Raw genomic sequence first — 52,266 nt, 5'->3', positions numbered from 1 at the left:
CGGACCCGCCCAAGAAACGGAAAAAGGTCGCTTGAACCTGCACTAGGCCCGCATAATCCGGGCTTTTCTCCAAGGCTTTGAGTTGCCGGTCGGTTGGCTTTCCGGGAACCGTCAGCTGATCGAGAATGATCCCCGGCAGAAATCCCAATCCCGGCCCGCCATCAACCAGCAAATCGGAAAACACCGGCGCCCCGCCGATCACGCCACCTCGTTTCAACAAGGCTTGAAGCTCTTTCTCAACGGCCGTGCCCCGACAGGCGGCAACCAAGTTCTGCGGATTCTCTCCGCTGAACCAAACACCTGTGGCTTCCTTGATCGGCTTGGTGAAATCGGCATCGGCTTTCTTCGGGTCTCCGGTCTGCATGTGGCGCACATCAACCGGAGTCCGTACCTTCAAAGTCTTCACCATCTCCTCGGCCTTGGCGGACTCATCAACCGAGATGACGACGATCCGGGCTTTCTCCTTCCCGCCAGCCAGCTTGAAAAATTCAGCACCCACAATGTCGGGGATTTTCCCCCCGCCAACGATCACCAGCGAACCGCTGATGGGTTCCGGGGGATAAGGCAGGGCCGCTTGAAGCGGCCAAGCGATCAAGAAAACGAAAAAGCCCGTCAGCAAAAGCCGTCCGCGATTCATCATGATCCCTTCCCTCGGGGGGCATTGGGTTTCTCGGCCCGAAGTCGTTCCATGAATTTTTGCAGGTCAACCGGCAACGGCATCGACCAGAACATCTTTTCCTCCGTCCCCGGATGGACGAAGCCCAGCTCAAGGGCGTGCAAAGCCAGACGGGGGGCGTTGCTCGGGTCGGGGAGTTGTGATCCATCCGGCCGGATCGTGTAAACCTTTTCACCACAAATGAAATGCCCGGCCTCGGAAAGATGAATGCGGATTTGGTGGGTCCGGCCGGTTTCCAGTTGGCAGATCAGGGCGGTATGATTCGGAAACTTTTCGTGGATCGTCACATGAGTGACGGCGAACTTCCCCCCGCTCTCGGCGCCGCTGCCCCGGCGGCCGTCCCCCCGGTCCCGAACGAGATAACCGCGAATGGTCTGCGGTTCCATGTGCCCTGGCACGATGGCGACATACCGCCGGACGACCGTGTGGTCTTTGAACTGCCGCCCGAGTTCCCGCTCCCCCCGAACGCTCCGGGCGAAGACCACCAACCCGCTCGTATCCTTGTCAAGGCGTTGAACAATCCGCAAACGGGGAAGGTCTCGCGGCTTCTCCCGTAATTTCCAGCCGATGGCCTTTTGGGTAACATCCTCAAGGGTCGGCGCCAGTTCCCGGCGGGCCTCGGTCCAATCCAGTTCGGCCGGGTGTCGCACCGTGTTAAGACCGGAGACTTTTTCCACCACGACCACATCGGCATCCAGATGCCGAATCACCACATCCTCCGGGCGTTCCCCGCGAACCTCTTGCACGGGTTTGGAACGAAGTTCCACCGTCTCGCCCGCCTTGAGCCGCCGGGCCGGGTCCATGCAAACGGACCCGCCAATGGTGACGTGCCTTCTTTCAATCTGACCACGCACGGCCGACCACGATTGCCCCGGCAACAAGGTGCGGACAAACGCGGACAACGTCTGCCCGGCCTGTTCGGCCGAAACGACTTGGGGAGAGGAATTCAACGGTGATTGATCGGCAGACACAAAAATCCCGGGTGCGGAGGAGGCCGTATCGTTCTTTGATGTTAGCGAATGCGGGAGAAATTTGGTCGCAATCAGGATGATTTGGCTTATCGGATGTTTTTACCGGCGGGTCTTTCAAACAAACAATTTCCATTCGTTCATGCAAGAAAACAAAACCAGAGCCAAACCACCGGGGCGGCGAACAACAGCGAATCGATGACATCCAACACACCGCCGAAACCGGGAACGGACTGCGAAGCATCTTTGGTTTGCAAGTCCCGCTTGATGAGCGATTCGGCGAGATCCCCCAGCACGCCGGCCAAGCCGACGGTGAGCGCAAAAGCCACCCGTTGCAAGTGATTGGCAAACACCGGCAAACAGGCATCAATACCGTACACCACCGCCACCGATGTGAGCATTCCCCCCGCGAAGCCTTGCCATGTTTTTTTCGGGCTGAGCTTGGGCGTCATCAGTTTCCGGCCCAACACGCGGCCGGCAAGGAATTTCCCGGTGAAGTAGGCCCCAATATCGTTGCCCTTGGGCACAAACACGGCCAAAGCCAAGGCGGCCGTCGCCCATCCGTTCGGCAACCAGCGAAGTTGAGCCAGACAACTCGGGAGCAGGCCGAGATACACCCATGCGAAGACCGTCAGGGCCAGTCGCTGGGTGATGTTTCCCGGCCCGTCATACCGCCACATTTCCAAAAGGAATGCCAGTAAGATTCCTGACGCCAAGACGCCAGCCAACAACGGCCACACCGAACCGCTGACGCCCACCGGAACATGCGGCAGCCAATTGACGGCAACCATTCCCAAGCCCACGCCAATCGTCAGGCAACGATCCGGGCGTTGGTTGGACGGAATCAGACTGATTAATTCGCGGATGGCCAGGAACGAGGCAGCCGTGAAGGCCACAAAGAAAATCGGAAACCACGGGGTAAACCAACGGTCCTCAAGCAACAGGAGAACAGCCAGACCGATGAGAATCGACCCCATCCAAAGGCGGGTGCGAAGCATGTCACTCCCCGACCGGGCCGGTGGTCGAAGTCAGACCCCCGAAACGGCGTTGGCGGGACGCGAAGTCCCGAAGAGCCTGATGAAACACCTTCACGTCGAAATCGGGCCAACAAACGGGGGTGACCCAAAACTCGGCGTAAGAGATTTGCCAAAGAAGATAATTGCTGATGCGCATTTCATTGGCCGAACGGATCAGCAAATCCGGGTCGGGCATCCCGGCCGTGTAGAGGTGATTGGTGATCAATTCTTCCGTGATCTCTCCGGGTTTCAATGTCCCGGATTGCACTTGTCCGGCTAAATCCCGCACGGCATCCAAGATTTCCGAACGCGAGCCGTAGTTGACGGCTAGGGCGAGCGTCAGCCCCGTGTTCCCGGCGCTGAGTTGTTCGGATCGCTCGATTTCCTCAATCACATCAGGCGCGAGTTCGGATCGTCGCCCGATCACACGAAACCGGATGTTTTGCCGCATGATCTCGGGGCGTTCTTCAATGAGATAATGCTTGAAAAGACTCATCAGGAAGTCGACTTCAGCCTTTGGCCGCTTCCAGTTTTCCGAACTGAAGCTGTAGAGGGTAAGCTGGCCGATTCCGAGTGTGGCGGCTTCCGTCACAATCTCGCGGACCCGCTCAACCCCGCGAGCGTGTCCCTCGATTCGTTCTTTTCCCTGTTCGACGGCCCAGCGACCGTTGCCATCCATGATGATCGCCACATGGCGGGGCAACGCTTCGCGGGGAAGAGCGATTTCAGTCGAGGCAGGCATGTTGAATTCCCCGAGTCAACGCATGGGAATTGATTGCGCGCGATCCGGGCCAACCGACACGATGGAAACCGGCAGGCCGAGCAGTTCGCTAATCCGGGCGACATACCGCCGGGCTTGGATCGGCAGGTCGTCAACCGTCCGGCAACTGGTGAGGTCTTGAGCCCAGCCTTCCATCGTCTCATACACCGGCTGGCAGCGTTCAAGTTGGAAGGAATCGCTCGGGAAGGTCGTGCGGCGTTCCCCGTCCACGTCGTAGGCGACGCAGAGTTTCAATTCACTCAATCCGCTCAGGACATCCAGCAGCATCACCGTGATTTCGTTGGCGCCCGACAGCATTGCCGTGTATCGGGTGGCCACCGAGTCAAACCAGCCAACGCGGCGAGGCCGGCCGGTGACGGTGCCGTATTCCCGGCCGATCTTGCGAATTCGTTCGCCGATGCCCTCCGGCCCGTCGGCGAGTTCCGTCGGGAACGGCCCGCGGCCCACACGAGTTGTGTACGCTTTCACCACGCCGATGATCCGGTCCAGGTGTTTCGCCGGAACGCCCGTGCCGGACCAGATGCCCGACGGCAGACTGTGCGAACTCGTCACATACGGATAGGTGCCGTGGTCAATGTCCAGCAGGCTGCCTTGGGCGGCCTCGAAGAGAATCTTCTTTTTCGCAGCCAGACCATCATGCAGAAGATACGCGGTGTCTTTGACGAACTTCTTGATCTTCTCGGCATATCCGAGGTATTCGTCACAAACGGCATCCGCGTCGAATTGCTTCACATCTGTGGCATCGACGGGGGCTAACGCCTTGATGACGCGGTTCTTGCGTGGGACGATTTGATGCAGGCGTTCCCGCAAATGTTTCGGGTGCAGCAGTTCGCCCACACGGATGCCGCCGGTTCGGCCGACCTTGTCTTGGTAACACGGCCCGATGCCACGTCCGGTCGTTCCGATGGAACCGTTTCCTTGCTCCGTCGAGGTTTCCTCGGCAATGTGGTATGGGAAGATCACATGGGCATGATCGCTGACGGCCAGATTGCTGACATGAACCCCGGCCGCTTCCAATGCGGCCAATTCCTTCAGAAGTTGTGGAGGGTAGACCACGACGCCGTTGCCAATCACCGAGGTCAGGTGAGTTTTCAGAACACCCGTCGGCAGGAGGGAGAGCTTGAAAACCTTGTCCCCGTGGACAACCGTGTGTCCGGCGTTGTTGCCGCCGTTGTAACGGACCACAAAATCATGATCCTCGGCCAGAAGATCGACGATTTTGCCCTTCGCCTCGTCGCCCCACTGAAGCCCCACCACACAGGTTGCGCTCATCAATCAGCCCCAAGAAAAAAGCCCGGGGATTGCCCGAGCCTCCCGTCCCACGTTGGTCGAATCACCAAACGTCAGGCTAACGAACCCCGCCGGGCAAGGCAAGTGACCGAAACCCGGCGAATCGATTCTCCGTCCCCGGAAACCGGCCCGATTGACACATGAAGAGTTGAAGAAGTGGCGATGGCACGGTAAATTTGTATTCAGGGCTGTCTACATTGTGATCTCTCCATTCATACGCTTTTCCGGTGAATCATGTCCGCACTCGACGCCTCCGGGATCGCCCAGTTGGCCCGGCGCCTCGATCTTGTCGGCGACGACCATTTGTTCGAGGCTTGGGAAGAACTTGGAACCAAAACCGGCCCCGCCGAACCCCTGCTCCGATTCTTGGAGCGCAAAGGAATCATCACCCCGTGGCAGGCCGCGAAACTCCTTAAAGGAGAAAAAGAAGGCTATTTTCTCGGCGGCTATCGCATGCTCTACCGGATCGCCGCCGGCAGTTTCGGCCGGGTATACCGGGCTGATAATCCCGGCACCGGGGAAATTGTCGCGATCAAGGTTCTCCGCAAACGATGGGGCGAGGATAAACGGAAGGTGGAATCCTTCGAGCGCGAGGGAAAGGTGGGCATGGCCATGCAACACCCCAACATCGTGCAAATCCTCGCCGTGAGCCGGGATGCCCACACCGGGCAGTATTACATCATCATGGAATTCGTCGAGGGGGGAAACCTCAAGGACTTCCTCTCCATCCGGAAGAAACTGGATTGCCCCGAAGGTTTGCGGCTGCTTCACGAAACCGTCTCCGGCCTTGCCCACGCCCTCACATTGGGCCTCACACACCGGGACATCAAGCCCACCAATATTCTGATCTCCGCCACCAAGACAGCCAAACTCGTGGACTTCGGCCTGGCCGAAATTGCCGGCGGGGCGAAAGAAGAGGGCGAAGAGGTTGACCGCACCGTCGATTACGCGGGATTGGAAAAAGCCACCGGCCAGAAAGCGGGCGATCCCCGAAGCGACATTTACTTCTTGGGTTGCACCTTCCACGAAATGATCACCGGCCGGCCGTTGCTCACGGTCACGCGGGACGCCAAGGCCCGGATGCAACGACAACGATTTGAACTCGGTAGCCAGATCAGCCGATCCGACCCCGATATCCCCCCGCCGGTCCACGCCTTGCTTTCCCGAATGGTGGCCTTCGATCCGGCCGAGCGGTTTCAGAATTACGAACAGTTGATGGAGACAATCGATTTGGTCTCCAAAGAACTGCACGGAGGCCGGAAAACAGCGGCCTCTCAAGTTGGGCCAAAATCCATCTACATCGTCGAGCAAAATCAGAAATTGCAGGACGCTTTCCGCGACAAGCTGAAGAAGTACGGCTATCGGGTGATGATCTCGATGAACGCCACACAGGCGCTCAGCCGCTTCCAACAACAGCCTTATGATGTGCTACTCGTCGATTGCGGCACGGTCGGCGTGGATGGCTTGGACACGTTGGAAAAGGTGTTGAACCAAGCCGACATGAAGCGGCTGCAATGCCACGGCATTGTGATGCTTTCCGAAGACCAAGCCCATTGGGCCGAACGGGTAAACCTGCGGGACAATGTCACCGTTCTGGTGCGCCCGGTGACGATGCGGCAAATCACCCAAGCCCTCGCCGAATTTGCCCCGACGGAAGCACTCGCCTCGAACGACGAATAGGCCATCGGTTTCGTAGACCGCTGTTCAATCTTTTTTCTTGGGAGTTGGGATCGGCTTGCCGATCTTGGCGAGCATCGTCTTCATGTCCTCCCACACCAATCCCTTGTTCTGGGGGCTTCTTCCCTCCAACAAGGAAGCCGGGTGAAAAGTGCAAATCACCGGGATTCCCTTGAACTCATAAAACTGGCCCCGAAGCTTGGTAATGCCCGTTTTCGTCTTTAAGAGATTCTGGGCCGCGACCCCTCCCCAACAACAAATGATCTTGGGGGCAACCAAATCAATTGTTTTCTCCAAGTATTCTCGGCAATTCGCACATTCGTCCGGTTTGGGCACTCGGTTCCCCGGCGGGCGGCAACGGAGGATATTGCAGATGAAAACTTCTTCCCGCCTTAGCCCACAAGCGGCGATGATCTTGTTGAGCAGTTGCCCGGCCACGCCGACAAAGGGGACGCCCTGACGGTCTTCATCCCCGCCGGGAGCCTCGCCAACGAACAGAATCTCGGCGCCAACCGGACCGACGCCAAAAACCGTCTGCGTGCGGGAGGAGGCCAGTTCGGGGCAACGCTGGCATTCCTTGACAACCCCGGCCAAAACAGCCAAGGCAATGCGCCGGGCTTCCGGATCTGTCGGAGTAGTTTCCGCCTCATGCAATGACGATCCGTTCAACCGATCCGTCTCGGCGTCATCCGCAAACATATCGGGTTGTTTGACCATGATGCTCAACTCCGGGGCGGGCGAAAGCCATTCGACGCCTGATTCTTTCAACGATCTTAATCGCGGACCCAACTGATTTTCCAAGTTCAAATCGGCCACGAGACACCTGATCGGGAATGGTTTGTGCGCGGCGGCCTGTCATCCCCTATAATTCGACTGAAAAACCCCGTTTCGTTCCAGAGGTTTCTTGATGGCCGCGAATGAATTCGTCCTCGGGTTGGTGCAGATGCGTTGCGCGGAAGAACCCGCCCCCAATCTGGCGAAGGCCATCGAGCAAATTCACCTGGCCGCGAAACAGGGGGCGCAGATTGTCTGCCTGCCCGAACTGTTCCTCGGGCCGTATTTCTGCAACACGCACACTTTGGAAAACTTCGACCGGGCCGAGCCAATCCCCGGCCCCAGCACGGAGAAACTATCCTTGGCCGCCAAATCGGCCGGGGTGGTCGTGGTGGCGTCGATTTTCGAGCGGGTGATGGCCGGGTTGTGTTTCAACACGGCCGTCGTTTTCGACGCGGATGGCTCCATGCTCGGGGTTTACCGCAAGATGCACATTCCGCATGATCCGTTGTTCTTCGAGAAATATTATTTTCGCCCCGGCGATCTCGGGTTCAAGGTGTTTCCGACAAAGTTTGGCGTGGTCGGCACCCTGATTTGCTGGGATCAATGGTTCCCCGAGGGTGCCCGGCTGACGGCCATGAAAGGGGCCGAGGTTCTCGTTTATCCCACGGCCATCGGCTGGCATCCCCGCGAAAAAGCGGAATTCGGCAAACAGCAACATGATGCTTGGGAAACGATCCAGCGGGGGCACGCCATCGCCAACGGACTCTATGTGACGGGCATCAACCGGGTGGGGTTTGAAGCCTCCCCGGCCGGGGACGGCTTGGAATTCTGGGGCGGGTCGTTCGTGAGCGATCCCTTTGGCGTCATCGTCGCCCGAGGGTCGCACGACAAGGAAGAACTCCTGATCGTTCCCTGCAAGCGGGACCGCATGACGGACGTTCGCCGGAACTGGCCGTTCTTCCGGGATCGCCGGACGGATGCGTATTCCGATCTCACGAAGGTTTCCCTGACCACCCCCGGACTATAACTGTTGATATGAGCGACACACCGAAGCCCCCGGAATCGAACGTCACGGGTCACGACTATTCCCAACGGGGCCATCTGCACTACAAAGCGACCCCGATCATCGACTTTCACAGCCATGTGACGATGACCGCCCCCTCGGACCAAGCCAACGGCCCGGCGGGTGGCAGCGGGGCCGAGGGGACGACCGCCGGGGCCGAGACGATGCTCGCTTTGGGGCGAGAGTTTGGCATTAGTCAGACTGTCACCATGTGCCCCGCCCAGGATATCGCCCCGTTGCGGGCCAAATTCGGGGACGCCTTGTTGTTCAACGGGATGATTAACAAAAAGCCGGACGAACCGGATGATGTGGCCTATGCCCTCTTGGATCGGTTTTTGGAGGAAGGCGTCCACATCATCAAACTGTGGTCGGCCCCGCGGGGCCGGGAACGCGGCCTCACCGTTGACGCCCCATGGCGGGTGGAATGCTTGCGGAGGGCTTCGCGGGCCGGACTCCGCAATGTAATGGTGCACGTGGGCGATCCGGATGCGTGGTGGGAACATACGTACACAGACACCGCCAAATTCGGAACCAAGCCCGAGCAATATGTGCCGTTTCAGCGTTTAATGAAGGAATTCCCGGAGTTCAACTGGATCGGGGCGCACATGGGGGGAGACCCGGAACATCCCGACCATTTGCAGGCGATGCTTGAGGAATTCCCGCAACTTTATTTCGACACGAGCGCGACCAAATGGCAGGTGCGGGAGGTTTCCCCGCGAACTCGGGAGATTTACGGGTTAGTTTGCCGGTTCCCCGGCCGGTTTTTGTTCGGGACTGACTTGGTGACCCGTCACGGACTCACCGCCGAGCATTATGTCAGCCGATATTGGTGCCAGCGGACTCTTTGGGAAAGCGACTGGTCGGGTCCGAGCCCTGTGGCGGATAGTGATTACAAACATCCAAACACGGCGAACGAGACCCCGACTCTGCGCGGGGTAAATCTGCCGGAAGACGTTTTGCGAAAAGTCTATTTCGAGAATGCCCGACGGTTGCTCGAACCAGCGACCGCCGGAAATTAATTGCCGGGACATGAAGGTTCCGGTAGCGTTTGATTAGGAATGAGATGTTTTTCGTGTCCGTCATCCCAAAGATGGCGGTCTCCGAGGAACATTTTCCGGGGGTGTCGTGTGATTTCCACTGTTGGCGATGTCGCGGGATGGGTTCAGGGTGAGGTGGTCGGCGACCCGTCGCAGATCATCCGGGCCGCCCGTCCGCTGAGCGACTCACCACAGGCTGATGAGATCACGGTCGTCTTGGACGACCGATTCTTGTCTCAATTTCACGCCTCCCGCGCCGGGGCGGCCATCGTCGACATGTCGGCTGCGGTCAATGGGAAAACAATGGTGCGGGTCAAAGATCCGCTGATGGCGTTTGTCTCCATCGTCAAACGATTTCATGTTCTTCCCAGTCCCGAGTTTCGGGGCATCCATCCGACAGCCATTATTCACCCCAGCGCCACGGTGGCCGAAGATGTGAGCATTGGCGCTTACGTCACCATCGGCGAAGGTTGCGTCATCGGCCCTCGTTGCCGGTTGAACAACGGCGTGATGGTGGGGCACCACTGTTCCCTCGGCGAAGATGTCCAATTGGGGCCAAATGTCGTCCTGTACGATGGCTGCGTGATCGGCAATCGGGTGACGATCTTGGCGAATTCCGTGATCGGGGCCGATGGTTTCGGCTACCGCACCATCGCCGGCAAACATGTGAAGATTCCGCAGGTCGGCCACGTTGAAATTGCGGACGACGTGGAAATTGGCGCCTGCACGACCATCGACCGCGCGACTTTCGGAGCCACTCGGATCGGCACCGGCTCAAAGATCGACAACTTGGTGATGATCGCTCACAACTGCCAGTTGGGCCGCCATAATCTGATCGTCGGCCAAGTCGGCCTCGCCGGTTCCGTGGTGACCGGGGATTATGTGGTGATGGCCGGGCATGTCGGTGTGGCCGATCATTGCAAGATTGGCGACCGGAGCATGTTGGGGGCGAAAGCTGGTGTCCATAAGGATGTCCCGCCCGACCAGAAAATGCTCGGCGCCCCGGCAACTCCCGCCGCCGAACAAATGCGGATCATGTCTAGCCTCGAAAAGCTCCCGGAAATCCGCAAGGACATCCGCGAGATCAAAAAGCAACTTGGCATCTCGGATTCGTGACGATGGAACCAACTCCGATTGGCCTCGTCGCGGGTTGGGGCACCCTTCCCGTCCGCATCGTTCAAAAAGCCCACGCAGCCGGTATCCCGGTCATCTGTCTGGGCATTCGCGGAATGGCCGACCGCGCCGCGCTCGAACCCTATTGCAAGCGTTTTTACTGGAACCGACTAGCCCAGATGAACCGGCCGATCCGCCTCATGAAGCGAGAAGGCGTGAAGCAATGGGCGATGGCCGGCAAAGTCCACAAAGTGCAATTGTTCAAGCGATTTCGCTGGGTGACCCTACTACCCGACCTTCGCATGATTCGGTTCTGGCTGCGTCGGCGTTCCAACAATTCGGACGACACCATCACCCTGGCCATCATTGATGAATACGCCCGAGAAGGCTTGGAATGCGTTTCCCAACTGGAGATTTGCCCGGAGTTGCTCGTGAAGCCCGGATGTCTGACAAAACGTCAACCGACTGATCGTGAGACGGCCGACATGGAGTATGGCTGGCACTTGGCCAAGGAAATGGGCCGTCTGGACATCGGCCAGAGCGTCGCCGTGCGGGACCGGGCGGTTCTGGCGGTGGAGGCCATCGAAGGAACCGACGCCGCCATCCGACGCGCGGGTGAACTCTGCCGCACCGGCGGGTTCGTGGTGGTCAAAGTGGCCAAACCGGAGCAAGACATGCGGTTTGACGTGCCCACCGTCGGCCCGTCCACCATCCAAACCATCAAACAAGCCGGTGGTTCGGCCCTCGCCATTGAGGCTGAAAAAACCATTCTGTTGGATGACGAGGAAACGATCCGACTGGCTGAGCAATTCGGGATTTGCATCGTCGCGAGATAAGCCAAAGTTTTTTAGCCGTGGATGGAACACGGATTCGGTTTTTTGTCCGAATCCGTGTTCCATCCACGGCTAAAAATCTTCTTCTCAATCTTCAATTCATCCGATCCACTTGGAATCAGTCGTCGTGTGGCTGACCAGTTCTTTTGATTCAAACCACAAGGCAATCTCGGCTGCGGCGTTTTCCGGGCTGTCGCTGCCGTGGATCAGGTTGTTTTGGACGCTCAGGGAGAAATCGCCTCGGATGGTTCCGGGAGGGGATTTGGCCCCGTCCGTGGCTCCCATCATCAATCGGCAGACGGCGACGGCCTCGCGGCCTTCCCACACCATCGCCACCGTCGGGCCGCTGGTGAGAAATTGAATCAAAGACTCGTAAAACGGTTTGCCCTTATGAACGGCGTAGTGGCTTTCAGCCAGCGAGCGGCTGGCTTGGACAAACTTTAGCCCCGCGAGCCGCAAACCCTTGCGCTCAAACCGGCCGGTCACTTCACCAATCAACCGCCGTTGCACGGCATCCGGCTTCAAAAGAATCAACGTCTGCTGCATGTCGTCCGTCTCCGGGTTTGGGGCTGCTCATTCGTTTTCATTCATGGTCAGACTTTCCGGTCAAGTCGTCCAGCGGTGGAAAATGCGTTATCCGGGGAAACTCTCGGGATTTTGCTGACTCAGCCTGACAATCCGGCCGGGAGAGTCCGGCCGGAAAGGTGGGCAAGGCCCGGCAAATCGGCCGATGAATCCGCTGGTCGAAGCTCACCGGGAGAACATTCATGCGTGCGGGAAAATGGTCTGTCGTTGCCATCGGAATGGCCATGCTCGTGTCGGGAAGCGGACGGGCCGAGCCGATCCTTCTGCGGGAAACAGTGAAGGAAGGCGATTGCCACCATGTCGTCATCAAGACCTCGCTCACGGGCAATCTGAAGGTCGCCCGCGAGGACAAGACCGTCCCCCTGCCGGTGAAAGCCTCCAACGACCATGATTTCGTCGAGCGAGTGCTGACGGTCGACAAGTCGGTGGCCAAGAAAGTCGCCCGGTATTACGAAACGGCCCAATCAGTCGCCCAGGTGGACAGCGACAAAATCGAACGCTCCCTGCGGAGCGACCGGCGGCGAATCGTGGCCCAGCGGATTGGCGAAGGTCTGCTGACCTACGCCCCCGCCGGCCCGCTCACCCAGTCCGAAGTTGAGGTGGTTTCGGAACATTTCGACACCTTGCACCTGATGGGCTTGCTTTCGGACAAGGAAACCGAACTTGGCGAAAAGTGGAAAATTTCCAACGCCATCGCCCAATCCATGTGCCTGTTCGACGGATTGATTTCGCAAGACTTGGAAGGGACCTTGGAATCCACCAAGGAAGGCGTGGCGACTATCCGCGTCCTCGGGACCGCCAAGGGCATCGAAAACGGCGCAATGGCCACGCTGACCGTCGAAGCCATGTTGAGTTTTGATTCAAAGGCGGCCAAGATCACGGGCATCACTTGGAAACAAAAAGACATCCGCGACCAAGGCCCGGTGTCCCCGGCGGCCGATGTAGAGACACAAACCACCGTCAAGCGGGAATCCCTGAAAGAAGAACCCAAGGAACTCTCCAGCGCGGCGCTGATCGGCGTTCCTTCCGAAGACGACCCGCCCGGCGTGGTGAAGCAACTTTCTCACACGGACCCCAAGGGGCGATATCGGTTCGCCTACGCCCGCGACTGGCATGTCGTGGGCCAGACGGATCATCACTTGGTGATGCGCCTCCTCGACCGGGGAGACTTCGTGGCCCAGATGACCATGACCATGTGGAAGAACGCCGGGGCGGGCAAGCACCTTTCGCCCGATGAGTTTCAAAAGATTGTCTCGGCCTCGCCGGGTTGGGCGATGGAGCAGGTCGTCGATCACGGGGAAGTGGCCGGTGACGCCGACCGCTGGGCTTACCGGATCACCGCCCGTGGGGAACTGGACGGCACCAAGGTTGTGCAAAACTTCTATCTGATCGCCAACACCCTCGGCGAGCAGATGATTGTGACCTTCACAATGAAGCCGACGAACCTGGCCCGGTTGGGCACGAAAGACCTGGCCGTTGTGAACGCGGTGGAAATCATCAAGAAGTAAAGGACATCACTCAACCGTGACGCTCTTCGCCAAATTTCGGGGTTTGTCCACATCGCAGCCGCGCAAGAGAGCCGCGTGATAGGCGAAGAGTTGCAAGGGAATCACGGTCACGATGGGTTGCAGATATTCCGGCACATCGGGAACAAAGATCACCTCGTCAGCCCGCGAGGCGACATGATCGGCCGCGCGTGCGTCCCCCTCGCTGGCGATGGCAATGACCGGCCCGCCGCGAGCTTTCACTTCTTCCAAATTGCTCATCACCTTGTCAAACACCGATCCTCGCGGCGTGAGGAAGATTGACGGTGTTTGCTTGTCCACCAAGGCAATCGGGCCGTGCTTCATCTCGGCGGCCGGATAGCCCTCGGCATGGATGTAACTGATTTCCTTGAGTTTCAACGCCCCTTCCAGAGCCACCGGATACATGTACTGTCGGCCCATGAACAGCATGTTCGAGGTTTGCTGATACTTCTCGGCCAGTTGCCGGACAGCATCGTTGCAGCGGAGCGTTTTCTTGATGATCTCGGGCAATGCCTGAAGGTCTTCAATCATCTTCGCGCCTTGCAGGCTGGAAAGATTCCGCATCCGGCCCAGAAACAAAGCCAGCATCGCCAGCACCACGACTTGCGAGGTGAACGCCTTGGTGCTGGCCACCCCCACTTCCGGGCCGGCGTGAAGGTAGACGCCGCCGTCTGCCTCGCGGGCAATCGAGCTTCCGACGACGTTGCAAATGGCCAGCGAGCGATGCCCCTTGCGTTTGCTTTCCCGCAGGGCGGCGAGCGTGTCGGCCGTCTCGCCGGACTGGGTGATGGCGATCACAATCGTGTCTTGGTCGATGGGCGGGTTGCGATACCGGAATTCGCTGGCGTATTCCACCTCCACCGGGATGCGGGCAAATTCCTCAAACAAATATTCCCCGACGATCCCGGCATGATAACTGGTGCCGCAGGCGGTGAGGATGATTCGCTCGGCCTTGCGAAGCTGGCGGGGATCAAGATTCAAACCGCCGAACACGGCCGTGGCGTTTTCATGATCCAACCGCCCGCGCATCGCGTTGGCGACCGACTCGCTTTGCTCGTGGATTTCCTTGAGCATGTAATGCGGAAATTCGCCCTTGTCTGTGTCGGTCGATTTCCAATCAATGTTTTGAACGGAAAACGAAACACGGGAATGAGAGGCATCGTAAATGTGGAAATCATCGGCCGTGATGACACAGACCTGATGATCCTTCAGGTACACGATCTTGCTCGTGTGGCCGATCAACGCGGACGGATCGGACGCCAGAAAATGCTCCCCCTCCCCGACACCGATGACCAGCGGACTCCCAAGCCGGGCGGCGATGATCCGCTCCCCGTGGCGGGGGCTGACGGCCGCCATGCCATAGGTTCCCTTGAGCATCGGAATGATGCGACGAAGGGCGGCCAGCAAATCGGGGTCGTTTTGCCGGGCGAGCAGATGGGCGATCACTTCCGTGTCGGTTTCGCTGAGAAACTTGATCCCCTCGTTTTGCAAATCTCGCTTGAGGGCCGAATAATTTTCGATCACGCCGTTGTGAACGACCGCAATGTCGCCGTGAGAGGAAGGCCCCAAGTGTGGGTGGGCGTTGGTATCGGTGGCCCCGCCGTGTGTGGCCCAGCGGGTGTGGCTGATTCCCAATGACCCGAGAATGGGATCATCCGCCAGATGCCGGGCCAGTTCTTGCACCCGCCCGGCTTTTTTGCGGATGAAGAGTTTGGAATCAGAAAGAGTGGCGATCCCGGCGCTATCGTAACCGCGATACTCCAACCGGCGAAGCCCTTCGATCAAAATTGGCTCGGCCTGCCGCGGGCCAACGTATCCAAAGATCCCGCACATGAGCGCACTCCATTACGAAGCCAGGCGAAATGTTTTGAAAGATTTGCGATGAAAAAAACCAATCACCAAGAGAAAGTGATCACACAATGTCATCAAGAAAACTCAACAGATCCTTGTTGAGTGATGTCTTCTTGAAGAAACCCCGTGTGATCCTTGTGTCTGTGTGATTGGGGCTTTTGATTGCCTTCGTGGTCAGCCCATCAGTTTGCGAAAATCATCAAACAGATAACTGCTGTCATGCGGCCCGGCCGATGATTCCGGGTGATATTGCACGCTGAACACCGGCATCTTTTTGTGCCGGATTCCCTCGACGGTTTGATCGTTGAGGTTCACATGGGTGAGTTCGACATCATTCGACAGGGAAGCCATGTCCACGGCGAAACCGTGATTCTGGGTGGTGATTTCCACATGCCCCGTCAGGCGGTTCAGCACGGGATGATTGGCCCCGCGATGGCCGAACTTGAGTTTGTAGGTCGTTCCGCCCAAAGCCAGACCGATCAACTGATGACCGAGGCAGATGCCGAAGATCGGTTTCTTGCCGAGCAATTCCTTCACCGTGTCGATTGCATACCCGACCGCCGCCGGATCACCGGGGCCGTTGGAGAGGAAGATGCCATCCGGCTTTTGGGCCAGCACTTCGGCGGCCGTCGCCGTTCCCGGCAACACGGTGACTTCGCAACCGGCTTGCGAGAGGCAACGGGGAATGTTCCATTTCATCCCGTAATCAATCGCCGTCACCCGGTGGGTGGCGGGCGGGCTGGCCGCCAGCATTGTTTGAGCCAGCGGGGCCAACGCCCCTTGCTTCCAGTCGTAACCGGCTTTGGGGGTGACGACCTTCACCAAGTCGCATCCTTCCATCCCGGCCAGCGCCTTGGCTTTGCGAATCAACGAAACATCATCGAGATCAGTGGCCGAGAGAACACCCATCAGGGCGCCGCGAACCCGCAGTCGGCGCACCAAGGCCCGCGTGTCGATGCCATCGATCCCGACAATCTGGTTCTTCTTCAAGTAGCCATCAAGATCGATCTGGGAGCGAAAATTGCTCGGAACCGCCGTGTGTTCCCGCACGATAAATCCGGCGACGTGCGGACCGGCCGATTCGTCGTCTTCGGCGGTGATGCCGTAATTGCCAATCAGCGGGTAGGTCATCGTGACAATCTGACCTTTGTAGGAAGGATCGGTCAGCACCTCCTGATACCCGGTCATGCTCGTGTTAAACACGACCTCGCCCGCCGACTCCCCCGGATGACCGAAGGATCGGCCGGTGAATACGGTGCCATCTTCCAACGCCAGTTTCGCCACGACGGACATGGTTCGGTCAATCTCCGGGGGATGTTCAAACAAGATCGGTTTACGGAAAACGATCCGGCAAATCCACCGGCAATTGCGAGGGAGAAGTTAACGGATGCGGAAGGTGACTTCCAATTCGCCGAAAGAGATGGTCTGCTGGCTCTTGCTGGAGGTCGGAAAGAAGTGATCCAGCAGCATTTTGATCGGTTCGGAGGCGATGAAGTACAGGTTGAATTTGCCGTCCCGCTCGAAATCGACGAGGCCCGCATGCTTCAATTGGGTCAGGTGATGGCTGACGGCCGGTTGGGACTCGCCGAGTTCCTCGCAAATCCGCGAGACGTTCAGCGTCCCCTCGGCCATCAACAGCCGAAGAATCTGAAGGCGGTTTTCGTCGGCCAGACTGCGAAACACATCGGCGAGTTTCTTGTTGAGCTTGTTCTGGGCCGGTTTGGCGGGTTTGCGAACACGAATCGGCGATGTCTTCATTCGGCGGCTCCAGTTGTGTGATCCCGACCAAGGTTTTGTCGGTTAGGGGGCAGGGTTTTCAGGGATAACCCTTTGGTGGAACAACATATCTTCATGTGTGGGTCTGTCGATATGATACCCCCCGGAGTATCCGTAGCGTACCCGTTTTCTGTTCATCGTCAATTGAATTCGGCCGGATTCGAGCGATCCCGCTCCGGGAGAAAATCGAGACATGGGCCACCGGAATCTGCAAAATTGTGTCGACGACCTGCGACGCCACGGGCAACTGGCCGAGATTAACGCGGAAATCGACCCGCAACTCGAAATGGCCGAGATCCAACGCCGGGCCTACGCGGCCAAGGCTCCGGCCCTGCTGTTCAACCGGGTGCGGGGATGTGCGTTTCCGATGCTGGCCAACCTGTACGGCACTTTGGAACGAACCCGCTTTCTCTTCCGCGACACGCTGGATATCGTCGAACGAATGGTGCGGTTGAAGATCGACCCTGCGGAAGCCCTTCGCAAGCCTTGGAAACATCTCGGCCTCCTGCCCGCCGCCCTGCACACGCTGCCCAAATTCCGTCGCAGCGGCCCGGTCATGAGCCACCGTACCACACTTCGGGAGCTTCCCCAACTTAAATGCTGGCCGGACGACGGCGGGGCGTTTGTCACGCTGCCGTTGGTTTACACTGAAGACCCGCGGCGACCGGGGTGGCGAAAATCCAATTTGGGCATGTATCGGGTGCAATTGTCGGGCAATGAATACGCGCCCGATGCCGAGTGCGGCCTTCATTACCAGATTCATCGGGGCATCGGCGTCCATCATGCGGCCGCCATCGAACGCGGCGAACGTTTGCCCGTCAATGTGATTGTCGGCGGCCCCCCGGCCCTTACGCTATCGGCCGTGATGCCATTGCCAGAAGGGCTGCCGGAGTTGATTTTCGCCGGGGCGTTGGGCGGTCGCCGGGTGGCCATGATCCGCGGAGACCGGACAACCAACGGCCTGCCGATTCCGGCCGAGGCGGATTTTTGCATCAGCGGTTGGATCAACCCGCACGAAACAAAACCGGAAGGGCCGTTCGGCGATCATCTTGGCTATTACAGCCTGACGCATCAATTTCCCCTGATGCGAGTCGATGCGGTTCACCACCGGCCGGACGCCATCTGGCCGTTCACCGTGGTCGGCCGGCCGCCTCAAGAAGACACCTCCTTTGGCGAACTGATCCACCAACTCACCGGTGATGCCATCCCCGCCGTTTTGCCAGGCGTGAAGGCAGTCCATGCGGTGGATGCGGCCGGGGTTCACCCATTGTTGCTGGCCATCGGCAGCGAGCGTTACGCCCCCTATGAACAACGAACCCGCCCTCGCGAATTGTTGACACAGGCGAACGCCATTCTCGGGCAGGGACAACTCTCTCTTGCCAAGTATCTGCTGATCGTCGCGAGACAGGATAATCCGGATCTGAACATTCACCACATTGATGAATTTCTGCGGCATCTATTGGAACGCATCGATTGGACAACCGACCTGCATTTCCAAACGCAAACGACCATCGACACTCTCGACTACTCGGCCGGGATGGGCCTCAACGCCGGGTCCAAAGTGGTGTGGGCGGCCGTCGGCCCCAAGCGTCGAGAACTGGGGCATAGTCTTCCCTCCGAAATCAATCTGGCCGATGGTTTTACTGATCCGAAAGTGGTGTTGCCGGGAATTGTGGCGATTCAGGGGCCGCCAAACCGACAGGTAAGAAATAGCGGGGAATATCCCGACGATCTGCGACGATTGACGGACTCGATCGAACGCCAGTCAACTCTGTGGAATGGCTTCCCGCTTATAACCGTCGTGGATGATTCCGCCTTCGCGGCCCGAACATTAAACAACTGGTTGTGGATGACGTTCACCCGATCCGATCCGGCCAGCGACATCGTCGGGGCGTTCCCGCAAATGTTCCGCAAACACTGGGGCTGTCGCGGCCCGTTGGTGATCGACGCCCGCCTCAAACCGCATCACGCCCCCCCGCTCATCGAAGACCCGGCGGTTTCCCGACGGGTTGATGAACTTGCCAGTCGCGGCGGCCCGTTGCATGGGCTTATTTAACGGGGATTAACCTTCCGTAAAGAGTTGTGTTTTCATCCCGGTGCAACACTTGCCAGATGTTCTTTTGGCTGGCGAAGGCGAGATCAAATCCTTCGTCGTTGGTGACAAGCGCGAAGTCGAATGGCCCGTATTTCTCCTGCCAGTCGTCCAAAGGCTTGCCGGGAATTTGAATCTTTTTCTGGCCGAGCAAGCCTTTCGTGAGAACGTACTCTTCCAGGAATTGATCCCCATACAGTTCGCAGCGATCATCAATGAACACAAGACATCGGGGTTCCTGCAAAATCAGAAAACCGCCGTAATGATACTCCGCAAATATCCGGGGCTGTTGCGGAGTGGAAGCCGCCGCTTTGCGAACTTCGGGCAGGGCTTCGATTGGCCAAATTTGCGGATCGAGGCGAACCCAGAATGGATGAATCCGATCAGCGGGACTTAACACCACGGCGGCACAACCGGCGATGAGAATCACCAACCCCGGCGCCAGCCATGCCCTTGCCTTTGATTCAATCACGGGTGAATCCGGCGGGGTAAACATATCGTTCTTCTTCCGCACCAACCAATCGGCCAACCGGGTCTGCGGAAACAAATCAGCAAAAGCCACCATCGCCGTGACCGCGAACAACGGGGCATGACGCACGCGGGTGAATGTCAGCATCAACCAAATCAGCGGGACAAGATACGTCACCCTCCACTGTCGCAACGGCAGCAAGACAACGGCCGCCACATAAACAAATGCGAATGCGACGATCCCTTGCCAGCCAAACGCGGTGAAATCCATCGGCCGATGCTCCTGGATGATGCCGGGGAGACTTTCCATCCGGTAAATCACCAGCCAGCTCGCGGGAAGCCTCCAGCCATATGGATTGACAAAACAGGACGCAACACACGCCAGCATCACCAAGGCCGCCTGACCGATATTCAGCGAACTGCGAAATGGCCCGCAACCGGCCATGTATTGAATCGTCCATCCCCCGAGGACAAACCCAAGCGTGGCCAGCCCCCCGAGGACGCCGCCGTGGATATTCGACCAGATCCAACACACCGGCACAAACCAAAAGAGGCACGCGACAGATCGGGTTCCTCGTTCCACCCCGCTCAGCAAACAGAGCAGGATGGCAAATCCGGCGATGGTTGCCAAATGAGGACGCACATGAAAATGCCCGGAACTGCACGCCAAAGCGGTCGCCAACAACACAGCCACGACCGACGGATGCAGCCCGATATCCAGCAATCGTTTTCCCAACGCAGTAAATATCGCGGCGAGAATGCCGGTCGCCAAAACCAGCATCAGGTCCAGCCCGCCAAGCCGATACGCCCCCGCCAAAGACAATTCACCGAACCACTGGTGGGGAATCCACTCGGCCCCCTGAAATGTGAACGAGTATGGATCGATGCGGAAGAAGCCTTCGGCCGCCAGCCGTTCCCCGACCGCAACGTGCCAGAAGGTACCGGGGTCTTGGAAAAACTTCGACCGTCCGGCAATGACGAGCAACAACCAAAGACCGACAAACAACAGACCAGTGCGAATCGCTTCCCTGTTCATCCCGGCTGGTCCTTGTTCCAAATGCCGACATACCAAAACATAAGCAACGACGGGGCCATCCAAATCATGAATTGAGCATCAATGTTCAACTGGTTCATGATCACCGCCAACAACGTCCAGACGGCGTAGCCGACAATCAAGATCCGCCTCGCTCCCGGAGAATTCCAACGCAACCTCGCCGCCAGGATCACCACGCCGGGCAGCAAGATCACCACGTCAAAGGGCCATGCTCCGTAGGAAGCGGTGACAAAGGAAACGAGCAGCAACGAGAAAAAATCATCCGGCCAGCGGAACCCCTTGTAGAAACATCTGACCGCCCATGGAAAAAACCAAACGGCCCCCAGACAAACGGGAACAAATTGCAACCAAAATATGCCCTGGCCAAACAACTCTCGCAACCATGACCCAATGGTGGGAGATCTCCATTGCACCGGAGTGCGGTGTAACATTGCCTCACGATATTGACCAATCACGTCGGGATTCGGGATCATCGCGACAAACGTGGCGATGGCAATTGAGACGACAAACCACACGGCCGAAAGCCATGCCAGCCGGGAACGGTCCAAGATCATCCAATAACCGAACGCCGGCCAGACCAAATAGGCCAGATGCGGTTTAAGGGCGAGCAGAAAAGCTCCGACCCCGATCATCCATGGTTTTCGCACGGAAAACCCATGCATCACCGCGACAACGCCAAACAAAATATACGCGCCGATTTGTCCGGCCTGCATCACCATCAAGGTTGGTAGAAAACTGAGTGAGAGAATCCATGCCACCCATCTTTTCTCCTTCAATCCTTCCCCCAGAAGCCATGATCGATCCGCCGAGAACAGGACGAGGGCAAACCCGATGGCGATCCAGCTAATGTGGGCGATTCTCGCCGGGAGCATCCCGAACGGCATCACGAGGGGCAATGTCCAAGGAGGATTCCACATCATCACCGCTTCGTTTGTGTCACGACCGATTTCACGCTGGAGCGGCAGAAGCAATTCTGCGGAGTATGGGTTTTGGCCTTTGGCATTCAAATACCCGGCCGCCCAGTATTCCACAAAATCATCCATCGGGAACACCTTCAGACCGCCGGAACCAGACGAAAGGCGCCAGGCCAGCAAGATCACCGCGAGGACAAGAAGCCCGACGAGTGGAATCAGACGGGAACGAGATGCGGAAGGGACGGTCATGATTAAAGGATTCCCGGTTATTCTGTCAGCACATTCAGCCCGTCCTTCTTGCGAAGGACCGCCAGCCCCTTGCCGGTGAGTTTTGTCCCGATCACGCTCACCTCGGCCAATTGGGGAAACGTCACCAAGCCATCCGCTGTTTTATCGGTCATCGCGACGTTTGCATCCAGTCGAAGGGTTTGCAAAACGGGCAGTGTCTTGAGACAAAGAATCGCGTCATCGCCAACTTGAACATGGGCCAGATCGAGTTCCTCGACGGAGAACACATTCGAGATGGCTTGAACCCCCTTCTTGGTCAGTTTGGTGTGATCCAGTTCCAACCGGGCGAGCCGGGGAAGCTTGTCGATGGCCTCGAATCCCTCCCCGGTGATGGATGTCCGGCTCAGGGTGAGTTTGCGAAGTTCCTCCATATTCTTGAAGAACTTCAATCCCGCATCGGTCACTTTGGTGTCGCTCAGATCGATCCATTCCAAATCCTTCAATTCGCCAATTTGTTGTAGGGTGGCGTCACCAATGTTGTTGGCGTGCAAGTCAAGTTCGAGGAGTTTGCCGAACGACCGCATGGGAACCGCCCCGCGATCCGTAAACCCCGGACAGGCGAACCGGAGGCTTTCCAAGCCCTCGTTATTGCGGAACGGAACCAACATGTTGTCCGAGAATCGCCGGCCTTCCAATCGAAGCTTTCGCAGCCCGGTTAGCTTTTCGAGCGGCTTCAATCCGGCGTCCGAGATCAGGTCATCATGGATCGTCAGTTCCCGCAGGGCAGGAAAATTCGCGGCCACTTCGATGCCCGCATCAGCCACCCAGTTACCGCGAATTTCGAGCGTTTCCAGTGAGGCCAGATCCTTGAGTTTGCCGAGGCGGCGGTTGTTCCACTCGACGGCCTGCCAATCGAATTGGCGCAGTTTCTTGCACTTGGCCAGGAATTCCACAAAGGCTTCCGGGTGGTTCGGAACGATCACCCCGCGGAGAGATTCGAGATCCTTCAATGCCTCTAACTGAATGAGGTGTTTTTGTGACATGGCCACATCCGGGAGTTCGAGGATCGCCAGATGTTTGAACTGTCCCAAGACACCGCTTGCGTTCGCGGTGACGGCCGTGCGGGATAGGTAAAGTTGCTTCAACGAAACAATGTCCTTGAGGTAGGCCAGTCCCGCCTCGGTGATTTTTTCACACCCATCCAGACGCAACCGTTCGAGTGTTTTCAATCCTCGAAGTTCCGCGAGATCCAGATCGGTGATGTCCACGGAAGAAATCGTGATCTCGACAACGGGCTTCGTCTCGGCTTCCTCATCCCTCACCATTTTCCCATCGTAGCGATTCAGCATGGCCACCGGATCGGCGGGGGTCAATTGATCCGCCGGAACCGGCAGAATGACGGGGGTTGGATCGGGAATGACGAGGTCCCTTCGCCTGCCTTCCTCCACCGGTGTTCCGGCGAGCATCAACTGGCACTCGGGGCGGGCTTTGACGATCTTGTCCGCCGAGTCGGCATCGGTGGCCGTGGCCCGAAGGTCGAGGGCTTCCAACCGGACGAGGCTCTCTACCAGTTTCGGCAAATCGGCCGGTTTAATGGATGTGTTGGCCAGATTCAGCGTCCGCAACTCCGCACAGACTTTCAACTGATCGACGGCGGGTGCTTTTAAGGCAAGATGAGCCAGCGACAAATCACGAAGCTTGGTGAGTTTGGCCAATGAAGCCAGACAGGCATCCGTCCCGGCCGTTGCGGAAACATCCAATGATGACAGATTGGGGAACATTTTCAGCAACGAGGCGATTCCGGCATCGGTCACCTCGGTGCGGGAAATATTCAAATCACGCAGAGGGAGTTCGCCAAAATAAGTCATCGACCGGTCGTTGATCCGGCAACCGGACAAATCGAGTCGTTCCAGTCCTTTCAATTCTCGAAGGGAAGCCAGACCATCGGGAGTGATCAGATTGTCCGACAGGGAAAGGCCCTTCCACCCGGAATACTCGGCCAGAATCTTCACTTCCGGCCCTGTGATTCCGGCATCTTCAAATCCGATGGTGGCGAGACGCGGCTTCGCCAGTTGATTGGCCAGTTTCAACACAGCGGTGTCGCAAGCATGGCGCCGGAGAAAGACGCTTCTCAACGCAGGAAGACGGCCCAGCCTGTCGAGCAGATTCTTGCTAGAAGCCGCCGGAACCAGCGGCCGATGCGGAGCCTGTTCGATGCGAATTTCTTGCAGAGAATTTCGCCCGTCCAATCCGCTCCAGTCCCCGTCGGCGATGGCGAGGTTCTGCAAATGCAGCTTGGTTAGCCCGGTGCAACCGCTTACTTGTTTGAGATGATTGCCAGTGAATGGCCCCGACCCGGTGACGCGAACCGTGGCCACCCGGTTGAGTTCCGTGATCCGGAGGAGCATTTTTTCCGTGTTTGCCCGCCAGGGGAAGTCCACTTCCAAGCCGCCGCTCCGGGCGATGATCGTCGCCCCCGCCAGCCGGAGATCGGCCATCGCCTGTTGGGAACGGGTCATTTCCTCCACGGTGACGGCGACGGGCCGGAAGGTCTTGATCGACTCGAACACCCGCTGTCGTTGCTCGCTTGTGAGTTTGGCGGAAGGGACAATCGAAACGACATACCCCGCCGGATAGGGATTGAAGAAACGCCACGAAACTCTCGCCGGTTCCGGTGATTCAATCTCGGCGACAAACCCGGCGTCCGTTTGCTCGGCCAATTTCCAACCGGCGGCCGTCAGGCGTTCTTTGGCGGCCTCGGCCGTCTCGGTCGAACGATTCACCGAGATCGCGAAGGAAGAGCCGCAGCGAAGCAGGCATTCATCGCGGCCGGCGCTGGTAAGTGTCGTCTTTTCGGGAAGGTCAATCTTCGCCCAGATGCCCGCCACCCGGAGATCGATAGTTTGTCGGTTCGGGCCAACATCTTCTTCGACCGGCCTGGGGGCCGCCGGCGCCACTTCTGCCTCGACAACAGGCAGAGCGGGCGGTTCAGCGCGTTTGCCGCAACCGGCCGGGAAAACGCAAAGAGGGAAGAGAAGACCCAACAAGAACCGGCTTGGCAAGGGCATGGCCCTTACTCCTCTGAGGCGGATCAATATCTTTTGATTGACGGCAATTCTAGCGGTTCCGTTCCACCTTCCACACACGAATCCGGGAAACATGGCCAGCAAACGAATTCTGATGCTTGTGGGAGACTTCGTCGAAGACTACGAAGTCATGGTTCCCTTCCAAATCCTCCAAACCGTGGGGCATGATGTCCGGGCCGTCTGCCCCGGCAAGAAAGCGGGCGACAAAGTTCGCACCGCCATCCATGATTTCGAGGGGGACCAGACCTACAGCGAAAAGCCCGGCCACCAGTTTTCACTCAATGCGGATTTCGACAAGATTGACACAAAGGACTTTGACGCACTGGTGATTCCCGGCGGCCGTGCCCCCGAATATTTGCGGTTGAATCCTCGCGTGCTGGAGATTGTTCGGGAGATGATGACCGCCAAGAAACCGGTCGCGGCGATTTGTCACGGGCCGCAAATTCTGGTCGCCGCCGGGGTATTGGCTCAGCGCACCTGTGCGGCCTATCCGGCCGTGAACCCGGATATCACCGTGGCGGGCGGGCACCCGGCCGACATTTCCATTGACGGGGCCATCACGGACGGGAATCTCGTCACTGCCCCCGCCTGGCCGGCCCATCCGGCTTGGATGGCTCAATTCTTGAAGTTGCTCGGCTCGCGAATTGAGCCTTGATGGATACCCATTGATGAATCAACAAAAGAGGCCCGGTGTTTCCACCGGGCCTCTTTCATTTATCGGCTGCTTTTCGGCTTGCCCGATTTGGGAGCCGGACCAGACGGGGCCTTCGGTGGGGTCGGCGCCGGCCGGGTCGGTGCCGGAGTGGCTACCGGATTCTTTACCGGTGTCCCCCCGACTGAAACCGGAGGGGTGTGAACCGGAGCCGGAGCAGGCCGAGGCACAATCGCCGGAGCCGGTGTCACAGGTATCGGAGCGGGCCTCGGCACAACTACCGGAGCGACAGGCACCACCGGAGCGGGCTTCGGTATCACCACCGGAGCCGGAGTGACAGGCACCACTGGGGCGGGCTTCGGCACAACCACCGGAACCGGGGCCGGGACCACAGGTATCGGAGCGGGCTTTGGCACAACCACCGGAGCCGGTGTCACAGGCATCGGAGCCAGCTTCGGCACAATTTTCGGAGCCGGAACCTCAGCCACTGAAACAGGCTTCGGAGCCACCACCGGAACCGTGGGAACCGGAGTCGGGGCTGATATCTTGGGCTCGAACTTCGGCCCCCCGCCTTTCGGACCAACCGGCCTTGGTTCAATCTTCGGCATCGGGTTCGGAAACGTCGGCCTCGGGTCCAGTTTCGGGGCCTCATGGCCGTGAGGCCGATCTGCCTTCGGAAGAACATGGCCCGGCTTGGCCGGTTCGATCACCGGTGTCGCCACCTTCGGTTGAAGATGCGTCGGCACATCAAGCTTGAGCGTGTGGGGAGCCGCCACGCCTCCGACCGGCCCTCTGGGCGGCCCGGCGGAAACTAATCGCACCTCTTGCTCGGCTCGGTTCACGCCAATCGCCCGCACTTCTCGAGCGTGGACTTGTTGTTCACGTCGCACAGCTTCCGGCACGGCGGCCAACCGCACATTGGTGGTCTTCGGGGCGTCACGCAGGGTGGTCAACATCTGAACATTGTTGACGTTCTTCACGTTCGTGGTGTTGAAGTTGTTGATAACCACCGTTTGTTGCGTGTAACTGACCGGAGGCCGGGCAAAATCACCCTTGTATCGGCCGACATACAGATTCACCAAACCGCCGCCGCCCCAGTATGGATCTCGGGCATAACCCACCGAGTAGTGGCTAAACAGCGGATCGTAATACCCGCCCAACCGGACCGTGGCGCTCACATGACCGCTCCAGGCGGTAAAGCCAAGGGTCGCATAGTTCGGGGCGAAGTAATCCCCAAAGTAGTAACTTCCGTAACCGCGACGGGCGAAGAACGCTCCATAGAGACAGGGTTCCCGCACGATATAGGTCGGCGTATACACATAGGCCGGGGCGGCATAGTAGCTCCGGGGAATATAAACCGGGGCGAACAGCACGCCGCGATTCGCCAGCGGATAGTCCCAATACCCATCAATGAACACATATCCGCACGGGGTCCAGCGATAGTGAGCCGGCTGCCAGATCCAATTGGCCCGGTATGGGGACCAATAGCCCGGACGCCACACATAGCGGGTGTTGTACACCCATGAACCGGGCACATAAACTTGGTCGGGCGAGGGAGCGGGAACGCTAGCCCCGGCGTCATCCAAGGGCTTGGGCGGTTCGGGCAGATATTCGATGGCGGCCTTTTGAGCCTGGACCGGGGCCCAGAACCCGCCGGACCATTGCCATCCATCGCCGTTCTTGTGCCAGCTACCGGGCATCCACGTCCGGTCGGGCGGGGGCACCCGCCAGAAACCGCTGATCCAAACAAAGTCCTTGCGGTCTTCGTCCCAAGACCAGTAACCGGGAATCCATTGGACATTGTCCCCTTCGGGTTTTTGATCCGGGGGAAGTTCCTCAATTGGCTTGGGCGGCTCCTTGGGAACGATGGGCGAGGCGGTCGGCTGTCGTTCACTCGGTTCGGCATAAGCCTCGTGGATTGCTCCGCGGGCGAGGGCTTCTACTTCTTCCTCGGCGGCCCACCCGACCGAGGGAATGGCGATGGTGATCGCACACAGGGCCAGTGTTCTCAGAAGTCTCATTTTTCTGTCTCGGACCCGGTTGGGAAAACCGTTGGTTGTTGTATCCGGGGAATGACGAAATTGGCAAATCTTGCGCCAAGGGGGAGATTTGCTCAAGATCGGTGAGTCAAACAGTGATTGGATTTTCTTGACTGACAGGATTCAGGTAATTCAGCGGCATGAGCGGGTCGTCCGAGTTTTCCTCATCCACCCACTGTCTGACACTCAACAGATGATGAAGGAGGGCATAAATCATGGTGGTGCAAAGAATTCCGGCCATGACCGCCGGTGGAAGCGGAATCCATGCCGCGATGGAACCCCAGAAAACGGGGGCAGGCAACGTCAGATTGGTCGGAATGGGAATCAAATCGCGCTGATGCTTGGTGGGTTCAACTCATTCATCCATCATAACCGAACTCGGGAAGGTGTCACACGTCATTTGAGGTTTTTCAGATTCATCGAGTTCTTCGCCGGTCATATCACGTTCCGCTTCACGACCTTCGCACGAAAGGCACAATTGAAAACCACACCGTGAACACCGAAAAAATCCTGCGTTGACCCACCCTGCCGAACCGCAGACGAGGCAGGCATTCGTTTCCGTTAGCTTTCCAATGTTTAATGATTTGGCTACCATCATGGTCTCCAACAGGTGGGTGATGAATGTAAATTTTCCCATCGGTTTGGCAAATTTGCAATGTTGGTAGAACGCATCCAGCGGGCCAAGAGACAACGATTTTAATCGTTGAAGCAAACTCCTCGCTGTTCTCTTGAGAACGGCGGCCTCTGCCATCCGGGATCGCCATCCGCTATAAAAGTCGCATGAATTCAACCCCGGATGTGCTGATCGTCGGCTCTGGTGTGATTGGCCTTTCCACTGCTTACCTGCTGGCCAAACAGGGCCTGCAGGTTTCGGTGTTGGAGCGCGGCGAACCGGCCAAGGAAGCCTCTTGGGCCGGGGCGGGGATCATTCCTCCGGGCAATCTCGCCCACACCTCTCACCCGATGGACCGATTGCGGGCACACAGTTCCGATTTGATTCGCCAATGGGCGAATGAACTGGAAGAATTCATCGAATCAAAGACTGGTTATCGTCGCTGTGGCGGGTTGGAATTGTTTGACGAGACGCCGACGGATTTGGAGGCGTTGTGGGGCGGGGAACAGATCCTGTTTGAGAAGTTGTCGCCCGCTCAAACGAGGGAGCTTTGCCCACCGCTTGTTCCTGCCCGCGTGAACTATCACTTCCCTACGATGGCCCAGATCCGGAATCCGTGGTATTTGAAGGCCCTGTTGACGGCCGTCGAAAAGCTCGGCGTACAAATCCTGTCGAACCAGGAAGTCGTCCGCTTCGAGACGGGTGCATCGAGAATCACGGCGGCGATCTCCCAAGATGGTTCCCGTCATCCGGCTTCCAAGTTCTTGCTGTGTCCCGGCGCTTGGGGCGGGCGGTTGCTGGCTTTGCTCGAAATCAATTTGCCAGTGCGGCCGGTGCGAGGGCAAATTGTGGTGTTCCGCACTAAACCCGATTTGCTTCCGAAGATTGTTTCCGTCGGGCCCAATTACTTTGTGCCGCGTGCCGACGGGCGATTATTGGTGGGCGCCACGGAAGACCCCGAGGCGGCCTTCGACAAATCAACCAAGATAGCCGATGCCCGGATGCTGACGGAATTCGCCATTCAGCATGTGCCCGTTCTGAAGAATGCCCCCATCGAACACACATGGGCGGGACTGCGGCCGGGAAGCCCCGGTGGCATCCCGTTCATCGGCCCGGTTCCGGGTTTCGCCAATGCTTTTTTCGCCGGCGGGCATTACCGGGCCGGGATTCAACTTTCGCCCGGCACGGCCCTCGCCATGAGCGAGTTGCTGACTGATTCCCCCCCTTGGCTGGACTTGGCTCCCTTCCGGTTGGACAGAACCTCCGCAGAACCGCATCTCCGACCGTTTCAATCTTAAATTTTCGGGGTACAATGTTCGCAACCCCCGGAGTATTCGATGGATGCCGCCGCCGTCCGGCTGGAAGTCAGCCAACTGGCCGATGACCTTTCCTGGCTGGAAGACCACTCTCGACAACAGCCGGACCGGGCGAAAGCCACCTCCCAACTTCGGCTCGCGGCGTCTCTCGTGCGGAATGTCATCGGCCCCTCGCTAGATGGACAGGGAAAGACGCCGATTCATGTCGCGGTCGTCGGCGGAGCCGGAACCGGGAAAAGCACGGTGGTCAATTTCCTGGCTGGTTCCGCCGTCGCGGAAGCCAATCCCCAAGCCGGTTACACCAGACACCCCACAGCCTATCTCATCGGCCAATCTGGCAGCCATTGGACCGGGCACCTCGGCTTTCTCGGCCCGCTTCGCCGCCTCGACCGCCCCGCCCCGGCGAACCTTGATGAAGATGTGTTTCAAGTGGTCAAGGTTCCGAATTCGCAAAGCAACCCCCTCGGGGATGCGGTGATTTGGGACTGCCCGGACATGACGACTTGGGCCGCCAGCGGCTATCTGTCCCGCCTGATCGAAGTCTCCGGTCTGGCCGACGTGATCGTGTATGTCGCCTCGGATGAACGATACAACGACGAGGTTCCAACGCAGTTTCTTCACCTGCTCGCCCGCACGGGAAAGCCGGTGGTCGTCGTCCTCACGAAGATGCTTCCCTCGCAGGCGACCGCGTTGGTCGAGCATTTCGGCAAGGAAATCCTCAGTCGTTTGCCGGTCGGCCCCGGTGGCCAGCCGACAGTTCCGGTGATCGCCATTCCGGCGTTGAAACCCGAAGAACTCGCCGACCCAACGGGCAAGGCGGCCCCCCACCGGATCGCCCTGCTGAATCAGGTGATGGTCCTCGCCGATCCGGCCAACACCCGCGACCGCACGGTGCGCAATTCCATCGAATATCTGCGATCTTCGCTGCCGGATTTGCTGGGCGTGGCCCGGCAGGACTTGGCCGCGATGGATGTGTGGAAAGCAAATGTCAATCACGGGATGATGGAACTGGAACGCCGATATCAAAACGATTTTCTGGAGGGCGAGGGCTTCAAACGATTCGACGAGGCCCGCGAGCGATTGCTCGATTTGCTGGAGCTTCCCGGACCCGGCAAGGGCATTGCCGTGGCGCTGAAGACCGTGCGATTTCCCTATCGTTTTGTGCGAAACGCCGTCACCAAGGCGGTCACGCGGCCGATGGCCCTGTCCCGGCGAGAATCGGATGTTCTCGAAGAATCGACGAAGGCGATGCTGGATCAGTTGCAGGCCGACGCCCTCAAGCGGGGCGAACAGGGGCCGTTCTGGAAGCATGTTCAAACCGGGTTCAACGCCGGTCTGACAGACCAAGCGTTGGACCAATACCGGGCCACTTTGCGGGAATATCAGCTTCAATCAACTGAGGAAACCGAATCGGCCGCCCGGAACGTCACGGCCGCGTTGGAGCAAAATCCGGCCTCGCTGGCGACTTTGCGAGTCGTCAAATTGTTCTTCGATCTCAGCGCCATCGGCTTGGGAATCTGGGCCGGGGGGCTAAACTGGCCGACGCTGATCTATGTGCCGGTTTTTCTTTCGATCACTCATCAGGGGGCCGAGTTGATCGTCTGGCAATTCGTGGAGGGCAAGCGCCGGGCCATCCGGCAGCACAAACTTCGTACCGTGCGCCAAGTCATCATTTCCCCGCTGACGAAATGGCTTGATGATTGGCCGGTCAGCGGCGGTTCCTCCTACGAAAAGCTCCAGTCCACTGTGTTGCGAATTCCGGTTCAGATCGAGAAAATCCGGGGAATGATCGTGGGGAACAACTCGTGACGAGCGAAACGCCCCCGCCTCCCGTCGAACCGCTGTTGCGAACGCTTTCCCCATTGCTCCACACCTTGGAGCGGGATGTGCGGTCTTGGTTTGAGGGATCGCACCGCCAGCCGTTGCCAATGATCGCCAAGGCGACCCTTCAAGGAATGCTGGACGACATCCGGCGACAAGCGGCCGCCATTGATGTCGATCAACCACTCCTTGTCGTCATGCTCATGGGGGGCACCGGCGTCGGCAAATCGTCCCTGTTGAACGCCCTCGCCAACGGATCGGTCGCCCAAGCGTCGTTCATGCGGCCAACCACCCGCGATCCGGTGGTTTATTACCACGAATCCATCAAGCCGGAACGCCTCGATCCCGCCTTGCGGCATTGCCGGATGGCCCCGCATTCCCGGCCGGAGTTGAAGGCCAAGATTATCGTGGACACGCCGGACCTCGACAGCAATGACATTGCCAACCGCGAGAAGTTGGAAGCGATGCTGCCGGTGGCCGACGTGGTCTTGTACGTCGGCTCGCAGGAAAAATATCACGACCAACTCGGCTGGGATCTCTTCAAAAAGCAACGCCAGCGCAAGGCGTTTGCCTTCGTCCTGAACAAATGGGATCGCTGCTTGCACACTGGCGCGGCCGGTCTCCGGCCCGACCAAGACTTGTTGCGAGATTTACAATCCGAAGGATTCGAGAACCCGTTGATTTTTCGGACGATGGCCCAAGCGTGGATCGACGCGGGCGAGGGCAACCGGCCGGACAATCTCCCGGAGGGGGAACAGTTTCAAGATCTGCGAAACTGGCTGGAGCTGGGCCTCTCGCGTTTGGAGATTGAGGCCCTTAAAGCGCGCGGCGTCGGGCAATTGCTCCGGCAATTGGAAACGGGACTCGCCAACGTATTGCCCCCCGACTTGACCACCGAGGCGGCCAAAACCACCGAGGCATGGAAAACCCTCCTCGAACGCGAAGCGGACGAATGGGCAACGATTTTGGTGAACACCATCGAGCCATACTCGGCCGAGATCGAACACCACTTCCGAGTTGGCGGCCAGCAGCGTTACCGGGGACTGATGGCCGCTTATGTGAAGCTCACGACCCGACTGCGCTTCGCCGGGACTTCTCTTCGGGATCGCATCCCGTTCGTCCCCAAAATCGGCCAACAGCCGGAGACGGCATCAAATTGGAACCTCGCGGCCTTCGCCCACGAATGTACCCGGATCGCCGGGGACAAGGTGTTGAACCAGCGAACCACCGCTTTGGTGAACCGGCTGACGGTGGAAGCCGACCGGCAACGGTTTCCCATTGCCTTGCTTGCGGGCAGCTTGAAAGCCGTTGACCGTGACGAATGGCAGACCCGGCACGACCGGGGCATCATTGAATCACTGACAACGGTGGAAGATCAGATCACCCATCCACGCGGCCTTCGCCGGGTGTTGCAGCTTTTGTTGCTGACACTCGCCAACATATTGCCGGAACTGGTGTTCGTGAGCGCCTTCATTTTGCTGCTGTGGCGCTATTTCATGGTCGAGGATTATCACATTGCGCTGGTCGATTTGTTGCTGCCGTTCGCTCTCACGCTGGTGGTGCTGATCTTTTTGCAATTGTTGATCGCGGTGGTGCTGCCCATGCGCTGGACGGCCGTTAAGGAAGAGTTTCGCCGGCAACTCTCCACACGGCTTGGCACGGAAATGGAACGAGTGTATGAACCCATCCCGGCTGAAATCGCCGGGGTGATTTTGAAGGAACGCGAACACGTCAGCGGGCTGACGAGCAATGTCCGCGAGGTCAACGAATGGCTTGCGGCCCGAGAAAACTCGGCCAACATTGCCGCGATGTACGGGCGTTAAAACAGTTTTTGGATGATTTGGGTGCTGCTCGGCAGAATCGGCGTCGGCCGGTTGGCGATGTCGTACACCATCGCGTGCGGGTCCATCCCCAAGGCATGATAAGCGGTCGCCAGCACATTCGGATAAGGGATCGGATCATCTTTGGCGACGGCCGCGACGGAGTCGGTCGAGCCAATCACCTGTCCCACTTTCATCCCGCCCCCGGCGAAGATCGCCCCGTTCACCCGCGCCCAGTGATCGCGTCCGGCGTCCTTGTTGATCTTCGGTGTCCGGCCAAACTCGCCCCAAACAAGAACGGTGACTTCCTCGTCCAATCCACGGGAATAAATGTCTTCGATCAAGGCCGAGATGCCGCGATCAAACAGCGGCATGTGTTGCTTCAAATGCCTGAAGTTCTGCCCGTGCGTGTCCCAGAAACCATACGCAACAGTGACCACCCTCGCCCCGGCTTCCACCAAACGGCGGGCCATCAGCAGTTGGTCGTTCCACATCGGTGCCCCGTCGCCAAGGTGCTTGTTCGATCCCCGGCCATAGCGTTCCCGCACGGCCATTGATTCCTTGGAGACATCAAGGGCATCCACCAGTTTGCTGGAGGTCAGCACGTCGAACGCCTTCGAGTGGAAGGTTTCCGTCATGCCGCTTTGATCGGCTGATCGACGGGCCTGATCCATCATCGCCAGCAGGGATTTGCGATCCTGAAGCTGGTCGGCCGAGACGCTGAGATTCTTCATCACGGAGACTTCGTCCCCGTCCACTTTCACGGCCGCCGCCGAGCGGCCGAGCTTGCCGGTGTGCGGCGAGTTATACGGCTTGTGCTGCATCGTCGGGAAGAGATCGACAAACGGCGGGATGAGGGGATCAACCGCCCCTTGCGTCTTGGCGACCACGCAGCCGAAATGCGGCTTCTGTTCCCGCTTGGCGGTGTCCATGCCGACGCCGCACATGTTCTGCCAGCTTGAATGCTCGTCAGCCAGTCCCACGATGGACCGCACCAGCGTCATCTTGTCCGCACAGCGGGACATCATCGGTAGCAATTCGCCAACTTGGATGCCCGGCACGTTCGTGTTGATCGGTTTGAATTCGCCACGCACCTCGGCCGGGGCGTTCGGCTTCAGATCAAAGGTGTCTTGGTGGGAGAGACCGCCGGATAGGTACACAACAATGATGGACTTGTGCGACCGGGTTTTGGCGGCCGCCTCGGCCTTCATCAACCCCGGCAGGGTAAGGCCGCCGAGCGACCATGCCCCGACTTGCAGGAAATTCCGCCGTGAAACGTGATCGCAAAACCGGGAGGCCGGGCCGAGGACGTTCAACATGGGAATCAATCCAACAGGGGAAGAGTGTTTCTGGCAGGCAATCAAACGATAGTATAAAGCAACACCGAACGATGATCTATCGGAATTTTGGAACAACTTCATGACGGCTAGGGAATTGTTTGAGGAAGGGCAACTCGGCGAGGCGATCCGGGAACAACGATTGGTCGTCGGCCATCATCCGGAGGATTTGTCAGCCCGGTTGCTTCTGTGCGAATTGCTCGCCTTTGCCGGCCAATTCAACGCCGTGATCGAGCAATTGAAGAGTTTCCCGCCGACGGACGAGGCGTTTCAGGCTTATCTCGATGGCTGGGAAGAAATCGTTCAAGCCGACATTGCCCGGCAAACCGGAAAGCCCCCGGCTTACTTGCTCGACCCGCCGGAGTATGTGGGGTTGGCCGCTGCGGCGATCCGGCAATCCAACGACGAACTGATGGATCAAGCCTTGGAATCCATGTCCGTGATGGAGGGACATATCGACGGCCGGGAGTTTGAAGGCTGCCGGGACTCGGACGATTCGCTGGCGGGAGTGTTGGAATTCTTCGCGGACGGGGAATCGATTCAGGTTCCTTGGGAGCATCTGCGAAAATGTCGGCTGGATGCCATCGAATGTCTGCGGGACCAACTTTATCGCCCGTCGACCATCACGCTGATCGACGGCCGGGTGATCGAGGGATTTGTCCCCACCAACTATGTGATGGAGGCAGACGCACCGGAAGAACTCCGGTGCGGAATGGGAACAGACTACGGGGATGATTTTGGAATGCGCGGAATCGGAGCGAAACTGTTTTTGATTGGCGAGGAGGAACTAACCCTCGCGGAGTTCACCCAATTGGAACTCCGACCGGTTCGTTAAATCGCCAGCATTTCAAGAGCGCCGCGGGCGGCCCGGCGAACATCAAAATCGAAATCGGCACAGGCCTCGAGAAGAGCTTCGACGACCTCATCCTCACGAGGCTTGAATTTTCCCAGCAAATACGCGGCCCGCTCCCGAACAATGGCGTCCGGATCGTGAATCGCGGACAACAGATGCGGGACACAATCCGGCCCAATTTTCTTGAGCGTGGACCCGGCGATGGATCGCACCCGGCTGTCGTCGTGACCCAACAAGGGAATCAAATACTGGATGGCTTTCGTCGCCTTGGCTCCCATCCGGCCCAGCGAGGCCATCGCCTCCAACCGGACGCTGCCGTGGGAATCCTGCAAGGTTTCAATCAATGCCGGCAGTGAACTGGCGGCTTTCACGCCGAAGTCGCCCAAGGTTCGCGTGGCCCGCTTCCGCACATGTTCGCAAGAATCTTTGAGGGCGTCGATCAGCGCCGGAACCACCTGACCAGAGGTTTCCCCCAGTTCATTCAGGCCCACGATGGCCATCGCCCGAACATCTTCATCATCCGAATGCAAGGCATCGAGCAAAATCCCGGCGGCATCATCCCGGTACTCGTCCGGCAAAGTTCCGGTCATCACCGCCACAATAATACGACGAACGAGTGCAAATGGATGAAGAGCAACTGCCATGTTTTCACGCGAGAATGAGGAATTCCCCGTGCCTCGGGCACCAAGGAAATCAGACCGAATATTCAGATGAATTGGTATAGAACAACTTTTCGTTGGAAGTGTTTTATCCGTCACAATTTGAACGGGTTGCCATGAACCGGATTATTAATCCGATCCGATTCATGGCAAAGCTGAAAAATCAATTATTGGCGGCGGAAACTGAGCACGAAAGCCAGCCCGCCCAAGATCAGCCCCAAGAGCATCGTGATCTGGTGCAGTTGGAAAGACAATCCCCCCTCCGCGCTCGCCTTCAATACTTCCTTGCTCGCCTCGTCACTCAAACCAATCACCAAATGAGGAACAGCCGCGACCAAGGCTCCCAGAACGCACAGCCCCACCGAAATTCGCTGATGGTAGAAAATTGAGGATAAGAGGATCAATCCGGCCACCAAGGGATTAAGACTGTCCAATATCCCCGACAGATCGATTCCGAGAATCTTGAAGTCCGGCAGGGGGGCGCGCCCCAGCAACACTTCAAAGGACCCGATGGCCTTCTTCGCCGCCTCCGTGGCCACTTTGGAATTCTCGGAGCCGGTGACGGTCTGGGTGTCCTTGGCGATGGCCGTGAGAGCCTTCTCGAATTGCTTGGCCCACAACGCTCCGGAGGCGATCAGCACGGCCGACAGCACAAACCGGAATTGCCAGCCGGTCACAAACTTGGCGATCTTTTTCAGCTTCTCCCCCGGTTTCTTGGGGAGTTTCTTCGGGGCTTTGACGGCCGTTTCCATCATCTTGCGGACGTTCACCGGCTTGCCCGTCGGCTTGGCCTCCTTGATGACGGCCACTTGCTCGACAATCTGCTCGGCGGCGGCCTCGGCCTGTTCCTCCGCTTCCTTCTTGGAAACGCCCTCGGCCTGGAGTTTCTTGGATTCGAGTTTCGTCAGCAGCTTTTTCGTCTTCGCTTCCTGCCGGGCCTGTCGGGCCTTGTCGATCCTCGCCAACAACGGCTCCCGCCAGGAGGCATGTTGCGGCAATTTCACATCCCCGGAGATTTCTTGCACTTTCGGCCGGATGGCCAGTTTGGCCTCGAAGCCGAAGAGGGTTTCGTAGAACTCTTCCCAATCGCGTCCGGCGTTTTGGGCCACGAATAGCCGCAGTTGATCCTCTTCCAAACCGGCGACGCGGAATCGCTTCAGCATCTTCTCGGCTTCCTCGATCACCGGCTGGCGTTGCCCGGCCAGTCCCCGGTCGAAGAGGAAGTGCATCACGAACGCCAGCCCGACGGCCACGACGGCGGTTCCGAGGAAGACCCAATGCAATCCCAGCAAGAACAACGCCAGCACGCCGATCAAACCGCCGAAGATCGCCATCGCCCAATCAGTGAACCTGGCCCCGAAAACCCATTCGCGGGTCTTGCGGAACACCAAGGTCTTGCGCATCACCCCGTCCACGACGAAATAGGCCAAAACTGTTTCAACCATCAGAGCGAGAACCGCCAGCGAAACAATCGCCCCGCCGGCGAAAGCTCCAATCACCGTCGCCAATAAACCGCCAATGAAAAACGCGGGAATAATCTTCCGGCGAATCTTCGCGGCCGAGACGTTATTGAATTTTTGGACGCACTCTTCAAGCGTGGTCACATGCTCGGCGGTCGGCTTGAACGGCCCTCCTTTGCCGGGGAGACATCGTTCCAAACCGGCGATGAATTCATCCATCGTCTGCTGGCGTTCCTCGGCGGATTTCGCCAGTGATTTCAGGAGGACTTCATTCACCTCCGGCGGAAAGGCGGCCAGCGGGGTCGCCGGTTCGGTGGCGTGTTTCGCCATCAACTCAAAGATGGTTGTTCCTTGAAACGGCGGTTTCCCGGACAACAGAGCGTAAAGGGTACAACCGAGCGAATAAATATCCGCGCGGGGATCGACATGGGAGGCATCCCGGCATTGTTCCGGGGACATATAAGATGGCGAACCCATCGCCGTGTTCACCGCCGTGATGTCCGACGGCAACGAACTTAGCCCGGTCATTGATTTTCGGGAGGCCGCCATGTCGCGTTCGGTTTTCGGCAACTGATCGTCGGATGCCGTCATGGCGGCTGTTTTCACCAAGCCAAGGTCGGCGACTTTCACGACCCCGTGAACATTTAACATCAGATTGTCTGGCTTCACGTCCCGGTGGATCATCCCGCGATCATGGGCGAACTTAAGGCCGCGGGCCGCTTGAATAATGTGGCTGATGGCCGCCTCTTGCGACATCCGGCCATCCTTCTTGATGACTTCGCCAAGGGACTTGCCCTCCACAAATTCCATGCTGAAGAAGTTGATGCCCTGTTGTTCCCCAATGTCGTAAATCTGCACGACATTGTGATGCACCAACTGGGCGGCGGCATAAGCCTCGCGAGTAAAGCGGGCGAGAAAAACCGGGTCGCTGGCCCATTTGGCGTTCATCACCTTGAGGGCGACCGGCCGGTCGAGCGACACCTGCCGGGCGAGATACACCGCCCCCATGCCGCCGCGTCCGAGTTCCTTTTGAACCTCGTAGCCGCCGAGGATATCCGGCATCTCCCGTTCTTCTTCGGCCGCCGCCTTGGCGGCTTTCTTCTTCGGCTTCGCCGGAGGGGGAGCCAGCGTTTGTTCGTTGCTCGTGCCTTGGGTCGGCGGTTCAAACACCCCGGTTCGGTCATCCTCCGACGGGGAGGCCTCGCCATCGGTTGCGTAGGTGGCATTGGGATCGACGCGGGCCGGGTGTTTGTCGAGATACGCCCCGGTTACTTCCGTGTTCTCAGAGTCGGCTCGGGGTTTGACATGCAAAGCCCCGGTCACTTCCGTGTTGTCCGAACCTTGCGGGGGAGTCGCCGGGGCCTGCGTCGATTCGGTGTCCTCGGCGCTCGCGGATTGCCGGGAATCGGACGAAGGCGCAATCGTGGCATCCGGGTCGGCCTGAACCTTGGCGCGAACCGGAGCCGCTTTCTTGACGGCGGCCGGCACGGGGACGGCCATCGTGGCTTCCTCGGGGGCCGGAATGTTCGGCGTTTCCCCCGCGATTTTGGCGGTGTGCCATTCGGTTTCAATTTCAACCGGGACGGTCAGCGAGATCTTGCCGCCGCACTTGGGGCATTTGGGCGTGTACTTGCCGGGTTTCGGCGCGGTTTTGACGGTGATGCGGAATTCACAATACGGACAACGGAAGGCCACGGCGTTGTTCCCTCCCCTTTGAGAGTGGCGAGTTTGGCACGAGCAAGGTTATTGTCCATCCTGTCCGTGTTTATGGCAAATGAATTACATGTGATGAAAATTCCCTGACAATGCACGCCCACCACCCGCCTTTTGCCTGTTTTTCCTGATTAGGGCTGTTTGAGATTTGAGAGTGGTAGAAGTTTCAAAACTCCCCTTGCGGATGATTTGCCGGTTCGGGTATGGACCGGAAGCCAAAAATCAGGGGTTCATGATTGTGAAGCGGTTCGGGCGATCAATCGGGAGTCTTCTTCTCGCGGGCGGGATCTGCGCCTTTCTCGCGGGTTGCCTCTCGGGAAGCCCGACTTATTTCCCGTACCTGTTCCCCGGCGGCATGGCCAGCCGCAGCCACGCCAAGCCCATCGGGAACGGCTATTTCGCCGATTTTGACCCCCATTCCAAACGCCTGGAAGTCCGACCGGAACAAACCTCCATCCCCATCCGCGGGGCGCAGGTGGTGATTGCCACCATCTATGATGCCGACGGCAAGCCCCGCCGCTCCCGCCGTGTGGAGTGGATGCTAGAGGGACCGGGAACCCTCGTCGAAGTGGATGAAAGCGGCTATCTGCCGGATCGCGGCCTCAAGGTGGACAACAAGTTCGGCTACTCTTACACGGACTATTTCGAGCACACGATCACGCGCGGCACCCGCGACCCGAACGACGATTTCGTGATCGGCCCCGGCCAGACATATTGCATCGTCACCTCGGCCGTCGAGGGTCAAACCAATCTGATCGTCTATGCCCCGGAAATTGCCGACTGGGAACGCAACAAATGCTTCGTGAAGCTCAACTTCATTGACGCAAGGATGCAATTCCCGGCCGCCGTTTCCGCAAGAGCAGGAGGAGAATACACGTTCTCCACAAAGATCAAGCGCATCACCGAGGCGAGCGCCAAAGACTATCGCATCCGCTATCGGATCATCGACGGCCCGCCGGCCGCCCTGACATCGGGTTTGGGCGGTCCTGTCGATAGCGTGCTGGAAGCCACCACCACCCCGTCGGCCGACGGATCGGCCAACGTGCTGATCCACCAACCGGCCGCCGCCACGGGAACCAACCGTGTGGCGATCGAGGTGATGAAGCCCAATGCCGACGATCCGGCGAAGTTCACGGTGGTTTCCCGCAGCGAAACCAAGATCACCTGGCAATCCCCGGAAGTCGGTGTTTCAATTGACTCCGGAAAATTTGCCCCGGTGAATCAGGACTATCTGGTGACTTATGCCGTCGCCAGCAAAGGGGGCGTGGACACCCAAGCGATCACCATGAACGCCACCGTGCCCGACGGAATGACACTGGTGAAAACCGAACCAAAGGCAACCGTTGATGGCGACACACTCATTTGGACCCTGCCCGGCCTGGCCGCCGGGAGACAGCAAACAGTTCAAGCCACCTACCGCCCGACCCGATTGGGCAACACGACTCTCACCGCCAATGTTCGCACGCTGGACGGACTCTCCGCTAACGGGAACAACGTCGTCTCGGTGGCCGAGGGGAAACTGACACTTACTCTGGAAGGCCCGAAGTCCGGTGTCGCCGGGGAGGTTCTGCCCTTCAAAATGGTGGTCACCAACGGCGGCAACGGGCCGGTGGAAAAGGTGATGGTTCGCGGCCGTGTCGAAGAAGGATTGGAAACCGCCCCGAATTCGGATGTGGTTAACGAAGCCATCGATTATCTCGACGCGGGCGCGTCCAAAACCATCCAAATGCCGGTCACCGCCAAACGCGGAGGCAAATTCCAGATTCAGGCGGGGGCCATTGCAGACGGCAACGCCAAGGCCATCCCGCAGACGGCCAACGTGGACATTCAAGAAGCGTCGTTGTCGGTGACGGCCCACGGGGTCGGCCGAGCGTATGTCGGTCAGGATGTGACTTGGGAATTGGTGGTCCGCAACCAAGGGGACGTCCCCATGAGCAATGTGGCCGTGAAGGCCACGCTGCCACCGGAAATCTCTTTTGTCAGCGTCACCGAGAACGGCAAAGCCGTTGGCAAAGATATCGTCTGGCAATTGGGTTCGCTCGCGGCCCGCCAGGAACGCACGCTTACCGTCACCGGCCTTTGCGAGAAACGAATCGAGAAGGCGACCCTCACCGCCGTCGTCGTCGGCGATCCGGCAACCAACAAAGACGGCCAGATTCGCACCGTCTCACTGGTGAAACCGGTCACCGGCGGGAAGCCTGTCGAGTCCAGTCTGCAAATCCTCGGGGTTCCCTCGGTTCAAGTGGCGATTCGGGAATCGGCCGACCCGGTGACGGTGGGACAGAAAAACACCTACACCGTTCGGGTGAAAAACGGCGGCACCCACGAAGTGACCAAAGTTGACGTGCGAATGGACGTGCCGAACCAACTCAAACCGGTGCGGGCCGCCGGGGCGGGAACCAGCGGAAAGATCGACGGGCAACAAATCACGTTCCCGCTGATCCAGACGCTGGCGCCCGGCGCCGAGACGGTTTTCACCATCGAAACGGAGGCCCAAACGCCGGGGGATGCGAGATTTCGGGTGGAAGTTGTCAGTCCTAGTATCAAGCAGCCCGTGCGGGCCGAAGAACCGACCCGAATCATGGAACGCGAATCAAGACCCTACAATCGGTAAAGCGATCGGATAAGGATTCCGATAAGATATGCGTGCTCTGGAAACGCCCTCCCCCGCTGACAGCGCTTTCCATATCTCAGACGATTGTTGGATGATTTTTTTCCCTAACCCGGCGGATGAACGCAAGACATGACGAACGACCAAGGGCAAAACTTCACACCTGCTCCCGAGCTTCCGATCGAGCTCGAACGGGAGACCTACCTGCTGTTTCGGGAATTTTTTGACAAGGCCGAGAAGAAGCGACGCTGGAACATCAACGAAGATATTCCTTGGGACCAATGCAACCGGAATCTCAATCCGGTGATTGCGGACGTGATCGAAACGTTCACGGCCGTCGAGTTGTACCTGCCGGATTACACGTCGAAGATTCTCCCGCTGGTCCGAAAAAGCAAGGGTCGGGCGTGGTTCTACGCGAATTGGGGTTATGAGGAATCCAAGCACTCCCTCGCCTTGGGGGACTGGCTCGTCAAGTCCGGTCATCGCAGTGAAGAATACATGGCGGACCTTGAGCGCAAGGTGTTTGCCCGCGAATGGAACCTGCCGCAGGACAACCAACTCGGGATGATCGCCTACGCAATGGTGCAGGAACAAGCCACCTTCTTGAATTACAAGAAGCTCCAGAACCGCATTGAGGGAATGGAACGCGATCCCGCCCTCGAAACGCTGCTCAGTTATGTGTCCGTGGACGAAAAGTCCCACTTCGGCTTCTTCCGCGACTGCCTGCGAATTTACATGAAGCACGACCGCGACGCGGTGATCCTGCAACTTCGCCGCGTGATGAATGAATTCGCGATGCCCGTGGTCCACGACCTGCTAGACGACAGCACCCGCCGCATTGCCGAGATTCAAAGCCTCGAATTGTTCGATTCGCACATTTACTTCCGCGAAGTGTATCTGCCCGTGATCCGCGATCTGGGCATCACCCGCCAGGAAATGCGGACGACCATTCGTGAGAAGAAATCCCTCAAGTATCCCTGAGCCGGGTTTGCGCCAATTTCACTTCATAAACTGATGGCATCATCCGAATCCCTTTCGAGAAGATGCCATCATGACCCCGCTCGAATCACTCGTCCAATCGGGTACGAAACTCTGGCTGGATTCCGTGGACCCCGACGAGGTTCAAAAGAACCTCAAATTCGGAGCCACCGGCGCCACCTCCAATCCGATCATCGTCTCGGATCTCATCCAGACCGGTCGGTTTGACAAACCCCTGACCGACTATGTCCGTCAGGGATTGTCGGACGAAGCCATCGCCTGGAAACTGACGGACGATTTGGTCCGGCAGGCCCAAGCCGCGTTTGAACCTGTTTCCATCAAAACCCACGGTGACGATGGCTGGGTGAGCTTTGAACTCGATCCGCTGATCGAAGACCCGGCATCGACCGTCCCGGCCGCCGAACGAGCCAAACGGTACATCGAGTTGGGCAAGCATTGGTCGGCCGGACATCGCAACCGGATGATTAAGGTTCCGGCCACCGAGGGGGGCTTGCTCGCCCTCGAAGAACTGGTGGCCGCCGGTATCACGTTGAACGTCACGCTGATTTTCAGCGAACGACAATACAACGCCGCGAGAGAAGCTTGCTGGAAGGGCGCGCAACGCCGGGCCAGCCGGGATTCGTTCAAATCCGTTTACAGCATCTTCGTGAGCCGGTTGGACGTTTACACGGAGAAGCATGTCCCCGAGTTGTCACCCGCCGCCCAAGGGCAGGTTGGCATCGTGAACGCCAAACTCCTCTGGCAGTTGAACCAACAGTTCTGGGCCGACAAAAAGCTGCCGCTCAAGCAGGAAATCATCTTCGCCAGCACGGGAACGAAAAAGAAAGAAGACCCGGCTTGGAAATACGTCGGCGCCTTCGCCGGTTCGGACATCGAAACCAACCCGCCGAAGACCAACGCCGATGTGCAAGCCAGCGGCCAGATCCTCACCAAGCAGGTGGACAAACTCCCGGCCGACGCGATTGTGAAAGAGATTCAGGAAAAGGTGGACATGGCGAAACTGGAACAGACCCTCATGTCCGAAGGTCTGATGAAATTTGCCGATCCGCAAAAAGCATTGCTGAAACTGATCGCCCAAAAACGAGCTGAAGTGAAGTAATCGCTGAATAACCATGAGTAGGCCAAGCTTGAAAGTTTGGCCTACTTCGCTTTGACCAGTTCCAATGTCCCCCACAGCGAGGGGTCTTCCCCAAAGGGGAAATCTCCCGTCACACCGGGGGTTTGTTCGCCCAATTCAAAATCTCTGACCGAGTAGAACATCCCGAGACGCGGGTATTGCTCCGGGTCATAGCCGGTGAGAACGCTGGCGTTGAAAAACGCCTCGATGCGATAGCCCCCTTTAATCCGTTCGCAATGGAATGGAATATCGGCGACCGAGGCCAGCGGGGCATCCTGCAACGCCCGGTTGATTTTGGTTTGGACGACGCAAGGTTCATCTTTGTTGCTGCCGCCACCGGCCGCCAGCAAATGGAATTGGTGACAAGTCCGCGTGGCCCGGTGACTGCTGCGATCTCCCCGCGTGTCGATCCACAAAGAAACGCCATCCGATTGACGCGGCCGATCCTTGTCCCCGATGGGGTGATTCTCTTTGCCCTTCACCGTCACGCACACGGCCAGCCCGAATTCATTCCAAGCCAGCCGGACTTCCGCGAATGGCTTCGCCTCGTCGATGTCGGACAGCGAATCCAACCGGCCGGACAGCGGAAGTTCCGGCAATCCCTCGTCGTCGGTCCCCGGCAGATCTTTGACATAGGGCACCGAGTAAAGCGTCCGCGTCAAAAACCGATACGGCAAAATGGCCATGCTCTTGAATCCCTTCGTTGTTTTTTGGGATGAGAAAGAGAAGAAAAGGCATTAACCACAAAGACGCAAAGATCACACAAAGTTTCACCAAGAAAACCCAATTGATCGAAAGCGACAACCAGAAGGAAACCAAGCATTCATCATCGAAAAATTGTCTTTCATTTGTTCCTTCTGGCTTCTTCTTCGCTTCTAATCTGTTTTGTTCTTTGTGAAACTTTGTGTGATCTTTGTGCCTTTGTGGTTAATGCCTTTTCTTTTCTCTTAATCGCCAGACGGAGCCGGAGCGGCCTTCGGCGGGTTCAACAAACTGCGTTCCAGCACCTCACGAGCCCGGTCAAACTCTGGTTGCCAGGTCACTTCCGGGGACATGCTGGCCATGCAATCCCGCAGCTTTTCGAGGGTGTTTTTCGCCATGTGCGGGCATTTGTTGCATGCGCAACTGACGCCCGGCACGGGGTGATAACGGTGTCGCGGATGCTTGGATTGTAACTGCCACATCATGTTGGCTTCCGTGGCCACCAGAAAATCGGTGTCCTCCTTGAAGCTACCGACGTGTTTGATCATGTTCTCGGTGCCACCGATGAAATCCGCGTGTTCGAGGATGTTCGCCGGGCATTCCGGGTGGGCGATGGTGTTGCCGTTCGGATATTGCTTCTTGAGTTTCAGCATGTCTTGAACGCTGAAAATCTCATGCACCATGCACGAGCCGTTCCAGAAGATCATCTTCCGGCCGGTCACTTCGCTGAGGTAACGGCCCAAGTGCTGGTCCGGAACGAAGAGAATTTCAAATTCCTCGGGCACCCGCCGAATGATCTCCTCGGCATTGCCGGAAGTCACCACCCAATCTGACAGGGCCTTTACGGCCGCCGAACTGTTGATGTAAGTGACCGTCTGGAATTTCCGGCCGTTGATCCTCAACATCTCTTGATATTTGGCAAGCTTGTCGGCCGGGCAGGAATCGGAGAGACTGCACCCGGCGTCCAAATCCGGCAACAGAACGGTCTTGGCGGGGTTGAGCATCTTGGCGGTTTCGGCCATGAAATGCACGCCACAGAACACAATGACGGGCGAAGAGACTTTCGTAGCCTCTCGGGCGAGCTTCAGGCTGTCCCCGGTGATGTCGGCGAGTTCCTGAATCTCCCCCTCTTGGTAGTAGTGGGCGAGGATCGTCGCTCCGATTTTCTTTTTCAGGAGCTTGATTTCCGCGACCACGTCGTCGGCGACGGTGGCAACCATCGGCGGCCTTCTTTCTGTTCCCTTGGGGAACGACAGTCCGGACTATTGAATCTCATCCTGCCGCCAGATGCGGAAGCCGAATCCGTTTAAGTCGATTTCTTCGCCGCGAGGCCCCCCCTCCGGGGTGGGTTCCCGCTCGACGGTCAGCCGGAGAAAGCCCCAAATACTGGCCGACTCCCCGGCATGATCGTAACCGTGAAAATCGACATCGGCCTCCAGCGTCCAGCGCCAGGTGCGGCGTTCATTCCCGGCGTCGCTTGATTCTTCCTGCCAGCCCTTTAGCACCCGTTCAATCAATTGAACGGCTTGTTTGTAAACCTTGGCTTCCTGGACGGGAAGTTGCAATTCGTCCGGCCCTTTTTCGACATCCACGCCGGCGATGGCCTTGATGCCATCAAACATGCGGTGTTCGATGGACGACGCCCGCCAGGGGGACCACAGGTAAAACGTGATCCCCGGCCCGTCGAACGATAATCCGTACAAGTCCATCCGCATGAAACACTCCGCATGACGCCGGTTCGGCTCTTCCCCTTATCTTAAGTTGTTCAGCAACTCCCGGCGAGCCGAAGACCTTTCTCAAACAGATTCCGCAAGTGTTCTTGGGGTTCTATCCCCACAGACACGCGAATCAGGCCGGGAGTGATGCCTTGGGCAAGTTTTTCCTCGGTTGAGTCGTAACGATGGGAGGTTGTGTCCGGATGGCTGATGGTTGTGTGCAAATCCCCCAAGGACGGGCTAAACGTGATTTCCGGCACGGCCCGCATGAAGCAATTGACTGCCTCCCGGCCCCCGCCCAGTTCGATGCAGAGCATGTGTCCGGCGCCGTTTGGGAAAAGTCGCCCGGCCAGCGCAAAATCCGGATGGCTTGGCCGATTGGGGTAATGGACCTGTTTCACCAAACCGGAAGCATCGAACCACTCAGCCAATTCCTTCGCGTTTTGTGTGGAAGCGTTCATTCGCAACGGCAGCGATCCAAGCCCGCGTTCACACATCCAGCAATCGAACGGATTGGCCGAGAAACCCCATGTGCTGATGAGTTGGACAAGTGATTCACCCGTCGCGGCGTCATTCCCGGCGAGTAGCCCAAGCGTCACATCGCCGTGGCCGCTGATGATTTTGGTGAGGCTTTCCATCACCATGTCGGCCCCCATTTCCAATGGGCGGCACAACACCGGCGTGGCAAAGGTGTTGTCCACGATTACCTTCGCCCCGTGGCGATGACATACCTCAATCAACGCTGGAAGATCAACGACCCGCAGCAATGGATTGGAAATCGTTTCGACGATCAAGGCTTTCGTCGGCGTTTGCAGGGCGACTTCCAGCGAGATCAGGTCATTACAGTCGACAAAAGAAGCCGTCACACCGAAACGGGCCAATTCAGTCTTCATGAGCCGATTGGTGCGGCCATAAAGGCGATTGCTCGCCAAAATTCGGTCCCCGCCGGAGACATAGGCGAGCAAGCTTGCCGAGATGGCCGCCATGCCGGAAGCGGTCACGAAACCCCATGTTCCCTTTTCCAACAACGCCAGTTGTGAAGCGAGATTCCGGGCGTTTGGGTGGGCGTCTCGGGCATAGAAGAAGCCGGGTTCCTCGCCGTTCATCACCCGGTCGAGGGCATCCAGATCGGGAACATCGTAAACGGCCGATTGAAACAGCGGCGTGGTATGCGGACGGGTCGGGCCAAGGGGGGGAAAAGCCATGTCGATCCAATTGCCATGTCGGCGTTCCCAAGGCGGGCGGTTTCGGAAATCATGAAACCCCGCCGACGGAACCGGGTAGTATCTGCAATTAGCTTATGGTCAACTCTCGCCATCCGGGGCCATCCATGCGTCGGCCACTTGTATTTTCGCTTTTGTGCGGTCTGATGGTGACGGCGAATGTCCATTCGGCCCCCAAAGATCCCCTGCGGTTTTTCCCGGCCGAGGCCACGCAGGTTGTCGCCGTGGTTCCACAACCCCGGGCACTTGTGGAAGCCCTTCTGAATCATCCACGAGCCAAGGACGCCCAATCGCTGCCGCAAGTGCGGGAATTCCTCGACAGCGCCAACCTTCGCAAGTTCTTTCAACTGCTGGCATACTACGAGAAAGATTTGGGGGCCAGGTGGCCCGAACTGCTCGACCAATTCGCCGGGGACGGACTCGCGATTGGCGCCAAATTCGGGGACGACAACGCCCCTGTCTTGGCTGTTCTCCAAGGGCGAGACAAAGCCCGAGTGACCAAACTGGTCGAACTCATTACTTACTTGGTCGAAGACGAACGAACCCGCGCCGGTTCCAAAGAGGCGATTGCCCGAAAGAAATATCAGGGCATCGAAGCCATTGAAATCAGCAAAGACCTTCTGATTGCCCAAGTCGGGGATGCCCTGTTGGTCGCCAACAAAAACGAATCCCTCAAGGCAGGCATCGACCAGCATACCGCCAACACCAAGGATTCGGCCGCGAAAAATCTGGCGAATAGCTCCGTGAGGAAAGACGTGGGCAAAATTCTGGACGGCGATCCGCTCGCTTGGATTTGGGTCAACCTCAAGCCGTTGAAGGAACGACAGGAGGCGAAAGATCTGTTCGCCACCCCCCGGAGCAATGTGATTTTGACTGTCCTGTTCGCGGGGTTGCTGGATGTCGCCCGTCGGGCCGATTATGTGGCCGTCGGGTTCTTCCGTGAAAAAGATGATCTCAAGTTGACAGTCCGGCTCCCGGCCGGCCGAAAAGACACCGCCCCGGATGTCGAACTTCATTTGCCGAAAGATCCCAAAGCGGGCGGTTCGCTCGCCCCGTTCGATCTTCCCGGAATGCTTGCCTGCCACAGTTTTTACATGGACTTCGACACGTTCTACACCAAGAAGGATCAAATCTTCCCGCCGCAAACCTCCAAGGATTTGGAGAACGCGGAAAAGCAGATCTCCCGCATCCTGATTAACTCCACACTGCCGAAATTCCTGGCCTCCACCGGCGTGCATCACCGGGTGGTGGCCGTGCAACCGGAGAAGGTGCCGGGATATGGCAAGCAACCAGAGACACGCCTGCCAGCGGTCGCTTTTGTGACCACGATGCGCGATCCCAGTTTCGCCAAAAGCATGACGAGCATCATCAAGGCCGGCGCGTTGGCCGCCTCCGGGCAAGCCACCTTGCGGTCATGGGAAGAGGAAATCGAAGGCGTGCAGGCCTTCGGTTATTCCTTCCCGGACAATGGCAAGTTCCCCGATGATCCCATGAACATCCGGTTCAATTATCAACCAACCTTTGCCGCCGTGGATGACCAGTTCATTTTCGCCTCCAACAAAGGTCTGTGCCGCGATCTCATCAAGACCATCCGGGCGGAAGGCAAAAAGACCGCCGACAACGCGAACTTGCAAACGGCCGTCAATTTTCGCGGACTGAGCGACTTCACCAATGTGTTGCCGGAAATCCCGCTGGCGGGAATGATCCTGTCGCAAGGGGTGCCGTTGGCCGAGGCCAAAACACAGACAGCCGTCTTCTACAAGTTCCTCGATTCTCTCGGCAGAGTGACATTGAAGACCGAATACTCGGGCACGGAATTCCATTTTGATTTGCTCTGGAAACCGGCCAAGTAACCACACGACACACCGGACAAACGGACGATATTCGATGGTCAAGAATCTGGATCCAAAGTGGGCATGGGAACCCTACTCCCCCGGCGAAAAGCAGCCGTGGACGAAGGCTCGCGTCGGTCATTTGTATCGGCGTCTGGCGTTCGGGGCGAATGTTGCCGAGTTGCGGCAAGGGGTTGCCACGGAACCCCAGAAGCTCATCACGAATCTTCTGGCCGGGCGAAACCCATCGCCCACCTATGACGCAGCCACCGAAGAATATCTGGCGTCCAATGCCGAGAAGTTTAACCAAGATGTTCAAGCCTCCGGTTGGTGGCTCTACCGGATGCTACACGGCCCCGCCCCGGCGACCGAAAAGTTGACGCTGTTCTGGCACAACCACTTCGCCACCAGCAACACCAAAGTGCAAAACGTCGGCCACATGGTCCGACAATATCGGCTGATGAACCGAAACGCCCTTGGCAAGTTCGATGTGATGCTTCAGGAGATGTCCAAAGACCCGGCCATGATGATCTGGCTGGACACAGTCCAAAGCAAAAAGGGGATGCCGAACGAGAACTATGCCCGCGAGTTGATGGAACTCTTTTCACTGGGCATCGGCAACTACACCGAGAAAGACATCCGCGAAGCGGCGCGAGCCTTCACCGGATGGGAGTTGAAGGACGGGAAATTTGCCGCGAACGCCAGCCAGTTTGACGACTCGCCGAAAACCGTGATGGGCCAGACCGGTAACTTCAAAGGCGAAGATATCGTCCGGATTTGCACGAAACAACCGGCCTGCGCGAAATTCATCGTCAAGAAGATGTTCCGCTTCTTGGTCAGCGAATCGGAGGACATCTCCCCGGCCCTCGCGGCCCCGCTGGAAAAATCATTCGCCGACGGCTTCGACATCCGCAAGCTGGTTGAAACCATCGTTCGCTCCAATTTGTTCCACAGCGAACATGCCTACCGGACCCGCATTAAAGCCCCGGTCGATTATGTCATCGGCATGACCCACGCCCTCGAATCCCGGATGGGGACGATCAACGGTTCGCTGAACCTCGCGACCGCCCTTGAGAACCTTGGCCAAAATGTCTTCCATCCCCCGTCGGTCAAAGGGTGGGACGGCGGCCCGACGTGGCTCAACGGGCAGACGCTTCTCTTCCGGCAAAACCTCGCCCTCGATCTCGCCCGCCGCCCGGCCGGACCGGACAAGCCCGCCCTCGCGTTGGCTCTGGCCGAGGCCCATCATTGCAAGTCGCCGCAAGATCAGGCGGCGTTGTTCCTTGATTTGTTCTTGCAAGGCGATGTGCCGGTGGAAACACGGAACCGAATCAACGAATACGCCTCGACGGTGACCAAACAGAAAACCCCGCGATTCTGGTCCAAGCGGGACATCGTGGAACAACAAGCCGTGAGCCTTTGTCATCTGGTGATGACACTTCCCGAATACCAACTCGATTGAGGGCATGTGCCATGACGAACCGCCGCCAGTTTATGCAATATTCCTCGCTTGTCGGGCTGGGAAGCAGCGTCCCGACGTTCTTGGCGCGCACGGCCCAAGCCGCTCCGGATGCCGCCAAGCCGGGGGCGAAGGACACCATCCTCGTCGTCGTCCAACTCACCGGCGGGAACGATGGACTGAACACCGTCATCCCGTTCAAGGACGAAACATATGCCAAGTATCGTCCCACCATCAAAGTCCCCGAAGACCGCGTGAAAAAGCTGAACGACCACATCGGCCTGCACCCGACGATGGATGGCCTCGCCGGGCTTTATGAGGACAAGGCGCTGGCCGTGATTCAGGCGGTTGGCTACCCCAACCCGAGCCAGTCCCACTTCCGGTCGATGGACATCTGGCACGCCGCCAGCACCGCCGACAGCCTGACGGAAGGCTGGATCGGCAAAGCCCTCAAGACGATGAACTGCCCGGCGTTCCACGTTGCCGGTGGCAACGAGTCCGCCCCGCTGGCCCTCACCGGCGCCCCGGCTCGAGTGCCGTCAATCACGAATCTGGCCGACTTCCAGTTGAAACTCTCCGACCAAGCGGGCCAGCGGGACATCGTGCGCAAGTCCGCAATGCCCTCGACCAACACCGGTTCCCAAACCGGCTTGCTGGACTTCGTGCAACGCACCGCATCGAACACCTACGACAGCAGCAAGAAACTTCAGGAACTCAGCGGCAACTATCAGCCCAAGGTTCCCTATCCGCAAACCGGGCTGGCGAACCGTCTCAAAGTGTGCGCCCAATTGATCGACGCCGGGCTTGGCTCGCGGCTCTTTTACGTCTCCATCGACGGCTTCGACACCCACGCCAGCCAAGGCGGTCCGCAGGGATCGCATGCCAATTTGCTGACGGAAGTTTCCGGCGCGATCACTGCCTTTTACAAGGACATGGCCGCCCGCGGACACAAAGACCGCCTGATGGTGATGACCTTCTCCGAGTTCGGCCGCCGGGCCAAGGAAAACGGCAGCAAGGGAACCGACCATGGCAGTGGCGCCCCGATGTTCCTCGTCGGCGGGAAAGTCAACGCCGGCGTCCACGGCAAACACCCGGACTTGAACGACCTCGACATGGGCAACCTGAAATTCACCACCGACTTCCGACAAGTCTACACCGGCATCCTCGACCAATGGCTCGGCGTGCCATCGAAGGATATTGTGGGTGAGGGGCAAAAGGCGTTCAAAGTGATGGTGTGATGACAGGGCGATATTTGAAGAAATCAGAGCCTTTTGAGGGCACAAATAATTGAGAAAAAAGACGAGATTGGCTTTTCGACGATTCAATTATTAGGTATCGGGGGTATGGGCATCGGCTTATCTGTCTCTGTATCGTTCTTCTTCAAATTTGCCCTTGGTTTGACAATAACCAGCGGAGGCTCGACACTCGTTGTTGTGGATAATTTCTCACCAGTGATCCCGCTTAAAACAACATAGACAATTCCATCAGGAGTTTTTTGCTCTGTGATTTCGGGT

At 58.2% G+C, this 52,266-nt stretch carries 40 protein-coding genes and 1 pseudogene; 18 read left to right on the top strand and 23 right to left on the bottom strand.

The window, feature by feature from the left end; all coding sequences use genetic code 11:
* The 5 genes and pseudogenes from BGIM_RS64950 to BGIM_RS0123035 form a co-directional block, all read right to left on the bottom strand.
* Positions 1-640 (bottom strand): annotated as a pseudogene (locus BGIM_RS64950) (hypothetical protein); the annotation flags it as partial.
* The gene (locus BGIM_RS0123050; protein ID WP_020472093.1) at positions 637-1,647 is read right to left on the bottom strand and encodes an RluA family pseudouridine synthase; all 1,011 of its coding nucleotides are present in this window, start codon (positions 1,645-1,647) and stop codon (positions 637-639) included. The pseudogene BGIM_RS64950 and the gene BGIM_RS0123050, both read right to left, overlap by 4 nt.
* A 137-nt stretch (positions 1,648-1,784) precedes the next feature.
* A complete protein-coding gene (locus tag BGIM_RS0123045) occupies positions 1,785-2,642 on the bottom strand; it encodes a phosphatidate cytidylyltransferase (protein WP_020472092.1) in 858 nt (285 codons plus the stop codon).
* A gap of 1 nt (position 2,643) precedes the next feature.
* A complete protein-coding gene (locus BGIM_RS0123040) occupies positions 2,644-3,402 on the bottom strand; it encodes an isoprenyl transferase (RefSeq protein ID WP_020472091.1) in 759 nt (252 codons plus the stop codon).
* Positions 3,403-3,417: 15 nt separating this feature from the next.
* Positions 3,418-4,713, bottom strand: coding sequence for an adenylosuccinate synthase (locus BGIM_RS0123035; RefSeq protein ID WP_020472090.1), 1,296 nt, complete (start codon positions 4,711-4,713; stop codon positions 3,418-3,420).
* 252 nt (positions 4,714-4,965) lie between these two features.
* Between BGIM_RS0123035 and BGIM_RS0123030 the strand changes: the two genes are divergently transcribed.
* Positions 4,966-6,411 (top strand): protein kinase domain-containing protein, encoded by a 1,446-nt coding sequence (locus BGIM_RS0123030; RefSeq protein WP_020472089.1) that lies wholly within the window; start codon positions 4,966-4,968, stop codon positions 6,409-6,411.
* A gap of 24 nt (positions 6,412-6,435) precedes the next feature.
* Here the strand turns inward: BGIM_RS0123030 and BGIM_RS58065 are convergent, their stop codons facing one another.
* Positions 6,436-7,125, bottom strand: a complete 690-nt coding sequence (locus BGIM_RS58065; protein WP_084760054.1) for a uracil-DNA glycosylase — start codon at positions 7,123-7,125, stop codon at positions 6,436-6,438.
* Positions 7,126-7,315: 190 nt separating this feature from the next.
* On the opposite strand from BGIM_RS58065, the gene BGIM_RS0123020 reads away from it, so the two are divergent.
* The 4 genes from BGIM_RS0123020 to BGIM_RS0123005 all read left to right on the top strand — a co-directional run bounded on the left by BGIM_RS0123020 (position 7,316) and on the right by BGIM_RS0123005 (position 11,234).
* Complete coding sequence (locus tag BGIM_RS0123020; RefSeq protein ID WP_020472087.1) at positions 7,316-8,212, top strand: carbon-nitrogen hydrolase; 897 nt, start codon at positions 7,316-7,318, stop codon at positions 8,210-8,212.
* Positions 8,213-8,220: 8 nt separating this feature from the next.
* Entirely contained in the window at positions 8,221-9,267 is a 1,047-nt protein-coding gene (locus BGIM_RS0123015) for an amidohydrolase family protein (RefSeq protein ID WP_020472086.1), read from the top strand.
* A 108-nt stretch (positions 9,268-9,375) separates the two neighbouring features.
* Positions 9,376-10,401, top strand: a complete 1,026-nt coding sequence (gene lpxD, locus BGIM_RS0123010) for a UDP-3-O-(3-hydroxymyristoyl)glucosamine N-acyltransferase (RefSeq protein ID WP_020472085.1) — start codon at positions 9,376-9,378, stop codon at positions 10,399-10,401.
* Between the two features lie 2 nt (positions 10,402-10,403).
* The gene (locus tag BGIM_RS0123005) at positions 10,404-11,234 is read left to right on the top strand and encodes an LpxI family protein (RefSeq protein WP_020472084.1); all 831 of its coding nucleotides are present in this window, start codon (positions 10,404-10,406) and stop codon (positions 11,232-11,234) included.
* A gap of 96 nt (positions 11,235-11,330) precedes the next feature.
* Here the strand turns inward: BGIM_RS0123005 and ndk are convergent, their stop codons facing one another.
* On the bottom strand, positions 11,331-11,777 hold the full coding sequence (gene ndk / locus BGIM_RS0122995; protein WP_020472083.1) for a nucleoside-diphosphate kinase: 447 nt from the start codon (positions 11,775-11,777) through the stop codon (positions 11,331-11,333).
* A 221-nt stretch (positions 11,778-11,998) separates the two neighbouring features.
* On the opposite strand from ndk, the gene BGIM_RS0122985 reads away from it, so the two are divergent.
* Entirely contained in the window at positions 11,999-13,324 is a 1,326-nt protein-coding gene (locus BGIM_RS0122985) for a hypothetical protein (RefSeq protein WP_020472081.1), read from the top strand.
* A 6-nt stretch (positions 13,325-13,330) separates the two neighbouring features.
* Here the strand turns inward: BGIM_RS0122985 and glmS are convergent, their stop codons facing one another.
* From glmS to BGIM_RS58060, 3 genes are all read right to left on the bottom strand, one after another.
* Positions 13,331-15,175, bottom strand: coding sequence for a glutamine--fructose-6-phosphate transaminase (isomerizing) (gene glmS, locus BGIM_RS0122980; protein WP_020472080.1), 1,845 nt, complete (start codon positions 15,173-15,175; stop codon positions 13,331-13,333).
* 192 nt (positions 15,176-15,367) lie between these two features.
* On the bottom strand, positions 15,368-16,486 hold the full coding sequence (carA, locus tag BGIM_RS0122975) for a glutamine-hydrolyzing carbamoyl-phosphate synthase small subunit (protein WP_020472079.1): 1,119 nt from the start codon (positions 16,484-16,486) through the stop codon (positions 15,368-15,370).
* An 87-nt stretch (positions 16,487-16,573) separates the two neighbouring features.
* Positions 16,574-16,951 carry an ArsR/SmtB family transcription factor gene (locus tag BGIM_RS58060; protein ID WP_020472078.1) on the bottom strand — a complete coding sequence of 126 codons (378 nt, stop codon included), beginning with the start codon at positions 16,949-16,951 and terminating at the stop codon, positions 16,574-16,576.
* A 211-nt stretch (positions 16,952-17,162) separates the two neighbouring features.
* Between BGIM_RS58060 and BGIM_RS0122965 the strand changes: the two genes are divergently transcribed.
* A complete protein-coding gene (locus tag BGIM_RS0122965; RefSeq protein WP_020472077.1) occupies positions 17,163-19,025 on the top strand; it encodes a UbiD family decarboxylase in 1,863 nt (620 codons plus the stop codon).
* Here the strand turns inward: BGIM_RS0122965 and BGIM_RS0122960 are convergent.
* The 3 genes from BGIM_RS0122960 to BGIM_RS0122950 are packed head-to-tail and all read right to left on the bottom strand — an operon-like array spanning position 19,018 to position 24,793.
* A complete protein-coding gene (locus BGIM_RS0122960) occupies positions 19,018-20,565 on the bottom strand; it encodes a hypothetical protein (protein ID WP_020472076.1) in 1,548 nt (515 codons plus the stop codon). The genes BGIM_RS0122965 and BGIM_RS0122960 overlap by 8 nt on opposite strands.
* Positions 20,562-21,746: a glycosyltransferase family 87 protein gene (locus BGIM_RS0122955; RefSeq protein ID WP_020472075.1), complete on the bottom strand. Its 1,185-nt coding sequence runs from the start codon at positions 21,744-21,746 to the stop codon at positions 20,562-20,564. Before BGIM_RS0122955 ends, BGIM_RS0122960 begins: the two co-directional genes overlap by 4 nt.
* Before the next feature lie 17 nt (positions 21,747-21,763).
* Entirely contained in the window at positions 21,764-24,793 is a 3,030-nt protein-coding gene (locus BGIM_RS0122950; protein WP_020472074.1) for a leucine-rich repeat domain-containing protein, read from the bottom strand.
* Between the two features lie 91 nt (positions 24,794-24,884).
* Here BGIM_RS0122950 and BGIM_RS0122945 point away from each other — a divergent pair, with 91 nt between their 5' ends.
* Positions 24,885-25,466 (top strand): DJ-1/PfpI family protein, encoded by a 582-nt coding sequence (locus BGIM_RS0122945; protein WP_020472073.1) that lies wholly within the window; start codon positions 24,885-24,887, stop codon positions 25,464-25,466.
* A gap of 59 nt (positions 25,467-25,525) precedes the next feature.
* On the opposite strand, the gene BGIM_RS58055 is transcribed toward BGIM_RS0122945, so the two are convergent.
* Complete coding sequence (locus tag BGIM_RS58055; protein ID WP_020472072.1) at positions 25,526-27,484, bottom strand: YXWGXW repeat-containing protein; 1,959 nt, start codon at positions 27,482-27,484, stop codon at positions 25,526-25,528.
* 373 nt (positions 27,485-27,857) lie between these two features.
* Positions 27,858-28,253 (bottom strand): hypothetical protein, encoded by a 396-nt coding sequence (locus tag BGIM_RS0122930; RefSeq protein WP_020472070.1) that lies wholly within the window; start codon positions 28,251-28,253, stop codon positions 27,858-27,860.
* A 29-nt stretch (positions 28,254-28,282) separates the two neighbouring features.
* On the opposite strand from BGIM_RS0122930, the gene BGIM_RS51915 reads away from it, so the two are divergent.
* From BGIM_RS51915 to BGIM_RS58050, 3 genes are read left to right on the top strand one after another with little or no spacing between them, the layout of a single operon-like run.
* Positions 28,283-29,413: an NAD(P)/FAD-dependent oxidoreductase gene (locus tag BGIM_RS51915; RefSeq protein ID WP_020472069.1), complete on the top strand. Its 1,131-nt coding sequence runs from the start codon at positions 28,283-28,285 to the stop codon at positions 29,411-29,413.
* A 39-nt stretch (positions 29,414-29,452) separates the two neighbouring features.
* Positions 29,453-31,240, top strand: coding sequence for a GTPase (locus BGIM_RS0122920; RefSeq protein ID WP_020472068.1), 1,788 nt, complete (start codon positions 29,453-29,455; stop codon positions 31,238-31,240).
* Positions 31,237-33,075 (top strand): GTPase, encoded by a 1,839-nt coding sequence (locus BGIM_RS58050; RefSeq protein ID WP_029630319.1) that lies wholly within the window; start codon positions 31,237-31,239, stop codon positions 33,073-33,075. The genes BGIM_RS0122920 and BGIM_RS58050 overlap by 4 nt, the downstream gene beginning before the upstream one ends.
* On the opposite strand, the gene BGIM_RS0122910 is transcribed toward BGIM_RS58050, so the two are convergent.
* Positions 33,072-34,391: a DUF1501 domain-containing protein gene (locus BGIM_RS0122910; RefSeq protein ID WP_029630317.1), complete on the bottom strand. Its 1,320-nt coding sequence runs from the start codon at positions 34,389-34,391 to the stop codon at positions 33,072-33,074. The two genes, BGIM_RS58050 and BGIM_RS0122910, sit on opposite strands and share 4 nt — an antisense overlap.
* 100 nt (positions 34,392-34,491) lie before the next feature.
* Here BGIM_RS0122910 and BGIM_RS0122905 point away from each other — a divergent pair, with 100 nt between their 5' ends.
* Positions 34,492-35,244, top strand: coding sequence for a type VI secretion system accessory protein TagJ (locus BGIM_RS0122905; protein WP_020472066.1), 753 nt, complete (start codon positions 34,492-34,494; stop codon positions 35,242-35,244).
* On the opposite strand, the gene BGIM_RS0122900 is transcribed toward BGIM_RS0122905, so the two are convergent.
* On the bottom strand, positions 35,241-35,852 hold the full coding sequence (locus BGIM_RS0122900; RefSeq protein WP_020472065.1) for a HEAT repeat domain-containing protein: 612 nt from the start codon (positions 35,850-35,852) through the stop codon (positions 35,241-35,243). The genes BGIM_RS0122905 and BGIM_RS0122900 overlap by 4 nt on opposite strands.
* Before the next feature lie 236 nt (positions 35,853-36,088).
* Positions 36,089-39,076, bottom strand: a complete 2,988-nt coding sequence (locus BGIM_RS58045; RefSeq protein ID WP_020472064.1) for a bifunctional serine/threonine protein kinase/MFS transporter — start codon at positions 39,074-39,076, stop codon at positions 36,089-36,091.
* 172 nt (positions 39,077-39,248) lie between these two features.
* On the opposite strand from BGIM_RS58045, the gene BGIM_RS0122890 reads away from it, so the two are divergent.
* From BGIM_RS0122890 to BGIM_RS0122880, 3 genes are all read left to right on the top strand, one after another.
* Positions 39,249-41,708, top strand: coding sequence for a DUF11 domain-containing protein (locus tag BGIM_RS0122890; protein ID WP_157369352.1), 2,460 nt, complete (start codon positions 39,249-39,251; stop codon positions 41,706-41,708).
* A 129-nt stretch (positions 41,709-41,837) separates the two neighbouring features.
* Positions 41,838-42,686 (top strand): acyl-ACP desaturase, encoded by an 849-nt coding sequence (locus BGIM_RS51900; RefSeq protein WP_020472062.1) that lies wholly within the window; start codon positions 41,838-41,840, stop codon positions 42,684-42,686.
* Between the two features lie 70 nt (positions 42,687-42,756).
* Positions 42,757-43,803 carry a transaldolase family protein gene (locus BGIM_RS0122880; RefSeq protein WP_020472061.1) on the top strand — a complete coding sequence of 349 codons (1,047 nt, stop codon included), beginning with the start codon at positions 42,757-42,759 and terminating at the stop codon, positions 43,801-43,803.
* Between the two features lie 41 nt (positions 43,804-43,844).
* Here BGIM_RS0122880 and BGIM_RS51895 read toward each other — a convergent pair whose 3' ends face one another.
* The 4 genes from BGIM_RS51895 to BGIM_RS51890 form a co-directional block, all read right to left on the bottom strand.
* Positions 43,845-44,507 carry a DOMON domain-containing protein gene (locus BGIM_RS51895; protein ID WP_020472060.1) on the bottom strand — a complete coding sequence of 221 codons (663 nt, stop codon included), beginning with the start codon at positions 44,505-44,507 and terminating at the stop codon, positions 43,845-43,847.
* 261 nt (positions 44,508-44,768) lie between these two features.
* A complete protein-coding gene (gene nadA, locus BGIM_RS0122865) occupies positions 44,769-45,743 on the bottom strand; it encodes a quinolinate synthase NadA (RefSeq protein ID WP_020472058.1) in 975 nt (324 codons plus the stop codon).
* Between the two features lie 42 nt (positions 45,744-45,785).
* Positions 45,786-46,238: a hypothetical protein gene (locus BGIM_RS0122860; RefSeq protein WP_020472057.1), complete on the bottom strand. Its 453-nt coding sequence runs from the start codon at positions 46,236-46,238 to the stop codon at positions 45,786-45,788.
* 50 nt (positions 46,239-46,288) lie between these two features.
* Positions 46,289-47,443 (bottom strand): trans-sulfuration enzyme family protein, encoded by a 1,155-nt coding sequence (locus BGIM_RS51890; protein ID WP_020472056.1) that lies wholly within the window; start codon positions 47,441-47,443, stop codon positions 46,289-46,291.
* Positions 47,444-47,568: 125 nt separating this feature from the next.
* On the opposite strand from BGIM_RS51890, the gene BGIM_RS0122850 reads away from it, so the two are divergent.
* The 3 genes from BGIM_RS0122850 to BGIM_RS0122840 are packed head-to-tail and all read left to right on the top strand — an operon-like array spanning position 47,569 to position 51,990.
* Complete coding sequence (locus BGIM_RS0122850; RefSeq protein WP_020472055.1) at positions 47,569-49,314, top strand: hypothetical protein; 1,746 nt, start codon at positions 47,569-47,571, stop codon at positions 49,312-49,314.
* A gap of 34 nt (positions 49,315-49,348) precedes the next feature.
* Positions 49,349-50,755 (top strand): DUF1800 domain-containing protein, encoded by a 1,407-nt coding sequence (locus BGIM_RS51885; RefSeq protein WP_020472054.1) that lies wholly within the window; start codon positions 49,349-49,351, stop codon positions 50,753-50,755.
* Between the two features lie 11 nt (positions 50,756-50,766).
* Positions 50,767-51,990, top strand: a complete 1,224-nt coding sequence (locus BGIM_RS0122840) for a DUF1501 domain-containing protein (protein WP_020472053.1) — start codon at positions 50,767-50,769, stop codon at positions 51,988-51,990.
* An 83-nt stretch (positions 51,991-52,073) separates the two neighbouring features.
* Here the strand turns inward: BGIM_RS0122840 and BGIM_RS67235 are convergent.
* Positions 52,074-52,266, bottom strand: a 193-nt coding sequence (locus tag BGIM_RS67235; RefSeq protein ID WP_238537705.1) for a hypothetical protein, incomplete at its 5' end; no start/stop codon positions are given.

This window comes from Zavarzinella formosa DSM 19928, assembly GCF_000255705.1.
GTDB lineage: Bacteria > Planctomycetota > Planctomycetia > Gemmatales > Gemmataceae > Zavarzinella > Zavarzinella formosa.
The sequence above is the reverse complement of the archived record's forward strand: the minus strand, read 5'-3'. Positions and strand labels throughout refer to the sequence as shown.

Coding starts and splice junctions, on each gene's coding strand:
- BGIM_RS0123045 (WP_020472092.1), bottom strand. CDS start 2,642: ATGCTTCGCACCCGCCTTTGGATGGGGTCGATTCTCATCGGTCTGGCT.
- BGIM_RS0123040 (WP_020472091.1), bottom strand. CDS start 3,402: ATGCCTGCCTCGACTGAAATCGCTCTTCCCCGCGAAGCGTTGCCCCGC.
- BGIM_RS0123035 (WP_020472090.1), bottom strand. CDS start 4,713: ATGAGCGCAACCTGTGTGGTGGGGCTTCAGTGGGGCGACGAGGCGAAG.
- BGIM_RS0123030 (WP_020472089.1), top strand. CDS start 4,966: ATGTCCGCACTCGACGCCTCCGGGATCGCCCAGTTGGCCCGGCGCCTC.
- BGIM_RS58065 (WP_084760054.1), bottom strand. CDS start 7,125: ATGGTCAAACAACCCGATATGTTTGCGGATGACGCCGAGACGGATCGG.
- BGIM_RS0123020 (WP_020472087.1), top strand. CDS start 7,316: ATGGCCGCGAATGAATTCGTCCTCGGGTTGGTGCAGATGCGTTGCGCG.
- BGIM_RS0123015 (WP_020472086.1), top strand. CDS start 8,221: ATGAGCGACACACCGAAGCCCCCGGAATCGAACGTCACGGGTCACGAC.
- BGIM_RS0123005 (WP_020472084.1), top strand. CDS start 10,404: ATGGAACCAACTCCGATTGGCCTCGTCGCGGGTTGGGGCACCCTTCCC.
- ndk (WP_020472083.1), bottom strand. CDS start 11,777: ATGCAGCAGACGTTGATTCTTTTGAAGCCGGATGCCGTGCAACGGCGG.
- BGIM_RS0122985 (WP_020472081.1), top strand. CDS start 11,999: ATGCGTGCGGGAAAATGGTCTGTCGTTGCCATCGGAATGGCCATGCTC.
- glmS (WP_020472080.1), bottom strand. CDS start 15,175: ATGTGCGGGATCTTTGGATACGTTGGCCCGCGGCAGGCCGAGCCAATT.
- carA (WP_020472079.1), bottom strand. CDS start 16,486: ATGTCCGTCGTGGCGAAACTGGCGTTGGAAGATGGCACCGTATTCACC.
- BGIM_RS58060 (WP_020472078.1), bottom strand. CDS start 16,951: ATGAAGACATCGCCGATTCGTGTTCGCAAACCCGCCAAACCGGCCCAG.
- BGIM_RS0122965 (WP_020472077.1), top strand. CDS start 17,163: ATGGGCCACCGGAATCTGCAAAATTGTGTCGACGACCTGCGACGCCAC.
- BGIM_RS0122960 (WP_020472076.1), bottom strand. CDS start 20,565: ATGAACAGGGAAGCGATTCGCACTGGTCTGTTGTTTGTCGGTCTTTGG.
- BGIM_RS0122955 (WP_020472075.1), bottom strand. CDS start 21,746: ATGACCGTCCCTTCCGCATCTCGTTCCCGTCTGATTCCACTCGTCGGG.
- BGIM_RS0122950 (WP_020472074.1), bottom strand. CDS start 24,793: ATGCCCTTGCCAAGCCGGTTCTTGTTGGGTCTTCTCTTCCCTCTTTGC.
- BGIM_RS0122945 (WP_020472073.1), top strand. CDS start 24,885: ATGGCCAGCAAACGAATTCTGATGCTTGTGGGAGACTTCGTCGAAGAC.
- BGIM_RS58055 (WP_020472072.1), bottom strand. CDS start 27,484: ATGAGACTTCTGAGAACACTGGCCCTGTGTGCGATCACCATCGCCATT.
- BGIM_RS0122930 (WP_020472070.1), bottom strand. CDS start 28,253: ATGGCAGAGGCCGCCGTTCTCAAGAGAACAGCGAGGAGTTTGCTTCAA.
- BGIM_RS51915 (WP_020472069.1), top strand. CDS start 28,283: ATGAATTCAACCCCGGATGTGCTGATCGTCGGCTCTGGTGTGATTGGC.
- BGIM_RS0122920 (WP_020472068.1), top strand. CDS start 29,453: ATGGATGCCGCCGCCGTCCGGCTGGAAGTCAGCCAACTGGCCGATGAC.
- BGIM_RS0122910 (WP_029630317.1), bottom strand. CDS start 34,391: ATGTTGAACGTCCTCGGCCCGGCCTCCCGGTTTTGCGATCACGTTTCA.
- BGIM_RS0122905 (WP_020472066.1), top strand. CDS start 34,492: ATGACGGCTAGGGAATTGTTTGAGGAAGGGCAACTCGGCGAGGCGATC.
- BGIM_RS0122900 (WP_020472065.1), bottom strand. CDS start 35,852: ATGACCGGAACTTTGCCGGACGAGTACCGGGATGATGCCGCCGGGATT.
- BGIM_RS51900 (WP_020472062.1), top strand. CDS start 41,838: ATGACGAACGACCAAGGGCAAAACTTCACACCTGCTCCCGAGCTTCCG.
- BGIM_RS0122880 (WP_020472061.1), top strand. CDS start 42,757: ATGACCCCGCTCGAATCACTCGTCCAATCGGGTACGAAACTCTGGCTG.
- BGIM_RS51895 (WP_020472060.1), bottom strand. CDS start 44,507: ATGGCCATTTTGCCGTATCGGTTTTTGACGCGGACGCTTTACTCGGTG.
- nadA (WP_020472058.1), bottom strand. CDS start 45,743: ATGGTTGCCACCGTCGCCGACGACGTGGTCGCGGAAATCAAGCTCCTG.
- BGIM_RS0122860 (WP_020472057.1), bottom strand. CDS start 46,238: ATGCGGATGGACTTGTACGGATTATCGTTCGACGGGCCGGGGATCACG.
- BGIM_RS51890 (WP_020472056.1), bottom strand. CDS start 47,443: ATGGCTTTTCCCCCCCTTGGCCCGACCCGTCCGCATACCACGCCGCTG.
- BGIM_RS0122850 (WP_020472055.1), top strand. CDS start 47,569: ATGCGTCGGCCACTTGTATTTTCGCTTTTGTGCGGTCTGATGGTGACG.
- BGIM_RS51885 (WP_020472054.1), top strand. CDS start 49,349: ATGGTCAAGAATCTGGATCCAAAGTGGGCATGGGAACCCTACTCCCCC.
- BGIM_RS0122840 (WP_020472053.1), top strand. CDS start 50,767: ATGACGAACCGCCGCCAGTTTATGCAATATTCCTCGCTTGTCGGGCTG.